This window comes from Kitasatospora cheerisanensis KCTC 2395, from assembly GCF_000696185.1.
In the GTDB taxonomy this organism is placed as follows: Bacteria; Actinomycetota; Actinomycetes; order Streptomycetales; family Streptomycetaceae; genus Kitasatospora; species Kitasatospora cheerisanensis.
In genome coordinates, this window is record NZ_KK853997.1 from 6,385,415 (window position 1) to 6,440,181 (window position 54,767).

The following is a 54,767-nucleotide window of genomic DNA, read 5'->3' on the forward strand; positions in this document are numbered from 1 at the left end:
CGGGCCCGTAGCGCGGCTTCCCGGCGGGGCCACGGCGAGACCGCGGCCACCCCGGCCGCGTCGGCGACACCGGCTGCCGCCGCGGCGGCGCCCAAGCCGACCCCGATCCGGGAGGAGGGCGGCTACCAGGTCCCCAGCCCCTTCCTGCGCGCCGCACTCACCCGCCTCGCCGCCCCCACCGCGGACTGACCGCCCCCGCCACCCGCTCCGCACCCCCCTTAAGGAACACCCATGACCAACGACGTGCCCTGGTTCGCGATCGACCCCGACGTCGAACCCGCGCACACCATGCGCATCCCCACCGGGGAGCGGATCGGCGTGGAAGCCCCGACCTTCGGCGAACCCGCCCAGGTCGGGTGGGTGGAACCGGATGTGATGCCCGCCCAGCGCGTGGACGGCGGTTCGCCGTTCTCGGAGGCCGCGCGGGTGGGTTGGGTGGAGCCGGATGTGATGCCGGCGCAGCGGATGGATGGTGGTGGCTCGCCGTTCACGGAGGCCGCGCGGGTTGGGTTCGCACCGGACGAGATGCCGGCTCAGCGGATTGATGGTGGCGGCTCGCCGATCTCGGAGGCCGCTCGGGTGGGATGGGCCGAGCCGGATGTGATGCCGGCTCAGCGGATTGACGGCGGTTCGCCGTTCACGGAGGCGGCACAGGTGGGGCGGTTCGCGCCCGACGAGATGCCGGCGCAGCGGATTGACGGTGGTGCTGCGCCGTTCTCGGAGGCGGCGCGGGTTGGGTTCGCACCGGACGAGATGCCGGCTCAGCGGATGGACGGTGGTGGCTCGCCGTTCACGGAGGCCGCTCGGGTGGGTTGGGCCGAGCCGGATGTGATGCCGGCTCAGCGGATTGACGGCGGTTCGCCGTTCACGGAGGCGGCACAGGTGGGGCGGTTCGCGCCGGACGAGATGCCCGCGTACCGGGTGGGGACGGCCGTCGGCGAGCCGATGGAGGCTGGGCGGTTGCGGGCGTTCCAGGGCGCGCCGCTCGGTGACACGATCCCGGCGATGCCTGCCGAGACCGGGCGGTTGCGGGCGTCGGAGGGTGTGCCGTTGGGCGAGTCGATTCCCGCGATGCCTGCGGAGACGGCGCGGCTGAAGGCGTCGGAGGGCGCGCCGCTCGGTGACACGATCCCGGCGATGCCTGCCGAGACCGGGCGGTTGCGGGCGTCGGAGGGTGTGCCGCTGGGCGAGTCGATTCCGGCGATGCCTGCGGAGACGGCGCGGCTGAAGGCGTCGGAGGGCATGCCGCTCGGTGACACGATCCCGGCGATGCCTGCCGAGGCTGGGCGGTTGCGGGCGTCGGAGGGTGTGCCGTTGGGCGAGTCGATTCCGGCGATGCCTGCGGAGACGGCGCGGCTGAAGGCGTCGGAGGGCATGCCGCTCAGTGACACGATCCCGGCGATGCCTGCCGAGACCGCCCGGCTGAAGGGGTCGGAGGGTGTGCCGCTGGGCGAGTCGATCCCCGCCGAGACGGCTCGGCTGAAGGCGACGGAGGGGAAGCCGCTCGCGGAGGGGGAGTTGACGCCGCAGGTGGCGGCGGAGAAGGGCGTGCCGGCGCAGGGGGAGTTGGCGCAGCGGAAAGCGGCTGCGAACAGCGTCCCGCGCAGCGGCTCTTCGGAGGGGGGTGGCAGTGCCGGGCAGGGGTTCGTGGTGACTCCTGGGCAGTACCAGACGGCGGTGTCGCCGGTGCTCGCCGCGTCGGAGCAGATCGCCTCGCTCGCGGCCTCGATGAAGTCGTACCTGCCGTCGATGGAGGCGCAGAACCCGTGGGGGAACGACGAGTCCGGCAAGCAGTTCGCCGAGGGTGACAAGGGCTACCTGCAGTACAGCCAGAACACCTTGAAGACGCTTCAGGTGCTGGCCAAGGAGATCGCGTACATCGCGGACGGCCTGAAGAAGATGTCCGAGAGCTACGAGGGCACCGAGGAGAGCGCGACCAGCGCCTTCACGGGCATGGACGGCGGTCAGCAGAGTGCGCCCGGTGCGCCGCCGACCATGCCCACCCGGCCCGTGCACGTCCCGATGACCCCCGGCATGATCCGCCCCAACGGAAGGCACTGACCCATGGCTGTCGAACTCCCGGAGCCGCTCCAGTGGGTGCTCCTGCTGCTCGCCGGCTGTCGCTGGCCGGAAGCCGACGAAGACCAGCTCCGTGACATGGCCGATCACTGCCGCAAGTCGGCGGAGGGCCTGCAGGACGCCACCCGGAGCGTGGACGCCGCGATCAAGCGGGCGTTGGACGGTCAGCAGGGCAACGCCGCCGAGGCGTTGAACAAGTACTGGGCGGGCTACACGGTCGGCAAGGGGACCGAGGACGACCCGGGCCGGCTGACCGCGACCATCAACGCGCTCAACGGCATGGGCGACATGCTGGAGCAGATGGCCAACTCGACCGAGACCGCGAAGATCCAGATCGTCGCGCAACTCGGCATCCTGGCCTTCGAGTTGGCGACGGCCGAGGCCGAGGCTCCGGTCACCGCGGGTGCGTCGATGCTTCAGGTGCCCGCGTTCATCGCGGCGGCACGGACGTTCGTCAAGAAGCTGCTGGACAACTTCCTGGGCGAAATGATCAAGATGGCCGCCAAGCAGGCCATCCAGATGGCGGCGATCAACCTGCTCGCGCAGGGCATCGAACTCGCCGAGGGGCACCGCAAGAGCATCGACTGGAAGGAAGTCGGCGAGAACGCCAAGGGCGGTGCGATCGGCGGTGCCGCCGGCCACGTGATCGGCAAGGGACTCGGCGGCGCGGCCGGCAAGGTTGGCCTGGGCAATGCCGCCAACTCGCTCGGCGGCAAGATGGCGATCGGCGCGGCCACCGGCGTCGGCGCGGACGCGGCCACCCAGTACATCACCACCGGCAAGGTCGACACCTCCAGCCTGCTGGGCTCCGGACTGTCCGGCGGCGCGGGCGTCGGCCTCAACCACGCGGCCGTCAAGATGAAGCAGCACGGCGCCGCGCCCAACGCGGGCGACGGGCCGCAGCACCACATCCCCGACCCGGTCGGCGCGGGCCAGGGCGGACGCCAGGACGGCCCGCCGAAGTTCACCAAGCCCGACACCTCCTCCGGCGACAGCGGCAGTGCCTACCAGGGCCCGTCCGGCGACGGCGGCAGCTCCAACTCCGGTGGCACGAAGTCCCGTTCGGACGGCTGGGACGACGCCGGCAGCTCCAACTCGGGTGCCACGAAGTCGCGTTCGGACGGCTGGGACGATGCGGGAAGCTCCAACTCCGGTGCCGGCAAGTCCCGTTCGGACGGCTTCAACCCGAACGGCTCGGACTCCGGCGGCTCGCGGTCGGGTGACTCGAAGGTCGGCGGTCTGTCCCCGTTCGGCTCCGGCCGCGGCGGCGGCGACACCCCGCCGCCGTCCCACTCGGAGACGTCCGGCGGCGGACACCGCGCGGACGCGCCGACGCCGCACGAGCAGCCGGCGCACCAGCCCTCGCGCGAGCAGTCCTCGTACGAGCAGCCCGCGCGTGAGCAGTCGGGCGGTGGCGGCCGTGGCCACGAGCAGGCGGAGGCGGTCCGGCCGACGCACGAGCCGCTGACCGCGCAGGAGCCCGGCCGTCCGGTGCACGAACAGCCCGGCCGCAACGAGGCGGAGGGGCAGACCACCCGCCCGGACTCGCGCGAGTCCGGCACCACGCCCGGCCGCAACGAGGCGGAGGGCCACGTCACCCGTCCGGACTCCCGGGAGGCCGGCACGGCGCCGGTGCGCGAGGAAGGGCAGCCGGTCCGGCCGACGCACGAGCAGTCGGGCCGCAACGAGGCGGAGGGCCACGTCACCCGTCCCGATTCGCGGGAGGCCGGCACGGCGCCGGTGCGGGAGGAGGGCCAGTCGGTCCGGCCGACGCACGAGCCGGTTGTGGTGCAGCAGCAGGGACGGCCCGTGCACGACGCGGCGGCGAGCGCGCCCGTCCACGACAACTCGGCTGCTGGGCGGGAGAGTTCGGCGACCGACCGGGACACCGTGCAGCCGTCGGGCGATGACAGCGGGTCGCGTCCGGCGGGCGCGGGCTCGGTGCCGAACCTGTCCGGGGTGCTGGGCGGGGCCGCGCACCTCGCGGGGGCGGCGTCCTCGTCCGGCCACGGTGGCAGCAGCGGCGGCACGCACCTCGCGGGGGCCGGCAGCGCGACCCTGCCCCGGCCGGACACGGCGACCGTCCCGGGCCAGGGCATGCCCGACGGCCTCGGCGACAGCATGCCGAACTCCGGTGCGCAGAACCAGAACCAGGGCACCGTCCCGCCGATGGGCGGCGGCTTCACCCCGGCCGGCGGCGGCAGTCACATCGGCGGGGGCGGCACCCGTCCCGATGCCCCGTCGACCTCCGGCGCGCCCAGGCCCACCCCCGGCGGCACCGTCACCAACGGCGGCCCCAGCAGGGCGGCGGCACCCTCCGTCCGGGCGGCGGTCGCGGAGCCCGTCCCGAGACGGAGACCACGCCGAAGACCGACACCGACCGGATGACCCATCTGGTCAACGCCGATCGGCAGCGGCAGGGCAGGCCGCCACTCAAGGTTGACCATGGACTGTCGGACGCGGCGGCTCAGTACTCGGCCGACTCGGCAATGTCGCACGTGAGTGACACCGCCGCACAGCCGCACGTCGACGGGACGTGGTCCAGCGTCGATCAGAACGTGGCGCCGCACGACGCCCCGACCCCGCACGGCGACACGCCGCCGTCGCACGAGACGCCGTCGGAGCCCGCGTCGACGCGTCCCGACTCCGAGCCCGCGGGTGCCTCCCGCCCGGACGCCGAGCCGGCCGGACTGGGCGGTTCGAGGCGGCCGCTGATCACCGATCAGGGGCTCACCCCCGACGGCCGGAAGCTGCTGCACCAGAACCCGGACGGGCCGTCGATCGTCTACCCGCCGGTCAACAGCCGGCTGGAGCAGGCCGGAAAGGCGCTGTCGAACAAGTTCAAGCCCGATCCTGCCCTGGAGACCCTCGGCAAGATGATCACCAACGACACGCGATACACGTCGGGACCGGTCCAGTCGGCGGGCACCACGGCGAGCGGCCAGCCGAACGTCAAGATCAAGGGCAACACCTTCAAGGCGTACCTGGACCCGGCGACCATGACGGCCGTCGAACAGGCCACCACCTACGGGCTCCAGGCCCCGCTGAAGAGCGCCTCGGGCCTGGGCAACAACGCTCCCGCCGGCAACAAGCTGCTCGAACAGGCCGCCAACTTCGACTTCCGGTCCCGGCCGACCCACGAGCAGCAGCAGGAACGCCGGCAGCTCTTGAAGGACCTCGCGGACCAGAACGCGCAGGACGGCGTCTGGGTCGACCGCGACCGGATCGCCGGCCAGCTCGGCGACCACCAGTCCGCGCTGGAGGGCGTGGACCGCCTGCTCAACGGCCACGGGGACGGCCAGGGCTTCCCCGGACTCGTGATGGGCGAGGCGCACCGCAGTTCGCCGAACTGGAACTTCCTCCGGGACAACATGGCCCAGCTGCACGCCGGCGGGGTCGACACCATCTACCTGGAGGCCCTGCGCGACGACTCCTTCCAGCACGAGCTGGACAAGTTCCTCAGCTCGCCGCCCGGAGCGGAGCTGCCGCACAACCTGGAGAAGATGGTCTCCAGGTACGACAGCCACAACCATGCGGACCTGCGCGGCACCCTGCAGGCGGCGAAGGAACACGGCGTCAGGGTCCGCGCGGTGGACGGCTACCCGGCCCGCGACGACGCGGCGGACGGCGGAACCCCCGAGCGGAACCGCCTGATGAACGTGTACGCGCACGATGTGATCGCCGCGGACGCTCCGCACCGCGGGAACAAGTACCTGGTCGTGCTGGGCTCCGAGCACGCGCACTCCAAGGCCGACCAGGGCTTCGGCCGGATTCCCGGCACGGCGGACCTGCTGGGCGTCCCGGCCGTGCACCTGATCGACGGCACCGCCACGCACGCCGGCGAGCCCGGCACGGCGACGAACACCACGGCTCCCGGCAACTTCCGGGTCCACGCCCTCCCGCTCCCCGAGCACCACTCGCCGGTCGGCGACCCGGCCGCCGCCCACGGCAACCCGGCGACCGCCCCGGGCGGGCTCGGTCCGGTGCACCACGACACCACGACGCCCCACGCACAGCCCGAGCACGTCGACGTCCCGACCCCGCACGAGCAGCAGCCGACCCACGAGCAGCAGCCCGGCCACGACCAGCAGCCTGGCCATGACCAGCAGCCGGCCCACGAGCAGGCGTCGCACGAGAGTGGCGGCCCGCGCTACCCGGCCAGCGAGGGGCGGCCGTTCGATGTCGAGGGCGGGTTGAAGCACCCGTCCGCGCACGAGGTGAAGCAGCTTCAGGACGCGGTGCCGCACAACGCGGACGGGACGCCGCAGCGGCACCCGGACCCGCTCGCCGGCGACTGGGTGAAGAAGCTGAACGGCGACGGCCCGGGCGCGCCCGGCCGGGCCAACAACTGTGCGGACGCGGCGCTTTCGGTGATCGACACCTACAACGGTCACCCGACGGTGGCGGCGCCGCGCGTGGAGAACAACTCGGCCGGCGAGAAGGGCAGTCGGGACCGGATCGAGAGCGCGCTCGGTGCGAAGTTCGAGAAGCTCGGCGCGGGGCCGTCCGGACACGAGAAGCTGGCGCAGACGCTGCTGGAGAGCGGTCCGGGCTCGTCGGCGGTGATCATCAGTCACGACAGCGAGGGCCGGGCCCACGCCTGGAACGCGATGAACCACGACGGCAAGATCGTGTACGTCGACGGCCAGATGGGGCGGGTCAGCGAGACGCCGCTGTACCAGGGCGAGAAGGGCCTGTTCGCCCTCCCGCTCACCCCGGACCGCGCGCCCCTGCACCCCTCCGGAAACAACAACCATCAGGCCGGCCCCGCCCGGAGGCGCAGCCGAGCCCCCGGACCGCCCCGGCCCCCGACGGCCAACGGCCGGACTCCGCACCGGGATTGCCACCGCTGCGGCCGCTACCGGAGCTCCATGTGCCGCCCACGGAGGCGGAGTTGGCCAAGCTCCACGAGGACCCGCCCGGTCCGGCCCTGATCCACCCGCCGGCCGCCACCCCGGAGGACCTGGCGAAGTACAAGGCGGACAACAAGCTGAAGTTCATGCTGACCGGAAAGCTCGGCGAAGCAGCAAACGAGCTCCCGGGCGTCTTCGGCCGCCGCAACTCGCACTACCTCACGGACGACGGGAAGCCCGAGACGCGGATCAGCCCCTACTCCCAGAGCCTGAAGACCTACAGCGACGCATCGACCTTCAAGGCGCTGCACGACGACCTGGTCAAGACGATGCGCGACGAGTTCAGTGAGTCGCTGAACAAGGCCAACGATCCGGATCGCTGGGGATACCAGGGGAACAAGCTGACCGAGGAGGTCGGGAAGCTCGACTTCCGGACCGAACCGAACTACCAGGCCCAGCTCGAACGCCGGAACATCCTGGAACGGCTGGCGCGGCAGGACGCGGACACTGTCTGGCCCCCGCACGACCGGCCGCTGGTGCGGGACCGGCTCGCGGGGCAGACCAACGCGGTGGACGGTGTCCTCGGCCTGCTCCAGGGGGACGGCGTCCACCCGGCGCACGACGGGATCGTGGTGGGGGAGACCCACCAGAACGCTTCCAGCTGGGGGTACCTCAAGGACAACATGCGGGGGCTGAAGGAGGCGGGCGTCGACACTGTCTACATCGAAGCCCTCCGCGACGAGTCCGCCCAGCGGGACCTCGACGCCTTCCTGAAGCCCGGCGGTGAGATGTCGGCCCGGCTGGAGAAGCTGGTCAGCGCCTACGACAAGCAGTGGAAGTCCCCGGCGGGCGCCGGCCTCCACGAGACGCTGCACGCCGCGAAGGCCAACGGCGTGCGGGTCCGGGCCATCGACGGGTACGCGGCGCGCACGCCGAACAGCGGGGCCGACATGTACCAGCAGCGCGCCCGGCTGATGAACTCGTACGCGCACGATGTGATCGCCAGGGACCGCGAGGGACAGTCCGGGAAGTACGTCGTGATCACCGGCGCCTCGCACGCGCTCCAGCACACGAGCATGCGGCCCGACCAGCCGATCCACGGCCTGGCTGACATGCTGGGGGTGCCGCCGGTGCGCCTGAACACCCCGGGCGGGGACGAGGCGTTCGGCTACCACCCGTCGAACAACCTCCGGCTGGGACTCCTTGAACCCACTGCCGCGAACGGGCACGTGATGCCCGGAGCCGACGCCCAGCAGGGCAACAACCCGCCGCCCGGGAACCACCCCGACGCCAACGCGGCCGAGCAGCACCACCAGGACCACCAGAACCAGGACAACGCCGACTTCATCGACCCGGCCGGCCTCGGGAACCCCCCGCACGACGGGGCGGCACCGCAGCACGAGCAGCAGCCGCTCCACGAGCAGCAGCCTTCGCACGAGCGGGAGTCAGTGCAGCACGAGGACGGCGGTCCGCGTCACCCGGCCAGCGAGGGGCGGCCGTTCGATGTCGAGGGCGGGTTGAAGCACCCGTCCGAGCACGAGGTGAAGCAACTTCAGGACGCGGTGCCGCACAACGCGGACGGCACCCCGCAGCGGCACCCGGACCCGCTCGCCGGCGACTGGGTGAAGAAGCTGAACGGCGACGGCCCGGGCGGGCCCGGCCGGGCCAACAACTGTGCGGACGCGGCGCTTTCGCTGGTCGACACGTACGACGGGCACCCGACGGTGGCGGCTCCCCGGGTCGAGGACAACTCGGCCGGCGAGAAGGGCGGCCGGGCCCGGATCGAGCAGGCGCTCGGCGGCAAGTTCGAGCACCTCGGCAAGGGACAGGCCGGGCACGACAAGCTGGCGCAGACCCTGCTCGACAGCGGCCACGGCTCGCAGGCCGTGATCATCACGCGGGACGGCGAGGGCCGCACCCACGCCTGGAACGCGATGAACCACAACGGCAGGATCGTGTACGCGGACCCGCAGTTGGGCCGCACCAGCGAGACGCCGCTGTACCAGGGCGAGGGCGGCCTGTTCGCCGTCCCGCTCACCCCGGACCGCGCCCCCTGCACCCGGCCGCCCCGCCGGCCACCGCCGGAAACCACCAGCAGGGACCGCGCCCCGACGGGCAGTCGAACGCCGCCGTGCAGCGTCCTCGGGAGGACCAGCGGCCCGGCGACTCACCGGGCGCCACCGAGCACGCCGGGTCCTCGCAGCACGCCGGCGACACCGCGCAGCAGCAGCACGAGGGCGGCGCCGAGCACCCGCCGGTGGTGCCCGAAGCGCTGCCGCCGGTCGGCACGCCCGAGCACGGGATCATGCACCACCCCGGTGAGTTCCTGCGGGACAACCGGGTGTCCGTGGACTTCGCCGACGGCGTCCGGAAGCGGATGCCCGGACTGAAGCCCTACGAAGAGGCCGTCCTGCTCAGGGACATGCGCGGCCGCGACCAGCACTGGTTCGCCATGGTGCCGGACGGCAACAACGGCTACCACCTGGTGCCCGCGTGGGAGAAGTACGCCGAGCACTACGCCGACTTCCCCCGGCCCAGCGGCGGCCTGCCGCCGGTGAAGGAGGACAGCCACTACGTCCGGGGCGCCTACGTGCCCTACGAGAGCAACAAGCGGCCCAGCCTCGCCGACGAGAGCACCATCGGCCACGCCCAGGTCCCGCTGCACCCGGACCCGGCCCGCCCGCGCGAAGGACTGGTGATCACCGACGCGATGAACGGCTGCGCGCTGGTGGCCACCGTCGAACCCGGCAGCGACACGTTCACGGTCTGGCACTACCAGTCGTACTCGTCCGCCGGGAACCTCCAGACCGCCGCCGACTTCCGCGTCCAGAAGACCGTCACCAGCTGGATCGGCACCGGCGACTACGCCGCGCCGCTGCCGCCCGCGCACTCGCCCGCGGCGACCAACATGCTGCACCACGGCCCGAACGGCTGGGAGGTCGTCAGCCAGGAGGTGCAGCACGACATGCTGCGCCCGCAGGCCCCGCCGCGGCTCTCCCAGCAGTCGGTCCGGCCGTTCGAGGTCGGCACGCCGACCCCGGAGAGCATCGTCAAGATGACGGTCGACCCCTACCACGTCAACGCGAAGGAGCAGTTGGGGAACTTCGACCAGGCCGCCATCGACCTCACCAAGCGGGCGAAGCTCGGCAACCCCGAGACGAACGTCCTGAACGGGCACATCAACGGCCTGCGGGAGAAGCTCCAGGAGCAGAAGGACCTGGTGGCGCGGCTGGAGAACCCGAACACCAGCCTGGAGGACGTCCGGGACACCGCGGCCCGCCTGCGCGAGAACCACCGCGAGAACCAGGAGTACCTGGCCGCCAACCGGCCTGCGATCGACCAGTTGGTCGGACGGCTCGGCCTGAACGAGAGCGCCGCCAACACGCTCTACTCGGAGTTCGGCAAGTCGCAGTGGATCGACGTGATGCACGGCGAGAGCATCGCCCAGATCCACAAGCGGGACACCCCGGCGGACCCGGCCGGCCTGTCGCCGGAGGAGCTGCGCGCCAACCTGCCCGGTTTCACCGGCAAGGACGACGCCGCGGCGAACCACGCGGCCGGTGACCAGCTGGTCGCGCTGCAGACGCACACCGAGCAGCTGTACGACCAGATCCAGACCAACCTGGGCAAGCTCAAGCTCGGCACGGACGGGCTGACCGGCGACCCGACGCAGCCGAACTCCAGGCTGGAGTACAGCCTGTGGTCCGGCGGCAAGGGACTGGCGGACCGCTACGGCAGCGCGGACCAGACCGGCCAGGGCCAGGCCGAGAAGTCGAACGGCTTCATGATGAGCCAGACGCCGGAGGACGAACGGGCCCGGACCGAACTGGAGTTGGGCTACGGCAAGGGCAACTGGCCGCCGCCGGACCCGCAGTACCAGAAGGACTTCATCGCCTGGATGAAGCAGAAGGAGAAGGACAACGGGCCGGACTACCAGCACGACTGGACCGAGGTCCGGGCCAAGTTCAACGAACTGCGCATCGAGGCCGAGAACCACGCCAACGAGGTGACCGAGCACGGCCGGGTCCTGGTCGGCGAGCACGACGCCCGGTTCAAGAACGCCTGGGACCGCGCCTCGGACGACGTGGCCCTGCACGCGGCGCTGGCGATGGCCGGCTTCCGCAGCTACGGGCTGGACGAGCCGCTCGTCGGCGCGCCCGACCGGGTCGCCCACCCGACGCCGGCGGAGACCGTCCAGGTCCGGCAGGAGATCCCGATGGCGCAGAAGATCGCCGCCGAGGTCACCGCCAAGCTGCACGAGAACGCCGATGCCAGGCACCAGGTCGCGGAGCTGACGAACGACCCGGAGCTCAAGGCCAAGCTGCACGAGCTCGCCGACCGCGCGAAGCAGGGTGCGGACACCTTCAAGTCCGGTGCCGACCAGCTCACTTGGAAGCCCACCAGCACCAACGAGGAGCGCACGGCGCTCGCCGACGCACGGAAGGACTCCGGGGTCACCATGCTCCGGGGTCGGGACGAATTCCTCAGCGCCGTCCGGGACTTCGACAAGCTGCTCAACGAGCACGGCGTCCCCGCGGCGCACTCGGACTACGTCTCCGACCCCCGCCCGTCCGAGCACCCGGCCGGCCTGGGCGACAACCCGGTGCACGAGCAGCAGCTGTCGCACGAGAGGGAGTCGGGGCAGCACGAGGACGGCGGTCCGCGTCACCCGGCCAGCGAGGGGCGGCCGTTCGACGTCGAGGGCGGGTTGAAGCACCCGTCCGAGCACGAGGTGAAGCAGCTTCAGGACGCGGTGCCGCACAACGCGGACGGCACCCCGCAGCGGCACCCCGACCCGATGTCGGGCGACTGGCTGAAGAAGCTGAACGGCGACGGCCCGGGCGCGCCCGGGCGGGCCAACAACTGTGCGGACGCGGCGCTTTCGCTGGTCGACACCTACGACGGGCACCCGACGGTGGCGGCGCCGCGCACCGAGCAGAACAGCCTGGGCGAGAAGGGCGGCCGGGACCGGATCGAGCAGGCGCTCGGCGGCAGGTTCGAGCACCTGGGGAAGGGACAGGCCGGGCACGACAAGCTGGCGCAGACCCTGCTCGACAGCGGGCACGGCTCGCAGGCGGTGATCATCAGCCACGACAGCGAGGGCCGCGCCCACGCCTGGAACGCGATGAACCACAACGGCAGGATCGTGTACGCGGACCCGCAGTTGGGCCGCACCAGCGAGACGCCGCTGTACCAGGGCGAGGGCGGCCTGTTCGCCGTCCCGCTCACCCCGGACCGCGCCCCCCTGCACCCGACCGTTCACTCCAACTCGGGCCCGGACCACGGCCGTTCGGCAGCCGGTCGGCCCGGCACCCTGGACGGGACGGGCGGCTCCGAGGGGAGCGCGTCCGCACCGCCGAAGCCGCCCAGGCCGAAGCTGCCGCCGGCCGAGACCCGGGTGAAGACGGACGAGCGGATCGCCGCCATGATGGCGAAGGAGTCCACGCCGACCAAGAAGGGTCAGACCCCGAAGAAGACGGCCGTGGACGCCACCAGGCCGTACTCCGCGAACAACAGCCCCGCGGTGAGCGCGGACACGGAGGCGGTGGTCCCGCACGGTGTGAAGTTCATCGACATCGAGATCACCACCGGCGACTACACGGTGAACAAGGCGGACACCTCGGGGAGCGCACCGGTGACGGGCGGCAAGTTCGCCACCTCGTTCGGCCGCAGTGTCGACGGCCGGACCTTCGCCGTCGTGATGGAGACCTACAAGGCCCCGGCCGAGAAGGGCTACTTCGCCAGCGACGGGTTCGCCGCCCAGTGGAAGGCCTTCCACGAGGGCGGGTTGGACCAGGCGCAGGTCAAGACGGCGCTGAAGAACCCCGGCGCGGCCGAGATGCCGCAGGACGTGCCGGACCACCTGTACCACCAGAACGTGTCGGGCGAGGACTCGAAGAAGGCGATGTCCGAGGTGCTCGGCCGGCCGTACCCGCAGGAGGAACGGCAGCCCGGCGACCACAGCGCCTACCGCAAGGAGTTGGACCCGGCGAACCCGGCCGACCTGGCCGACCTGCGGAAGATCCTCGCCACCGACAACGGCAAGTCGGCCGCGAACCTGATCGACAACCTCAGCGACATGAGCGACGGCACCAAGTCCGGCGTCAAGAAGGTCGTGGTGATCGAGGACGGCGAGGGCCACTTCCACCTCCGGTTCGACACCGGCGACCGCGCCGACGTCACGACGATCGACGCGAAGGGCGAACTCCGCGCGCCGGCAACGCACTCGGAGCAGCAGGCGCACCCGGAGCCGGGCGCCCTGGTGGACGAGCCGACCGGGACGGCCCACACGGCGGACACCACCGAGGCAACCGGCGCGACCCACACGACCGAGACTGCCGAGACTGCCGAGGCGACCGAGACGACCGAGACGACCGAGACGACCGAGACGACCGAGACGACCGAGGCGACCGAGACGACCGAGGCGACCGAGGCGATCGCGCCTGCTGAGGCGGGCGGTGTCGATCCGGAGGTGGCAGAGGCGGTCGGCCGCCTCTCGTACCTCGGCACCGACAGCAGCTCCGGGTCGGGCACCTTCGCGAAGTTGAACGACATCCGGGTCGACGACCTGACGGAACCGCAGATCCACGAGGTGATGAAGCAGGCGGTCACGAAGCTCTCCGACGGGGTCATGGGCCGGGAGAGCGAGCTGATCACCGAGGCAGAGGCAAGGCTCAAGGCGACCAAGAAGAACCGTCCCGGTTGCGCCGGTGTGGCGTACATCCGGACCGAGGACGGGCAGGCGGAGGTGGTGGTCGAGACCGAGCCCGCCCCGGCTGCTGCCCCGCCCCCGCTTCGGCCAACCTCTTCGCCAGCACCAGCGTCAAGGGCACCGGGGCCAACGTCGAGAACCTTGCCGAGGTCACCTTCGGGTCGTTCGTCCACCCCCTGCTCAAGGACGCCTACCTCAGCCATCCGAACCCGTATCTCAATACGATCGGCAAGTGTGCGGAGACGACCATGCTGACCAAGCTGATCAACCAGCACGACCCCACGCTCGCAGCCGACTTCGCGGCGGCCGGAACCGACCCGGAACAGTTGGCGGCACTCCGGGAACGAGGACGTCAACTGCTCTCCCGGGTCGAGGTGTTCACCGTCGAGCCCGGGAAGCCTAACGACCCGCCCGGGACGACCGAGCACCTCGAACCGTGCAGCAACTGCTCGCACGTCGTCCTCACCTACGGGATCACCGCACTGAGGCCCAATGTCCAGGGCGCTCCGGATCCGCTGATACCGATGACCCGGAGCGAAGTGATCGACAGCATCCGCAGGCAATCCCAAATGCTGTATCCGGCACAGCAGAACCAGGAACAGTACGCGCAGGCATTCTTCAACGAGTACGGGGAGCACCTGTTTCCGGAGAATGCGAACACGCAGTGACGCGCGCCGCCTTCGTCGGGGCGGCGGAATTCGGTAGAACCCATCATGACGGTCCGTTCGGCTTGCGACCGCCAGCTACAATCGAGTGTCGGGATCGCGGCCGGACGGCCGTCTGAAAAAGAGGACCTGAACATCTATGCCTGGAGCAATCGACCGGGGTGAGGCCGTTGCGTGGCTGGAGGGCCACGGATGGTCGGCTGCCCGCGATATCGGGGAGCGCGCTCAGGAATTGATTTCCGACCGGATCCGGATTTCCGCCGAAGGCGGTTACCGGCCGGTGGAATTCGACGCGGCCCGGTCCTTTCTGGCGTCCTTCGGCGAACTGGTGCTGCCGCTGTCCGGCGGCGGCGGAATCGCACTGGTCCCGAACCCGGCCGGTCCGGGCGAGGACAATGACGAGGGCGTGCTGGCCGCGGCGGAGGCGGCCTGGGGCCGGCCGGTGTTCCCGGTCGGCGTCCGGACCGACCGGCCGGGGCGGCTGCTGGTCACCCCGGAGGGCCGGTTCTGCTACGCGGACGAGACCGGCACCCGCTACCTGGCGGACGAACCGGTCGAGGCCCTGGCCCGCCTCCGCGATGGAGGTGAACTCCCCACTGTCGGGGAGCACTTGCCGTCCAGCGGCAGCGGCAGCGGCAGCGACGGCGGAACGGGTGGCCGCGGCGCGGAGCCCGTCGCGGAGGAACTGCCGAGCACGGCCTCCTCGCTGCTGGTCGACAAGACGCTGAAGACCAGGACCAACACGGTCGGCGGTTCCGAGCCCGACCTGCACCCGGCGGTCCGGGCCTTCCTGGACGCGCTGCCGCCGTACCTGCGGGAGCCGTTCGCCGCCTGGTGCGCCGAGACCTCGCTGATCTCCGAGGAACTGCTGCTGCTGGACGAGCGGCGCGGCGACGGCGCGGTGACGACGCTGGACGAGGCGCGCCCGCACTTCGCCGGGAGCCAGATCCTCAGCGTGGCGATCCGGGAGGGCAGCGACCCCGAGCACGGCAAGCCGGTGCAGCCGTGCCGTTCGTGCGCCGCGCTGCTGGCGGAGCTGGGCGTCGAGGTGATCGCCGGATGAGCGCCGCCGTTCTCTCCGCCGGACTGCGCGAGTCGCTGGCCGCCGCCGGCCGGGAGACCGCCCCGGGGGCGCACCGGCGGCTGATGCTCTCGGTCGCCACCGCGACCACCGGGGACGGCGCGGTCGGCCTGACGCCCACGGCGCGACGCTTCCTGGACTCGTACTCCGGTCTGAGCATCCCTCAGGCCGGGCCGGGAGTGGAGGTCGCGGCGCACGGCTGCCTGATCGACCCGGCGGCCGCCCGGTTCGCGGGGCCGCGGTCGCGGTGCTCGCCGACCGGCTGGGCGTGCCGGTCTTCCCGGTCGGCCGGACCGAGGGGGGCGTGCTCGCGCTCGACGGGCAGGGGCGGCTGTTCCGTCAGGGCCGCAGCGGCTGGTGGTACCTCGGCGCCACACCGGAGGAGGGCCTGGCCCGGCTGGTCGAGGGGTACGCCCCCGCCCTGGTGGACGGCCGCGGGCAGTGGGCCGAGCCGGCTCCGCTGCCGCGGGCGGTGCACGAAGGGGCGTGGACGGACACCGGTCCGGCCAGTGAACTGCTCGCCGCCGCCCTGGCGCTGGCCGCCTCGGCCACCCGTCCGCTGCGCCGGCACGGGCTGCCGGCGCTCGGCGGGCTGGTCCTCACCGTGGACGGGGAGGGTGCCGAATTCCCGCTGCTCCACAAGGAGTTCGATCTCGACGCCGGGGATCCGGAGCGGGCGATCGCCGAGATCGTGGACCGGACCTTCCTGCGTCCGGGGATGCGCCCGGTCAAGGTCACGGTCCGCCTGACCGATTCGCGCGGCGCGGGGGAGGGCGGCTGGGACGTGCTGGTCGTCGCCCACGCCGACCGCAGCCGGCAGCTGTCGCTCCGGCACCGCACTCCGGCCGGGGCGCAACTGCCGGACTCGGCCGACGTCACCGCGACCGTCACGGCTCTGGCCGCGCTCGGCGCAGCACACCGCACTGTAGGAGGAACCGCATGATCACCCAGGACGAGGCCCTCGCGAAGGCGCAGGCATGGCTGAACGAGGGCGCCCCGGCGGGCGCCGAACGGGAGGTCAGGTTCCGTGAGTTCGACCTGGGCTGGGTGGTGTGGGCCGCGCCCGCGCCGCTGGAGGCCGACCCGGTGACCGGTGAGCTGCGGCCGCCGGCCGACCTCGGCGACGCCACGGGCGTGGTGGACCGCGCGACCGGGGAGATCAGCACCTGGCCGTCGATCCCGATCGACGCGGTGATCGCCGTCTACCAGGAGCGCCGAGCCGGACGGTGACCACCGGTGGGGGTGGATGTCACCGTCCGCGGCCGGGCTCCGGGGCACCCCGGGGTCCGGCCGTTTCCCACTGTTCGTCCGGCGACGTCAAACCACCGCCGAACTTTCACGATTCCTCCCGGAAGGAGCGCCGCCAGCCCCCAGAGGCCCAGTAATTCACGCCGTGAATTTACCAACTGCATACCTTCGGGGCCCTTCACCCCGCCTGCCGGTCTGCGAAGCTCGTAACCGAGGTGACGTCACGTCACCTCGGCGGACGTGCTTGACGGTTCGCCCGTGGACAGCAAGTAAAGTTGCCTGACAATTGAGCGGGTGCGGCAGCCTGGCGGGTGCCTTCGGCCTGCCCTGGATCCGGTGCGGACGCTTCGGTGCACCCGACCGGCGGGCGGCCTGGCATGAACCTGGCTGCCCGGGGGCGGTGAACCGGGAGGGTACGCGGTGGCGGACGAGACGGTGTGGATCGACCTCGACGAGGTCGAGTCGGCAGCCAAGACGATCATGGGGCTGCTGAAGGAACTCGAGGGCCCGGCCAACCGGCTGGAGGCCAAGGTCAAGCAGGTCGAGGCCTCGGTGTACGGCACCGACCTGGTCGGAAAGGCGCTCCAGGGCGCCGGCTCCTCGGTCGGCGGCCTCGGCAAGCACCAGGAGCAAGTCCTCGCGGGCATCCGGACGTTGATGCAGAACGCCACCGCGATGGGGCAGAACCTGCAGTCCATGGCGGCCCGTCACCGGGCCAACGACGAGCAGCACGGCTCCGAGATCGGCCGGATCGCCGCCGACGGCGACATGCCGGCCGACCCGCGGCTGCCCGGCAACCTGTCCGCGCCCGTCGGGACGGTGCCCGCCTCGCTGCCGGACGCACCCCGCGAGCCCCTGCTCGACCCCGACCCGACGCCGCCCCGCCGCCGGCCCCCGTCGCGCCGATCGGCGACACCGAGAGCGACGGCGGCTACCACAAGCCCGACGCGCCCACGCTCGACTACAACCACCACGACGAGATCGTGGAGGCTCTCCGCGGCGGCGGCGGCGGAGCCGGCTCCCACCAGCTCATCTGACCGGCCCGCCGGGCGAGTCGACGCCCGGTGCCCCGGAAGCCCGCGAGCCGCGCAGCCCGAACCCGACGCCGCACCGCCGACCGTCACCCGGGGCGCCCACCCGCCCCCGCTCCGACCCCGAACGTCCTCCCGGAGAGTCTCCCGCCATGATCGAGCTGCCCGCCGACCTCGCCGAAGTACTGAAGACCGTTCAGAAGAACGAGAACGGGAAGGACATCGCCTTCCCCGACGCCAACGAGGAGTTGCTCGCCGAACTCGCCGCCGCCTGGGACGACTGGAACAAGGTCGCCGAATCCCACGTGCGGGCGATCAGCGAGGCCGCCCAGCGGGCGATGTCGAGCATGTCCGGGCCGGCCGCCGACAGCTTCCAGCAGTACCTGCAGAAGTTCGCCGGCGGCGAGGAGTCGCACGTCGCCACCACCCTGCAGTCCGGCAACGCGATCGCCACCTCGCTGCACGGCGCGTCCGGCGCGGTGATCGACACCAAGAACGAGATGGTCCGTGAACTCCAGTACGCCAAGGAGTACATGGAGCAGAACCCGGCCGGCAAGCACGACGACATCGCCAACTCCGAGGGCATCAAGCAGGCCGCCGCGGTCTACCACCAGTACGTCGGACAGGTCGGCAACGACGTCGACGGCATGCTGCGGAAGAGCGCCAACCACATCGCCGACATGACCGGCATGGGCCAGTCCTGCGCCCTCAACGGCGCGGGCGGGGCCGGGGGTTCGGGCGGAGCCGGCGGGGCGGGCATCGGCACCATGTCCGGCTCGGGCTCCCCGTTCGGGATGCCGGCCGGGCTGCGCGAGCCGGGCGCGGCGGGCGACGCCCCGGCGGCGCGCCCGACGGCGTGGGCGGCCCCGGTGCGCCCGGCGCGTTCAGCCTGCCGGACGCCCCCGGCGGCGCGGGCTCGCACCTCGGCGGGCCGGATCCCCCGGCGGCGGAAGCCAGTTCGGCGGCGTCGGATCCCCGGGCGGCGCGGGCCAGTTCGGCGGGTCGGGCGGCTCCGGCAGCTCGGCTGGCACCCCCGCGCTGGCACCCTTCAAGCCGCTCACCCCCAACATGCCGAGCTTCGGCCAGGGCGGATCGGGCAGCGGCGCACCGGTGTTCACGCCGCTCAGCTCCGGCGCGGCCCCGCTGAACATCGCCGGCCTGGGTGACCTCGGCGGACTCGGCTCCGGCACCGGCGGCTCCTCCGGCAGCTACACGCCCATCGGCGGCAGCTACACGCCCAGCTCCGGACTGACCGGCGGGGCCGGCGGCAGCCCGTACAGCCCCCTCGGCGGAATGCCCAACATCGGTGCCTACACCGGTAGTTCGGGGACCACCGGGGGCCGCGGCCTGACCCCGTTCAAGGGCACCACCAGCAACCCCTTCGGCGGCGCGGGCGGCTCCACCGCACGCGGCGGCATCGGCGGGGTCGGCGGCCCCTCGGCACGCGGCGGGTCGGCGGGCTGGGCGGCTCCTCGGCGCGCGGCGGGACCGCCGGCGTGGGCGGCTCGGGACTGCGCGGCGGCCCCGGCGGCAGCGGCATCGGCGGCAGCTCGCTGGCCTCAAGGTCCGGCAGCGGCGCGGGACTCGGCGCGGCTGGCGCCTCCGGCCGCGGCATGTCCGGCGCGTCCTCCGCCGCCGGCCGGGCCGGGGCGAGCGGCTTGAGCTCGGGCGGAGCGGCCGGCCGCGGCACGGCTGCGAGCGGCGCCGGCATGGGCGCCGGCCACATGGGCGGCATGGGCGGCGCGGGCCGCGGCGCGGGCGGCAAGGACGGCAAGCAGGGCAACCGCTTCCTCAGCCCCACCCGCTTCGGCGCCGAGGGCGAGGAGGACGAGGAGCTGTACGGCGACGCCGGCATCCTCGGCCAGGCCGCCGACATCGACCCCCGCGACCGCAACTGGTCCCGTGCGCGCCGCCGTTGGCTGGACGACGCCCGTGCCGAGGGCACCTTCAGCCTCCCCGAGCCCGCCGCGGCACCGGTCGCGCCCGCCGGCCCGGCCAGCGAGCAGCAGGTGCTCAGCCAGTTGGCGGGCGTCCTGCTCGGCACCGGCGCGGGGAGCGGTGACGCCGCGTCGGACGGTGCGGCCGGGACGGACGCGGCCGCCGCCTCGCCGGTGGTGGACCTGACGGCGCGCCAGGATTCGACGGCCGCCAATGCCGGTGCGGCGGAGGCCGGTTCGGACGACGCGTACCTGGAGCGTTCGCGCAACGCCGCCGCGCGGCGCGGCCACGCGGAGGTGGCGGAGACGCCCGCGGCCGCCTCCGCCCCTGCGAGCGCGGCTTCGGCCGGCGGTGGCGCGGCCGGTGGCGGCGGTGCGTCCGGTGGCGGTGCGGGCGAGGGAGCGACGCCGCAGCGCGCCCCGCTGCGCGAGGAGGGTGGCTTCCAAGTGCCCAGCCCGTTCCTGCGTGCGGCCCTCTCCCGGCTGGCCACCGCACCCGCCGCGGACTGACCGCGCCCGCCGTCGACCCGAACTGACGAAGGAACACCATGAGCAACGACGAGCAGGCCTGGTACGCCGCCGCGGTCGAACCCGAGGCCACCGCCCGGCTCCGGGTCGGCACGGCCGTCCCCGACGGCGTCCCGATGGAGGCCCGGCAGCAGAGCGTCCCGGCCATGGAACGGGAGTGGGTCGCCCCCGAGCCGTTCCAGCGGGCGGAGGCCGTGACGCCGCTCCAGCCGTTCGAGCGGGCGGAGGCGGCCACACCGGTGGAGCCGTTCGAGCGGGCGCAGATGGCGACGCCCGTCGAGCCGTTCGAGCGTGCTCAACCCGCCATGCCCGTCCAGCCGTTCGAGCGGGCGGACGCGGCCACACCGGTGGAGCCGTTCGAGCGTGCCCAACCCGCCACGCCGGTGGAGCCGTTGCAGCGGGCGGACGCGGCCATGCCGGTGGAGCCGTTGCAGCGGATGTCGGCCGGGGTGCCCGCGGAGGAGGCGGTGGCGCGGCGGGCGATGTCCGCGCCGACTGCCCGGACGGCGGCCAAGTCGGCCGGTGGAGACGGTGGTTCCGGGAGTGCGGGGCAGGGCTTCCAGGTCGATCCCGGGCAGTACCAGGCGGCAGTATCGCCGATGCTCGCCGTCTCGGAGCAGGTCGGTTCGCTGTACAGCGCGCTGAGCTCGTTCCTGCCCTCGCTGGAGGCCCAGAACCCTTGGGGCAACGACGAGTCGGGCAAGAAGTTCGCGGAGGGTGAGAAGGGCTACCTGAAGTACAGCAAGGACACCCTGGACGTCATCAAGGGCCTGCCCGCCGCGCTCAAGGGCATCGCCGACGGCCTGAAGGCGATGGCCGACGGCTACCAGAACGCCGACGAGGGCGTCATCTCCGAACTCAACGGCGTGGACCCGGGCAGCGCGCCGATGCCGGTCTCGCCGCAACTGCCCAACGCGGTCCATCTCCCGATCACCCCGCGGATCACCCAGAGCGGAAGGCACTGACCCATGGCTGTCGAACTCCCGGAGCCGCTCCAGTGGGTGCTTCTGCTGCTCGCGGGCTGCCGCTGGCCGGAAGCCGACGAGGACCAGCTCCGTGACATGGCCGACCACTGCCGCAGGACGGCGGACGGCCTGAAGGACGCCGCGCAGGCCGGCGACGCCACCATCAAGCGCGCGCTGGAGGGCCAACAGGGCGTCGCCGCCGAGGCGTTGGGCAAGTACTGGGAGAAGTACTCGGTCGGCAAGGGCACCCAGGAGGAGCCCGGTTACCTGCCCGGCGCGATCAACGCGCTCAACGGCATGGGCGACATGCTGGAGCAGATGGCCAACTCCGCGGAGACCGCGAAGATCCAGATCATCGCCCAGCTCGGCATCCTGGCCTTCGAGTTGGCGACCGCCGAGGCCGAGGCCCCGTTCACCGCCGGCGCGTCGATGCTGGAGGTGCCCGCGTTCATCGCGGCGAGCCGGGCCACGGTCATGGCCACCCTGAAGACGCTGCTGAAGGAAATGCTCGTGATGGCGGCCAAGCAGGCCGCCCAGATGGGCGCGATCAACCTGCTGGCTCAGGGCATCGAACTCGCCGAGGGCCACCGCAAGAGCATCGACATGAAGGAGGTCGGGCAGAACGCGCTCGGCGGCGCGGTCGGCGGCGCGTCCGCGCACCTGATCGGCAAGGGCATCGGCAAGGCCGGCGAGAAGCTCGGCGTGGACGCCGCGCTCAAGACCACCGGCGGCAAGATGGCCACCGGCGCGGCGATCGGCGTCGGCGCGGACGTCTCGACCCAGCTGATCACCACCGGCAAGGTGGACGGCGAGTCCCTGCTCGGCTCCGGCCTCTCCGGCGGCGCGGGCGCGGGCCTGCACGCCGGAGCCTCCGCAGCGAAGGGCCACTTCGCCACGCCGAAGGCCGCGGAGGGCCCGAAGCTTCCCGGCTCCGGGGACCACGCGGGCCAGGACGGCCCGCCGACCTTCAACAAGCCCGACAGCTCCGGCGGCGCGAGCGCGTACCACGGTCCCGCGGGCAGCAGCAGTGGCAGTGGCAGCGCCGGCGGCAGTTCGGGGTCCTCGCACACGGCGGACGCGGGTTCGTCCGTCGGTGCGGGCTCGCACAGCACGGCATCCGGTTCCGGGACGGGCGAGTCGAAGGTGAGCGGGCTGACCCCGTTCGGCGCCGGACGCTCCGCCGACAGCCCGTCCGTCGGCGCGCAGTCCACCGGCCACACCGCCACGCCGAGCCACGAGGCCACCCCGGCGCCGGCCGCCGCGTCGCACCAGCAGGCGGCGGAACACGTCCAGGAGTCCATGGCCCCCCGCGCCGAAACGCGGCAGGCCGCACCGACGCACGAGTCGGTGCCGCGCCAGGAAGCGGCTGCGCCGACGCGAGAGATGGCGACGCCGCGGACGGAGGCGCAACCGACCGCGCCGGTGCACGAGTCGACGCCACGTCAGGAGTCGGCCGCCCCGGCGCACGAGACGCTCCCGCGTCAGGAGGCGACTGTCCCGGCGCACGAGACGTTGCCCCGGCAGGAAGGGGCCGCCCCGGCGCACGAGACGTTGCCCCGCCAGGAGGCCGCTGCTCCCGCTCACGAGACGTTGCCCCGGCAGGAACCCGCTGCTCCCGATCACGAGACGCTCCCGCGTCAGGAGGCGGCTGCGCCTGCCCACGAGACGCTGCCCCGCCAGGAAGCCGCAGCGCCGCATCACGAGTCGACGCCACGTCAGGAGGCGGCTGTCCCGGCGCACGAGACGTTGCCCCGCCAGGAAGCCGCTGCTCCCGCTCACGAGTCGATTCCCCGGCAGGAGGTCGCTGCGCCCGTACACGAGACGGTGGCGCCCCGGGCGGAGCAGCAGCCTGCCGTTCAGCCGCACGAGTCGGTTCCGCGTCAGGAGACCGTCGCGGCGCAGCCGCACACTGTCGCGCCCGCGCACGAGTCGGTCCCGGTCGCGCAGGTCCACGAGTCGGCGCCGCGCCAGGAGGCCGTTCCGGCGGCGCACGAGCCGGTGCAGTCGCAGGCGGCTGCGCCCGTGCACGAGTCGGCGCCGCGCCAGGAGGCCGTTAACCAGACTGTCTCGCGGGAGAGTTCGGACGTTCCCGAGGCAGCTCCGCAGGCTGCGCGGCCGGCCGGTGCGGGTGGGATGCCCAACCTGTCGGGTGTGCTCGGTGGTGGCGGGACGCACCTGGACGGCGGGACCAGGCTCTCCGCCGGGCCGGCCGCGCCGCGCACCGTGGCGGGGCCGGATCAGGTGCCGGGGCAGATCCTTCCGGACGGTGCGGGCGAGGTCCCGCCCGCTGCGAACACCACGCAGAACCCGATGGCGGGCGGGTTCACGCCCGGGCCCGTCGGCGGGGCGGGCACGCACGGCGGCGCCGGGGCTTCGGGCCACGCCGGGCCGTCCGCGACGGTGCCGCGGCAGGGGCGGGACAGCCACGTGGTCGCCGATCCGAACCGGACGGCCCAGGCGCCGGCCGGTGGCACGATCCGCCCGGGCGCGGGCCGCGCCTCCGAGTCCGGTGCGGGCACGCCGCCGCGCAACCACGGCGAGGCGACGTCGCGGCCGGTCTCCGAGCAGGCGCACGACCGGCTGTTGGAGCGTCAGCGCCAGCAGCGCGAGGCGGAGCTGAGGGAGCTCGGCCAGAAGTCGTCCGTCCGGGACGCCGTCGATCAACTCGGCGGCCGGCAGCGGCCGGTGGCGACCCGGCCGGTCGACGCGGACCGGCTGCGGCAGGACCTGCCGGGCATGACGCCGCACGAGCGGGCGCAGGAGATCGCCAACCTCACGCCGGAGAACCGGCGTTGGCTGGCCCGCGACCCGCAGTTCGTGGACGCGCTGAAGTCGACGCTGCCGCCGCACGAGTTCGCGCGGACCGCCGCCGAGCTGATCGTGCACGTGGACCCGCGCGCCGAGCAGGCCGCGTCCGCGCGGCAGGAGGCGCAGCAGCAGGTGGCCCGGATGCTCCAGGACCCGGACACCGCCGCGCGGTTGATGAAGAACGGCGCGGACGTGGTGATCGTGCCGAAGGACGTCCGGATGACCGACGTCCCGGACCTGCACGGGCTGGCCGGCGCGCACAACCACAGCGAGGCGGGCGGCGGTCGAGGCTACGACGACATGCGCGGCTCCGGCGGCCGGCACTCGGCCGTCACCGAGGAGAACCTGCTCGGCGAGCACACCTCGGTCGGCAACGACCGTCACTACCAAGACGGTTACTCCACCACCACGCACGAGTTCAGCCACACCGTGCACCGGTTCGGGCTGGACGCGAACGACCAGAAGGTGATCACCGACACCTTCACCAGGAAGTCGACGGACCCGAACGCGCCGTGGCCGGACGGTCCGCTGCACGGCGCCAACGGCGAGAAGAACTACTCCTCGCGGGACGAGCAGGAGTACTTCGCGCAGGTCACCAACGCGTACCTCGGGACCAACCACGGCACCGACCCGTACACCGGCCACCCGCGCAACAACGGGGCGGAGTGGGTGCGGAAGAACGAGCCCGAACTGCTGCCGCTGCTGGAGAAGTTGTACGGCGGGAAGCCGTCCGAGGTCCACGACGGCCGGGCCAACCCGGTGCACGAGACCGCCGCGGAGAACGCCAAGTACGACGGCTTCCGCGAGTTCATGGACCACGTCGAGGGCAACGACACGGCCGCCGCCGGCGAGCACCGGCCCCCGGCGGCCGAGCACCAGCCCCGGCCGAGCACCAGCCCCGGCCGAGGGCCGGCCGCCGCACGGCGGCACCCCGCACGAGGACCTGCCGTCCCCGCCGCCGGTGGCCAGCAGCAGTACCGCGCAGGGGAGTTCGGGCCAGGCGAAGCCCACCCCGGACGGCGACTACGAGCACAAGATCGACGGCCAGAAGACCTTCGACACCATCGAGTCGTTCCTCGGCAACTCGCCCGAGTTCCAGCAGGTCCGGGCCGATCTGGAGGGCTACGCGCGGGCCGATCTGTCGACCGGCGACACCAACGCGATCCTGAACCAGTACCGGAACGAGAAGCTCCAGCACGTCGACGTGGTGTCCCGGGCGACCGCCCGGGTCGAGGAGCAACTGCGGTCGGTCAACGAGGAGTTGGCGAAGGGCAACCACCAGCCCGACCGGCTGGCCGAACTCCACGAGCAGCGCGGCCGCCTGGAGACCGCCAAGGCCGCGATGCAGGACCAGCGCGACCGCCTGGCGATCTTCGAGCACGAGCGGATCAAGGACGCCAATCCGGCCAGCCCCGACCTGGCCGTCCGGCTGCGGGAACGGCAGGACGCCGAGCGCCGGATCCTGCCGGACGCCATCCAGCGGATCACCGCCGAGGAGGCCGCCAACGACCGGCTGCTGGCCGAGGCCGAGCAGCGCAGGACCGACGCGAAGGCGGCCGGCACGGCCTCCGGCGTCCACGACAAGCGGGTCGCGGACCTCGAACTCCGGCAGGAGACGCTGAAGAAGGACCGCGAGGCCCGCGAGCAGGCCCTGCGGGACGCCAACGCGGCGGCCGCGGCCCAGCAGAACGCCCCGCACCCGGCGGGCGGCAACCGCCCCGCCGGCGTGTCGGCCCCGACCAAGAAGGCCGACTGGACGCCGTTCGACCGGGCCTACCGCGAGGCGTTCGCCTACTCCGACCACGGCGTGATGAGCCAGCAGCCGCACGCCGAGAAGGTCACCGAGCGGATGCTCAAGAACGACGTCAAGCTGGAGCGGGCGGTCGCCAACCGCAACCACGTGATCGCCGACTACATGGTGCACAAGTACGTGACGGCGGCGGTGTTCAAGGCCCGCTCGATGGACGAGGGCAGCCACCGCGCGGCCTCGGACGCGTTCGGCGACTTCGTCACGGCGATGGCCCCGGACCGGCACCGCATCTACGACTCCTTCGGGCGGAAGGCCGAGGCGCGGCTCGCCGTCGGCGGGCCTGAGGAGGCGGTGCTGGCCCGCCGCGACCTGACCGCCACGCCCGACACCGTCGACCTGAAGGCCACCTACGGCAACGACCGGCTGCCGGAGGCCTTCGACACCAGCGGCATCACCGACCGCACCACCGCCGACGCGGCTGCGGCGAACCTGGAACACGAACTCGGCCGGCCCGGCCTGGACGTGTTCGCCCGCCCGGAACTCGACCGGCTGGCCGCCGCGGTGGCCGAGGTCGACCCGCACGCCCCGAGCGGCGACCAGCTGAACGCCGTGCACGAGGCGGTGCAGACGGTGCGTCAGAAGGTCAACCAGCGGGCCGTCGACGACCTGGCGCTCGTCAACGGCGTCACCGGCCCGCAGAAGCTGGACGACGCGTCCGCCGTGCTGCGCGCCGCCGCCGACGGCCGGGGCGGCCCGCTGACGCCCGAACAGCAGAAGCGCCTGGCCGGCCAGTTGGACGACCTGGCGGGCCACCTCCAGGACGCCCGCAAGGACCCGAAGGCCCTCCGCGACCTGGCCGCCGACCTGCGGACCAAGCCCGAGCTGGCCACCCCGGACCGGTACCGCAGCGTCGCCGATCAGCTGACGAACGACCGTGCCGCGGTGCGCAAGCACGAGATCGACCAGCGGCTGTCCGAGCTGGCCGACCCGAGCAAGGGCACCAAGCGGCCGGTGACCGTCGCGGGCGACGAACTCCAGGCCGCGAAGGACGCGGTGGTGGAGCGCAAGAACGACATCGCCACGTACGAGAAGGAACTCGCCGACGCCACCGACGTCCACGACGCGGCGAAGGACAAGGCGGAGAACTCCGCGAAGGCCGCGAAGGGGTCCAGGGACCAGGCCAAGAAGGACGAGGCGAAGGACGACGCCAAGGCCGCGCGGGAGGCCAAGGCGGCCGTCGGCAAGCTCCGGGACAAGCTCGACGAGGCGCGCGCCAAGCTGCCCGGCGACGAGCAGGACGTGCGCACCGCCACGGCGGTGAACGACCGGGTGACGGAGCTGTACAACAAGGAGGTCGCGGACACCGCCGCGGCCAAGGGCAAGCCGGTCTCCAAGCTCACCGCCAAGGACAAGACGGTCGCCGCCCGGGTGGCCTGGGCGCGGGCCGACGTGGAACTGGTCGGCCAGCAGTACGGCGGCGCGTACGCGCGGGCCGGCGCGGGGGAGAACCACCCCGCCGGCATGTTCGACCAGGCGCTGACCGCGAAGGTCGAGGACGTGCCCGCGCTGATCGAGCAGATCACCGCCGGCCTCTCCAACAGCGGCTCCAACCTGCGCTTCGGCGACGAGCTGGTCAACAAGTGGGTGCAGAACTACCTGGACCCGCACGTGATCCGGGACCCGGACCTGCTGACCGCCGTCGCCCACGAGCAACTCCCGCCGGAGGTGCTGTACGCGCCGCATACCGCGGACCTGCTGCAGGCGGTGCGCGGCCTGGAGGCGAACGGGCTGGTGCCGCCGGAGCTGCGCGACATCATGGCGCCGAAGACCCAGGACGACCTGGAGCAGCTGGTCACCGGCAACAAGCTCAGCCCGAGTGCGGAGATCGTCACCGACGAACTCGGCGTCCCGTCCCCGCACGCCGGCAAGGTGCCGGTCTCCTCGTCCGGCGACTTCACGAACCGCGCCGATGTGAACGAGCTGACGGACGATCAGCTGAACCGGCTCGCCCCCGAGGGCCTCTACCAGCCCGACCGGGCCCCGCAGCCCACGCCGCAGCCGACGCCGCAGGCGCAGCCGCACCCGACGGCGGACGAGGACGTCGTGATGACCGAGGCGAGCCAGCACGACGCCCCCGCCGCGGCCGTCCACACCCCGGACGGGGACGTGCAGATGCACGACGGGACGGGCGGCGGCACCGGGCGGCCCGACCTGAAGCGCCGGCGGGAGGACAGCGACTCCGACAGCGACGGCGAGGCCGGCCCGAGCACCGTCCGCCGCCGCCTGGCCGGCCTCGACCTGAACGGACCGACCCCGCCCCCGCCGCCCGCCGGCACCGGCACCGGCACCGGCACCGGCACCCGGGGCATCGGCAGTGTCCCGCCGCCCCCGCCGCCTCCGGCGGTCGGCACCGGCCACGGCTTCGGCTCGCCCGCGAGCGGTCACCAGCCTCCGCCGCCTCCGCCGTCGTCGTCCGGCGGGCACGACGGGGCGTCGGGGTCGGGCGATCGGCAGCCGGTGCACGAGACGCCGGTGCACGAGACGCCGCTCCACGCCGCGCCGTCGAACGAGCCGGTGCCGCACGAGCCGGTGCAGCACGAGCCGGGGCCGGTGGGTGAGCACCAGCCGGTGGACGGGCAACAGCCGCCGCAGGGCGAGCAGTTGCTGCCGCCGCCCGGCACGGTGGAGCGCTGGCTGGTGCAGGATCCGGCGGACCTGCTGTCGAAGGCGCCGGTGACGGTGAACTACGCCGACGGCGCGATGCAGCGGATGCCCGGGCTGAACCAGCAGCAGGCGAACTCCTTCGTCGCGGCCGTCGAGAAGGCCGACCAGCACTGGTTCACCCTGGTGCCGGACCGGAACAACGTCGGCGCGGGCAAGAACGGCTTCGTGCTGACCCCGGCCTGGGAGAAGTACGTCCAGCACGACCCGTCGTTCCCGCACCCGCCGGCCGGCCTAGGCCTGCCGCCGGCGCAGCCCGACCACCACTACGTCACCGGCTCGTACGTGCCGTACAAGACCGGCCGCCCCGACCCGAACGTGCCCGGGGCGATCGGCAAGACCGTGGTGCCGATGCACCCCGACCCGGCGCGGCCGAACGACGGCCTGGTGCTGACCGGCGGCATGAACGGCTGCGCGTTCGCGATCACCGACGTGACGCCGCACGACTTCACCGTGTGGCACGTCCAGTCGTACTCCTCGTCCTCGAACCTCGGGATGACCGCGGACTTCCGGGCCGGGAAGTCGGTCACCGACTGGTTCGGCGTCGAGGAGTACATGACGCCCGGTCAGTCGCGGCCGTTCGAGGTCACCAACATGCTCAAGCACGGTGAGAACGGCTGGGAGGTGATCAGCCACGAGGTGGTCGACCACGACGGCGAGCACCGGATCGGCCGGGAGAACCGCCGCCCGCTGAACTTCGCCCCGCCGACCGAGGCCGACCGGGTCCGGATGACCGTCGGCACCTACGAGGCGACGGCCCGCGAGCAGCTGAGCAACTTCGACCGGGCCGCCGAACTTGCGCTGCGCGGCCTCGACCGCAACAGCCCCGCCTACGGGATGCTGGAACAGCAGATCGGACAGCTCCGCGGCCACCTGACCGGCCAGCTGGACACCGTGATCGGGCTCCAGCAGCCCGGCCACAGCCTGCAGGACGTCCGCAGCACCGCCCAGCAGTTGGCGCACGACGCGGCCGGGTACGCGACCGCCGCCAACGACAGCCGGCTGCTGATCGACGGCTCGATGCGGATGCTCCTGAACGAGCCCGCCGGATTCGGCGCGGGCACCGAGCCGCACTCCCGCCAGGAGAAGATCGACACCATGCTGCGGGCGCTCGACCCGCAGAGCGGCGGCCACTGGATCGACCGGATGGGCCAGGACAGCGAGAAGCAGCTCCAGGCCCACCAGACGCCCCGCCGGCCCGCCCCAGCCCACCGGCGACGGCTTCGGCACACCCGCCACCGGCCACCACGACGCCCCGCCCCGCCGCCCCCGGCCGGCGACCACGACGGCAGCCGCCACGTCGAACCGATGGACATCGACACGCCGCCGGCCGAGCACGCGGTCGAGCAGGTCTCCGAGCGCCCCGTCGAGCGGGACGGCGATCCGATGGACGTGGAGACGCCGCCGACAACTCCGGTGACCGAGCGCCCCGTTGAGCGGGACGGCGATCCGATGGAGGTCGAGACGCCCCCGGCAACGCCGGCCGTCGAGCACCCCGCCGGGCAGGGCGAGGACGTCGCGCCGCAACCGCAGCCGCAGCCGCGTAACGAGCGCAAGCGCGGCCGGGAGGACGAGGAGGTGACGCTGCGCCAGGAGCCGGACCCGTCCGTGCAGGACGGGCGGGACGCCAAGCGGCAGCGCACCCCCGGGTACGAGAACTCCGACGCGGTGATGCACGACCGCGGGTACCGGGCGGTCGGCCCGCAGCACGAGTTGACCGGCCGGCTGGTCGACTACCTCGGCGGCGCGCCGAAGGTGCACCCGCCGATGAGCAACCTGCTGCTGCACCGGGTCAACCCGCACGAGTCGCCGGTGCTCCCCGCCGAGGGCTTCCAGCCGGGCAACGACCTGAAGGCCTGCCTGGAGAACGTCGAGGCGTACCGCGACACCCACTTCGGGCGCCCCCGGGTCTCCGGCCAGACGCTGCACGGCACGGTCGAGCCGATCCCCGGCGACGTGCTGTGGAAGCGCCACGACCCGCCCGCGCGATTCGGCGAAGGCCCGGACGCGCTGCGGAAGTTGATCGACACCGTGAAGGACGGCGGCCCGGGCAGCTTCGCCACCGTGCTGGGCGCCGGCCCCACCGGTGCGGGCCACGCCGTCGCGCTGGTCCACGACCGGGACGGCCAGGTGCGGTGGGCCGACCTGACGGAACGCAAGGTCCACCCCGCCGACAGCGGGCAGACCCCGCCCGGCTTCCACCCCGAGTGGACGGTGTGGGCCTCCGTCGCCGACCCGCGCGAGAGCAACATCTCCGGGACGCCCGACCGGGCCTTCATGGAGCGCTACAGCACGCTCGTCCGACCGGAGGCGCACGACACCTCCGAGCCGATGGACATCGACGACGGCTTCGGCGGCAAGGGCCCCGACGCGCCGCCCCGGACCGAGGTGCTGGAGGACCACCGCGCCGCCACGCCGGAGGACGATGCGCCGCAGCCCGGCGTCCCGCCACAGCCCGGCGTCGCGCCGCAGGTGGACCGGACGGTGCCCGTCGACGGCCGGTCGGAGCTGCCGCAGACCGGGCCGGTCGGCGGCGTGACCCGTCCCCGATCCGCCTCCGCCCCTGCCGAGTTGGGGCCGCGCACCGCCGTCCCGAGCCGGTCGGAGCCCACGACGCAGAGCCCGCGGCGCTCGCCCTCTCCCGAGACCGCGGAGCACACCGCGCCGCTCACGCCGAAGAGCGAGCACCCGGCCGACGTGCAGTTCCCGCCGCCCGGACGGCGGGTGCCGGTGGCCGGCGATGGCTACTGCCTGCTCCGGTCCGTCGCGGTCGGCGCGCCCGAGCTGGCAGGCCGGCGACCCGGAGAGGTCGTGCAGCGGCTCCAGGCAGTGGTCGGGGACCACTTCCGGTCGCTGCGCCCGGACGAGTGGCCGACCGAGGTCGTCGCCAACTACCGCGGCACCCTGCTCAGCCGCCCGGACCTGCGGGCGGAGGACCTGCTCAACTACCTTCCGCCGCAAGACCGGCAGGCGTTCACCGGCCTGTCCGTCGACCAGCTGCGGGACTCCGTCGGCCGGCACCTCACCGACAACCCGCCGCCACCGATGCCGCACGAGCGCGAGGCGCTGCTCCGGACCGTGGACGGCTGGGACAGCCAGTGGCGCTCCAACGAAGGGGAGATGCTCCCGGCGGCGACCGCCCACGCCCTCGACCTCCGCCTCCGGGTGGTCGACCACGACGGCATCACCCAGGCGGTCTTCGGCCCCTCCGACGGCCGCCCGGTGACGGTCTACCGGCAGAGCGACCACTACGACGGCAGCGAACCCCCACCGGTCACCACCGACCACGACTCGGCCGCACTCAAGCCCGAGGCGAAGACCCCGGAGGCCGAGCAGCAGCCACCGCTCAGGGAGCCGGAGCCGGGGCTTGAGTCGAAGCCCGAGCTGAAGGCAGAGGCTGAGCCGGAGTTGACGGCGAAGCCCGAGCAGAAGCCCCAGCCTGAGCCGAAGTTGAAGCCCGAGCCCGAGCCCGAGCCCAGCCCCAAGGCCGAGGCGAAGCCCGAGCCCGGGGCCACGGAGAAGGCTGAGCCCGAGGCCGAGTTGAAGCCTGGGCCTGAGCCGGAGCAGCAGCCCGAGTCCGAACCTGAGCAGAAGCCTGAGCCGGAGGCCGAGCCGGAGCCGGAGGCGGTGGGGCCGAAGGTGATTGCCGGGACGGACCTGGTGGTCGGGTTGACCGGGCATGAGGTCGCTGTGCGGGAGAAGGTCATCGAGGTCATCGCGCAGGCCGTGCCGGGGGACCGGGCGGCGGCGCGGGCGTTCGCGGATGCGTATTTCGGTCCGGCCACGCTGCGCCCGATGCTCGGTGCGCTGTCCCGGGGTGAGGTGTGGACAGCTCCGTTCGAGGGCAACGGGTGGAGCGGAAGCGTCCAACTGCGGGGCAGCGTCGCGGAGTCGAGGTACCTGCGGACCGACAGGATCGAGTTCGAGAACGGCGCCGACCGGACGGTGGCGACCGGGACGAACCGGGATGCGCAGTGGCAGTTCAACATCGGTGCGCAGGCCCGGCAGGGCCGCGGCATCGGGGAGCCGTCGGAGCTGGTCGCGTACTACCACGACCGCGGCCACGGCGAGGTCAACCTCGATCTGGGCGGCATGGTGGCGCGTTCGAAGACCAACGAGCCCGCCAAGGTGTTCAGTTCGACGATGCGGCTGGAGCTCGACTTCGGCGGCCTGCGCCACCACGGCACCCCGGTGAGGGGCGAGGCGGCGGGCCGCACCGAGGCGGTGGACGTCGAGATGACCGTCGCCGTGCCGGTGCGGGACGGCGGGACGTCGGCCGGTGAGCTGCGGGTGCCTCCGCAGCGGCTGCTGGACGGCCGGGTCGGCGGTCAGGAGATCGTGCTGGACCTCGCGCCGCGCGGCGCGTCCGGGAGCCGGCCGCCGGTGGCGGCGCTGCTCGACCACGCCGAGGCGGCGGCCAAGCAGGAGTTCGGCGGCGACTGGCCGGCCCTGCGCGAGAAGGTGCTGAACGAGGTCGACTTCGCCCGCCTGCAGCGGGACTTGAAGAGCATGACGGCGGGTGAGCCGGTCTCGGTCACGCTCACGGACCGGCGCGGCAAGCCGCTCGGCTCGGTCGAGATCACCGCCCGGGTCGGGGAGTTGAAGCAGTCCGGCACCACCAAGGAGACCGAGTTCAACATCGGCACCACGGTGCAGCAGGTGCGCAGCAGCTCCTCGAACCGCGGCAACGCGGGCCAGTTCGGGTTCTCGGCGGCGGTGAAGCCGGGCACCGGACTGATCGGCGGCGGCGGTGCCGGGCGGCTCGGCCGCGACCACGTGGAGATCTCCGGCGACGCCCGGACCTCGCAGCTGACCAGCAAGTCGAAGGTGCCCGGTGTGCTCTACGACGGCACCGTGCACTTCGAGTTGGCGTTCAACGGCAAGGGCGTCGCGCACGACGCGGGCACGGCGGACCTCCGGGTGCTGGTCGACCGCGCCGACACCACCGCCCCGCCGGTCGAGCGGGAGAGCGGGACGCCGGAGCCCGCCAAGACCGAACCGACCGGCGCGGAGCCGGAGTTGCACGAGGTCGTCGGCCCGCCGGACAGCGTCTGGCACGGCGGAGACGACCGGGGCGGGCTCGGCGAGAGCGTGGTGGTCCGCGACCTGGAGAGCACCGCGGCACTGCGCCAGGCGCTGGACGCCAAGGGGCGGGAGCGGTTCGGGGACGACTGGAACGCCGTCCGCGACCAGGTGATGCAGGGGTTCAGCCAGCCGAACCTGGCCGCCCGGCTGACCGGGATGACCCGGGGCGAGGCGCTGGAGGTGAAGATCCCCGGCAAGGAGGGCCTGGTGGTCACGGCCGTGGCCCGGGTGGAGTCGATGACCTACCGCCGGGAGGACGGCAAGGCCGAACTCAACACCGTGAACGAGACCAGCGCGTTCGCCGTGGACCGCCGGCTGGGGGCCCGAACCACCGTCGAGCAGGGCCAGTTGGGCGGCACCGCCGTCAAGGGCACGCCGGGTCTCGACCTGGTCGCGGCCGGCTCAGGCCAGCAGCGGCAGCGCGTCGGCGGGCAGGGCCGGCAGGCCGACCGGGTGTACGCCAGCGGCAAGTACAGTGCGCCGCAGGTGATCTACGGCGCCGAGCTGAAGGTGGACCTGCACGTCGGCCGCCCCGGCGAGGCGCTCGCCGCCGGGCACCAGGTCTCGGCGCCGCTGCGCGTCGAGGTCGGCATGGACGCCCGGGACACCGTCAAGACGCAGGCGCCGCGCAGCGAGGACGGCGTGGTCGCCTTCCGGCGGCCCGAGCGTCAGCCGCAGCGGCAGGCCGAGCCGAAGCCCGCGGGCACCGAGGCGGCCACGCACACCGCGCCGCGCCGGATGCGCGAGCGGCACGAGCTGAACGCCTCGTACGTGGTGCACACCCTCGGCGGCGCGGACAAGGTCCGCACCGTGGTGGAGGACGCGGTGCGGAGCAAGTACGGCGAGCCGTCGGAGGAGGTCAAGCAGCGGATCGGCGCGAGCTTCGACCGGGTCGCGCTCAAGACCCAGCTGTCCCAGCTGACCCGCGGCGGAAGGATCACCGAGACCGTCTCCGGCAAGACCTGGTCGGCGGAGGTCACGGTCACGGCCCGGCTGGGGGAGTCGACGTACCACTCCCGGGCGGAGAAGTACGAGTTCGAGTCCGGCACCCGCACGTCCAGCGGCCAGGGCAACCTGCGCGACCACCGGAACCGGACCGACGGCGGCGGCCAACTCAAGGTCAAGGCCCCGTTCGTGGACGTCAACGGCGGCTACGCGTACCGGGTGGACCGCAGCTACGGGCAGTCGGCGGAGACCGTCGGCTCGGCCTCGAACCGCGGCAAGCACGTCGAGCCCGCCGTGCTGTTCGACGTCGCCGCGCCGTACGAGGTGACGGTCGCCTTCAAGCGGCTGAACGTGCCCGACGGCTCGCACCGCGAGACGGTGGAGACGGTGGCGCGGGTGGCCGTGCCGGAACGCGACGCCGACCCGGTGGCCGGGCCGGTCGAGCGGACCACCGCGAAGCAGCCGAAGGGCTTCGTGGAGGGCCGCCGGCTGGACTCCTCGGCGATCGTCACCGACGTCCACGCCCTTCCCGACGGCACGGAGCACCACGGCGGTCCGGGCGGGCGGCGGACGTTCGGCGAGTCGGTCCTGTCGCAGGTCGAGTCGGGCTGGAAGCCCGGCGGGCTGCGCCTGCCGGGCGGGAAGGCGCCCGGGCAGCAGAAGCTGGAGCGCAACCCGTTCGACAGCGACTGGGCGGGCATCCGGCGCAAGCTGGACGCCGAACTCACCCCGGACCGGCTGCAGTCCAGGCTCAAGGGCATGACGGCGGGCGACGAGATCGTGGTGCGGCACGGGCGGACCACCGTCCGGGTCGGCGCGGTGCTCCGCGACCGGATGGAGCACCTGGGCGACTCCGGCACCACCGAGTTCAACGCCGGCACCGACGTGCAGCGCAGCTTCGCCCGCACCGACGGCACCGGCACCAACCACCAGGGCACGCTCGGCGCGGTGGCCTCCGTCCCGGTGCCCGCCGCGCCCGGGGTCTCGGTGACCGGTGGCCTGACCGGCACCGGCGGCCGGGGCCACGACCAGGTGGAGGTGCAGACCCGGAGCACCGCGGCCGGCTCGGCGACCAAGGCGAAGCTGCCCGGCAGCGCCTACGCCGGCGAGGCGGAGCTCCAGTTCACCATCACCCGGCGGCCGTGGATCGGCGCCCAGGTGCACCAGCGGCGCACCGCGGCGATCGGCTTCGAGGCGCTGGTGGAGACCGGCGAGACCGTGCCGGTCCCGTCGAAGTCCGCCACCGGCGCGGGCCCTGACGGGGAGTCGAGGACGGTCGCGGTCCGGCCGCCCGAGCCGGTGACCGTCCAGGTCCCGCCGGAGCGGGTCTGGGAGTCCGGCCTGCGCGACACCGACGTGCTGCGCTGGCTGGGCGACGTCGGCGGCGTGCAGGACCTGGTGCGGCTGCGCGGGCCGGAGTACTTCGGCGCCTCGGCGTGGAAGGAACTGGCCCCGGTGGTCGGCACCGTGACCTCGCACAGCCACCTGTCGGCGCTGTTCGGCACCGCCACCCAGGGCTCGGAGGTGGCGGCGAGCGTCCCGTCCAAGCGGGTCACGCTCGGCGGCGGCAAGGGCGTCGAGGTCGGCGTGAAGGTGGTGTCGCTGGAGCACCGGGCGGTGGACGACAAGGTCGAACTGAGCCCGGCCAACGGCACCTCCGCGGGCGGCACCCGGTACGACCTGGCGGCGAGGAACGCGGGCCTCCAGGGCCAGCTGGGCGCCAAGATCACCGGGGACGTCACCAACAGCCCGGCGGTCGTCGGCGGCGCCCAGCACCTGTGGCGCGACGGCGGCGGCCACGGCGACTCCGGGCAAGTGATCTCGAACGGCAAGTTCGCCACCCCGATGGCGCGCTACGCGGGCCACGCCGAGGTCGAGGTGACGCTCTTCGACGGGGCGCGGAACCCCGTCAAGGAGAAGGGAATCGTCCCGTTCGCCGTGGACATCCCGCTCTCGGAGACCACCGGCTCGCAGGTCCCGGGCGACCACTACCTGGCGTTCACCGGGGAGCACCAGGGCGGCGAACTGCGCGTCACCGAGGGCGGGTGGCGGCTGGAGGAGGTCCACCGGGTGACGGCGCCGGACGCCGAGGGCCCGTCCGACCCGGCCACCCGCAGCCGGGCGGAGCACGAGCAGCTGGTCGGCACCGTCCGGCTCGGACAGGCGGTCTACGAAGGGGAGTTCAGCGCGAGCACCCCGGCGGGAGCCGCGCACATCCGGGCCACCCACCGGCTGGTCGAGCTGGGCGGCGGCACCTCGGCCGGCACCTCCGCGCTGCTGGGCGAACTGCTCGGCACGCCGGACGGCGAGCCGGTCCGGGCCGAGCAGGTGCGCCGGGTGATCGACTGGGTCGAGCGGCGCTCCGCCGACGGCCCGGTCACCCGGGACGACCTGCTCACCGGGGCGCAGCACGGCTGGAGCGAGCCGGAGGAGTCCGCCTGACGGCACGGCCGCCGGGGCACCCGAGAGGCGCTCCCCGGCGGCCGCCGGCCGGTCAACAAGGTTCACCCGAAGGGGCATTGACAGTCGATCAGTCCGGTAGATCTAATGCTCAGGCCCGGGAAAGGGCAGCTCACTGGGGGGAGCAATGGTGGGGACGAGCAGGATCGACGCACTGTTCGAGCGCGACCGGGCCTGCCGCGGCGCGGGAATCACGCTCGACGAGGTGACCGGCGGGCGGGCGGTGGCCCGGATGCGGGTCACCGAGGAGATGGCCAACGCGCACGGCATCGGGCACGGCGGATACGTGTTCCTGCTCGCCGACGCCGCGTTCTCCTACGCCTGCAACAGCTACGGGCCGGTCGCCCTCGCGCAGGGCGCGCAGGTCACCTTCCTGGCCCCCGCCCAGATCGGCGACGAACTGGTCGCCGAGGCCGTGGAACGCTCCAGGGCGGGCCGGCAGGGCGTCTACGACGTCACCGTGCGCACCGCCAAGGGCGCCGTGGTCGCCGAGTTCCGCGGCCAGAGCACGCAGGTCGCCGGGGTGCCGCACAGCGGCTGACCGGCCTCACCGGCCCTCCTGCCGCCCTGTGCGGCCGGTGTAACCGCCGCCCGCCGTCGCGGAGACAGCCGGGAAACGCGGTCTTCCTACAGTCGCCCGTGACGGGTGCAGGTCTTACGTGCGCTCGGAGGTGCACGCAGTGGTGTGCTCGTTCGTGCACGCGGACGTGCACGCGGACGGAAGGGTTCCCGTGACCGAACAGGTGCGCACGGTCTGCGGCTACTGCGGCGTCGGCTGCGGCCTGCTGCTCGACGTCGAGACCGGCCCGGACGGCCGCCGCACCGTGCGGCGCGCCACCGGCGACCCCCAACACCCCGCCAACCTGGGCCGCTTGTGCACCAAGGGCGCCACCACCGCCGAGCTGTTCGCCGCCCCCGGCCGGCTCGCCACCGCCCTGGTGCGCCCCGCCCGCGGCGAACCCCCGGTGCCGGCGCCGACCGCCGAGGCGATCGCCGACACCGGCCGCCGGCTGCGCGCCGTGCTGGACGAGCACGGCCCCGACGCGATCGCGCTGTACGTGTCCGGGCAGATGAGCCTGGAGGCGCAGTACCTGGCCAACAAGCTCGCCAAGGGCTACCTGCGGACCAACCGGATCGAGTCCAACTCCCGCCTGTGCATGGCCAGTGCGGGCACCGGCTACAAGCTGTCGCTGGGCGCGGACGGCCCGCCCGGCTCCTACCGGGACCTCGACCTGGCGGACGTCTTCCTGGTGATCGGCTCGAACGCCGCCGACTGCCACCCGGTGCTGTTCCTGCGGATGATGGACCGGGTCAGGGCCGGCGCCAAGCTGATCGTGGTCGACCCGCGCCGCACCGCCACCGCCGCCAAGGCCGACCTGTTCCTGCAGATCGCCCCCGGCACCGACCTCGCCCTGCTCAACGGCCTGCTCCACCTGCTGCACGAGAACGGCCGCACCGACCGGGAGTTCATCGCCCGGCACACCGAGGGCTGGGAGGCGATGCCGGAGTTCCTCGCCGACTACCCGCCGGCGCGGGTCGCCGAGCTCACCGGCATATCCGAGTCCGACCTCCGCCGCGCCGCCGAACTCATAGGCGAGGCCGAGGAGTTCACCAGCCTGTGGACGATGGGCCTGAACCAGTCCACGCACGGCACCTGGAACACCAACGCCCTGGTCAACCTGCACCTCGCCACCGGCACCATCTGCCGCCCCGGCAGCGGACCGTTCTCGCTCACCGGCCAGCCCAACGCGATGGGCGGCCGCGAAATGGGCTACATGGGACCGGGGCTGCCCGGTCAGCGCACCGTACTCGCCGACGCCGACCGGGAGTTCACCGAGCAGGTGTGGGGCGTCCCGCCCGGCACCGTCCGCGCCGACGGCCTCGGCACCGGCACCGTCGACCTGTTCCGCCGGATGGCCGACGGCGAGATCAAGGCCTGCTGGATCATCTGCACCAACCCGGTCGCCTCGGTCGGCAACCGGCGCACCGTCGTCGAGGCCCTGGAACGCGCCGAACTGGTCATCACCCAGGACGTGTTCGCCGACACCGAGACCAACGCGTACGCGGACGTGGTGCTGCCCGCCGCGCTGTGGAGCGAGACCGAGGGCGTCCTGATCAACAGCGAACGCAACCTCACCCTGGCCCGGCCGCCGCCGACCCGCCCGGCGAGGCGCTCCCCGACTGGCGGATCATCGCGGACGTCGCCACCGCGATGGGCTTCGCGGACGGCTTCCGCTACGACAGCGCGGAGCAGATCTTCGAGGAGCTGAAGCGCTTCCACAACCCGGCCACCGGCTGGGACCTGCGCGGCATCGACTACCCCAGGCTGCGCGACACCCCCGTCCAGTGGCCCGCCGCCGACCCGGACGGCCCCGACCGCAACCCGGTCCGCTACCTCCGCGCCGACGGCACCCCGCACTTCCCGACCCCGTCCGGCCGGGCCGTCTTCCACCCCCGCCCGCACCTCGACCCGGCCGAACTCCCCGACGACGAACACCCGTTCGTCCTCAACACCGGCCGCCTGCCGCACCAGTGGCACACCCTCACCAAGACCGCCAAGGTCGCCAAGCTCGCCCGCCTCGACCCGTCGCCGTTCGTCGAACTCCACCCCGAGGACGCCGCCGCGCTCGGCCTCGCCGAGGGCGACGGCGTGGAGATCAGGTCGCGGCGCGGCCGGGCCGTGCTGCCCGCCCGGATCACCGACCGGGTACGGCCCGGGAACTGCTTCGCCCCGTTCCACTGGAACGACCTGTTCGGTGCGGACCTCAGCATCAACGCCGTCACCTCCGACGCCATCGACCCGCTCTCCCAGCAGCCCGAACTCAAGTACTGCGCCGTCGCGTTGACCAAGGTGGCGACGGCCGCACCGGTGCCCGCGCAGGTGGCCGCGCCGGCCTCGGCCGCCGCCGTGTTCGGACTCGACACCGACCCGCCGCCCGTCCTCGCCGAGGCCGAACGGCGCTACCTGGCCGGGTTCCTGGCCGCGCTGCCCGCCGGGGCGCCCGGCGTTCCGGTGCTGCCCGCCGGCGCGCCGTTCACCGCCGAGCACGCCCAGTGGGTCAACGGCGCACTCGCCGGCCTGTACTCCCGCACCACCCCGACCGCGCCCGCCCCGGCCGGCCGCCCCCTGCTGGTCCTGTGGGCCTCGCAGACCGGCACCGCCGAGGAGTTCGCCGCCGGCGTCGCCGCCCGGCTCACCGCCGAGGGCCGGCCCGCCACCCTGCTCGCCATGGCCGACACCGGCCCCGCCGCCCTGCCCGCCGACGCCGACCTGCTGTTCGTCACCTCCACCTACGGCGACGGCGAAGCCCCCGACAACGGCGCCGCGTTCTGGGACGCGCTCGCCGCCGACCCGCCCGTCCGGCTCGACGGCCGCCGCTACGCCGTCCTCGCCTTCGGCGACCCCGGCTACCGCGACTACTGCGGCCACGGCCGCCGCCTGGACGCCCGCCTCGCCGAACTCGGCGCCCGGCCGCTCGCCCCGCGCGCCGAGTGCCCGCCCGGCGACGAGACCACCGCCCCCGGCTGGCTCGACACCGTCGCCGCCGCACTCCGCGAAACCCCGGGCCCGGCCCCCGCCCCGACCCCGTCCCCGACGGTCCGGCGCGGCGGGCCGGCCACCGCCCGGCTGGTCGGCAACCGCCTGCTGAGCGGGCCGGGTTCGGACAAGGAGGTCCGCCGCTTCACCTTCGACACCCGCGAGCTCGACCGGCCGCTCGACTACGCCGTCGGCGACGCGCTCGCCGTCCACCCCGTCAACTCGCCCGCGCTGGTGGACGAATGGCTGTCCCTGGTCGGCGCCGCCTCCGCCACCGCCACCGTCACGCTCCCCGGCCGCGGCGAACTCCCGTTCCGCGAGGCGCTCGCCCGGCACCTCGACATCACCCGGATCAGCCCCGACCTGCTCCGCTTCTGCGCCGACCGCACCCGCGACGGCCGCGAACTGCGCGCCCTGCTGCGCGCCGACAACACCGACGCGCTGGCCCGCTGGACCTGGGACCGCCAAGCCGTCGACGTGGCGGCGGAGTTCGGCGTCCGGGCCGGCCCCCAGGAGTGGACCGAGGTGTTCGGCCGGCTCCAGCCCCGCCAGTACTCGATCTGCTCCAGCCCGCTGACCGACCCGCACCTGATCTCGCTCACCGTCTCCGTGCTCCGCTGGGACAGCGTCAAGGGCCAGCCGCGCGGCGGCGTCTGCTCCACCCACCTCGCCGACGCCGAACCCGGCACCGCCGTCCCCGTCCGGCTCCGCCGCGCCCCGCACTTCCGGCCGCCCGCCGACCCCGCCACCCCCGCCGTCATGATCGGCCCCGGCACCGGCGTCGCACCCTTCCTCGGCTTCCTGGAGGACCGCCGCGCCCGTGGCCACCGCGCGCCCAACTGGCTGTTCTTCGGCGAACAGCACCGCGCCACCGACTTCCACTACCGCGAGGAACTCACCGCCCACCTCGCCGACGGCACCCTCACCCGCCTGGACACCGCGTTCTCCCGCGACCAGCGCGCCAAGGTCTACGTCCAGGACCGGATGCGCGAACACGGCCACCACCTGTGGTCCTGGCTCCAGGACGGCGCCCACCTGTACGTGTGCGGCGACGCCAGCCGGATGGCCAAGGCCGTCGACCTGGCCCTCCGCGACATCGTCGCCACCCACGGCGGCCTCACCCCCGAGGAGGCCGCCGGCTACCTCAAGCAGCTCGCCGCCGACAAGCGCTACGTCCGCGACGTGTACTGACGGGACGGCTGCTGAGCGGCAGTCACACGTCCCGCCGGGTGCCGAAGAAGAGCGCGGCCAGCGCCCCGCCCGCGGCCCAGGCGAGATAGACCAGCCACTCGCCGGCGGGCTGCGCCGGGAACGTGATGTTCGGGTTCGGCGGCAGCCCGACCAGCTCGTGCAGCTCCTGCCAGGCCCGGAACGGCGTCGCGTGGTACAGGCACGCCGACCAGTGGTGGTTCTGGCTGAGGAAGTTGGGGACCAGCAGCAGGACCGTGGTGGTGGTGACCACGGTGGCCGCGCTGTGCCGGACCAGCGCCGCCAGTCCGAGACCGGTCAGCGCGCACACCGCGGGCAGCAGGGAGGAAGCCAACAGGGCCCTCCAGATGCCCGGTTCGGTGATCGAGATGCCGGCCCGCCGCCCGGACAGGATCGCCTGCGAGACGAAGAAGGACACCCCGGTCGCCAGCACGCCGAAGCCCAGCATCACCACCGTCAGCACCGCGATCTTCGCGGACAGCAGCGCCCGCCGGGCCGGCACCGCCGCGAAGCTGGTGCGGATCTGCCCGGTCGCGTACTCGCTGACCAGCGCCACCGCGCCGAGACTGCCCGCGATCAGCAGGGTCGCGATGCAGGCGTTGTTGGTGAAGCCCGCCGCCAGCGACCCGGCGGGCCGGAAGAACTCCCGCTGCGCGTCCGTGAAGTGCGGCCAGTCGTTCACGTCGGCGATCGCCGCGTTCGCGTTCAGGAAGACCAGCCCGAGCAGGCCGAGGAGCAGCCCCCAGCGGATCGACCGGAGCGACAGCAGCTTGTGCCACTCGGCGAGCAGCAGGTCACGGAACCGGGCCCGCGGCTCGTCGACCGGCAGGGCGGCGGGCGGCGCGGCGGAGGTGAGCGCGGTCATCGGGATTCTCCTGCCAGGTATTCGACGCTGTCGGCGGTGAGTTCCATGAACGCGGACTCCAAGGAGGCCGCGTCGGTGGCCAGTTCGCGCAGCCGCAGACCGTGCCGGTGGGCCAGCTCGCCGACCGCGTCCGCGTCCAGGCCGGTCACCACCAGCCGCTCCTCGCCGTCCGGCCGGACCTGCCCGCCCGCCCGGTCAGCACCGCGGCCAGCGCGCCCGCGTCCGGCGTGCGGACCGTGACGCTGCTGCCCCGGCCGCGGGCCGCGAACGCGGACAGCGACTCGTCGGCGATCAGCCGGCCCCGGCCGACCACGACCAGGTGGTCGGCGGTGTGCTCCATCTCGCTCATCAGATGGCTGGAGACGAACACCGTCCGCCCCTCGGCGGCCAGCCGCCGGAACAGGCCGCGCACCCAGCGCACGCCCTCCGGATCCAGCCCGTTCAACGGCTCGTCGAACAGCAGCACCGGCGGGTCGCCGAGCAGCGCCGCCGCGATGCCCAGCCGCTGCTTCATGCCCAGCGAGAAGCCGCCGATCCGCCGCCGGGCCACGGCCGCCAGCCCGACCTCCTCCAGCACCTCCTCCACCCGCCGCAGCGGAATCGCGTTGCTCCGCGCCAGCACCCCCAGGTGCGCGGCCGCGGTGCGCCCGCCGTGCACGTCCGAGGCGTCGAGCAGCGCACCGGCGTGCCGCAGCCCGCGCGGGTGGTCCCGGAAGGACCGGCCCGCACGGTGACACTGCCGCCGGTCGGCGCGTTCAGCCCGATGATCATTCGTAGCGTGGTGCTCTTGCCGGCCCCGTTCGGGCCGAGGAAACCGGTGACCCGGCCCGGGCGGACGGTGAAGGTCAGGCCGTCGACGGCAAGCGTGCTGCCGTAGCGCTTGGTGAGTTCATTGACTTCGATCACGTGGACCACCGTGCCGTGACCGGCCGTCGTCCCGCGTCGGCGCAGCACTGACACCTGCTCGGGCCGGTGTCGACCCGGGTTGTACGCCCCCGGTCCGACGCACCGCCCGCACCCCGCTGGCTACCATCACCCCATGCCCGTTCACCCGCCCTCCCTGCTCGGACGCGTGACACCCGGTGGCTGGGCGGCACTGGCCTGGACGGCCGGCCTCGCCTACTCCTTCGTGGTGCTGGTCCGCCTGCCCGGCGAATCGCGCGCCGACCGCTACCGCGGCGTGTGGCTCGCCGACGGCAACCAACAGGCGCTCCTCATCTGCGTGGTGGCCTCGCTCGCCGGCTGCGCACTGCTGCGCCGCCGCCCGCTGACCGCCCTCGGGCTGCTGCTGGCCGGCACGGTGTTCGGCGCGTTCGCGATGCACTCCAGCGTGATCGACGTCCCGCTGGTGCTGGGCGTGGACGTGGCGCTCTGGTACATCGCCGCGCACCTGCCGCGCCGTCGGACCGTCCTCGCCTCGGTGCTCGCCGCCCTCGTGCTCACCGGCTACCCGATCGGACGGGTCCTGGTCGGCTTCGTCATCGGCACCTCCACCGCGCTCGCCGTGCTGCTGACCGCGGCCGTCGCCGTCCTGCTCGGCAACTCGGCGGGGCCGCCCGCCGGCACGCCGCCGAGCTCGGCGAGAACGCCGCCGCCCGCGCCGTGGCCGGCGAACGGCTGCGCATCGCCCGGGAGTTGCACGACATGGTCGCGCACAGCATCGGCATCGTCGCCCTCCAGGCCGGCGCCGCCCGGCTGGTCCTCGACACCCAGCCGGAGGCCGCCCGGGAGGCGCTCGGCCAGGTCGAGACCGCCAGTCGCGAAACCCTCTCCGGCCTGCGCCGGATGCTCGTCGCGCTGCGCGCCGCCGAGGACGACGCCGAGACCCCGGCCCCGCTCGCCCCGGCCCCGGCCTCGCCGACCTCGACCGGCTCGCCGCCGCCACCACGGCCGCCGGCGTCGCCGTCGACCTCCGCCGGGACGGCGCCTGGTCCGCGCTGCCGCCCGAGGTCGACCTCGCGGCCTACCGGGTCGTCCAGGAAGCCCTCACCAACGTGGTCCGGCACGCCGGCGCCCGGTCCTGCCGGGTGACCGTCGACTGCGGGGAGACCGACGTGTCCATCGAGGTGCTCGACGGCGGCGGCCTGCGCGCCACCCAGCCCGGCGGCGCGGGCTTCGGCCTGCTCGGCATGAAGGAACGCGTCGCCCTGCTGCACGGCTCCTTCACGGCCGGGCCGCGAGCCGCCGGCGGCTTCCGGGTCGCCGCCACCCTGCCGCTCCCGGCCGGTGCCCGATGACCGTCCGCCTCCTGCTGGTCGACGACCAGCCGCTGATCCGGGCCGCGCTCTCCATGGTGGTCAAGGACGCCCCCGACCTGGAGATCGCCGGCGAGGCCGGCACCGGCGACGAAGCGGTGCGCCTGGCCGCCGAGTTGGCGCCCGACGTGGTCGTGATGGACATCCGGATGCCCGGCATGGACGGCATCGAGGCCACCCGCCGGATCACCGCCTCCGGCTCCACCGCCCACGTCCTCGTCCTCACCACCTTCGACGACGACGAGTACGTCTACGGCGCGCTGCGCGCGGGCGCGTCCGGCTTCCTGGTCAAGGACATGGGCCTGGAAGAGATCATCGCCGCCGTCCGGGTGGTCGCCGCGGGCGACGCCCTGATCGCCCCGCGCGTCACCCGCCGCCTGATCGCCGAACTCACCTCCCGCCCCGCACCCGGCAGTTCACGCCCCCCACTGGCCCTGACCGCCATCACCGAACGCGAACGCGAAGTCCTCACCCTGATCGGCCGCGGCCTCTCCAACACCGAGATCGCCGAGCACCTCCACCTCAGCATCGCCACCGTCAAGACCTACGTCACCCGCCTCCTCTCCAAACTCGACGCCCGCGACCGCGTCCACCTGGTGATCCTCGCCTACGAGTCGGGCCTGGCAACCACCGCCCGCTGAGCACTCGGAAGGCCGTCAGCAGCGCTCGGAGGCCGGCCAGGGCGGTCGGGGCGTGGGTCAGTGGGAGGGGCGGTCGTCGATGACCTGGCGGAGTTTGCCGGTGCGGGGGTTGGTGACGAGGTCGGCGCGCGGGACCCATTCGATCTGGAGGGGGTGGATGGCGCCGGCGGCGACCTCGGCTTCGTAGGTGGGGCGGGCGGCGAGGACGGCGCGGCGGAGGGTCTCGGCGAGGTCCGGCGGGGGCGGGGCGGTGTGGCCGAGGCGGATGATCAGGCCGTCGCGGCCGGACCAGCGGCGCTGGACGAGCTGCATGCCGGTGATGTGGTGCCCGGGGTCGTGGGCGAGCAGCACGTCGCGGACCTGCTCGGTGGGCATGGAGACGATGCCGACGCGGGCGCCCTCGCCGGAGCGGCCCAGGAGCCGGAAGCGGTCGCAGTGGGAGTCGACCCATTCGGCGCGGTCGCCCGCCGGGTAGCGCAGGATCGGGACCAGGGTGCGGAACAGGTTGGTGACCACCACCCGCCCGGGGACGCCCGGTTCGGTGATCGGCTCGCCGGTGGCCTCGTCGATCAGCTCGACCACCGTCCGCCCCGGGAACGCCCGGTGGACGCGCAGGTCCTCGCCGGCGGGCACCGGTCCGGCGACCAGGCCGGCGTCCACGGAGGCGTAGCCGATGGAGGACAGCGCGGCCTTCGGGAAGGCCGAACGCAGCAGCGGGCGCAGGTCGTTGAACAGGATGTCGCCGCCGAACAGGACCAGTTCGACCTGCGGGGCGGGCCGGCCCTGCGCGAGCAGGGTCTCGGCGACGGAGGACAACTTCATCGGCTCGCCGGCCAGCACGTCCGCCCCGAAGCCGTGGATCACCTCGGCGACGAAGTCGTCGGGCGCGGTCCCGATCGGCAGGCGGACGTTGTCGACCGGCGCGTGGTGCAGGGCGTTCTCGATGAAGACGAAGCCGCTGTAGAACTCGCCGGCGCGGAACAGGTTGGCGACCTTCTGCCCGGGTCTGAGCCCGGCGTCGACCAGGCCGGCGCCGAACGCCCGGACGGAGTCGACGTGCTCCTCGCGGGTCCACGGGGAGAACTTGGGCGCGCCGGTGGTGCCGCCGGACTTGAAGACGCAGGCATCGGTGAGCGGGGCGGTCAACAGCCGGTTGCCGGGCCAGGAGTTGGCGGCCCAGAACGCCTCCTGGTCGACGACGGGCAGCTGGGTGAGCGAGCCGACCACGGCCGGTACCTCGCGGTACAGCTCGGCGTAGAACGGCGAATGGGCGCGGGCGTGGTCGACCAGGGCGTGAAGTGGCTTGGCGGGCACGGTGGTTGCTCCCGGGGAGTCAGGGGGTGGGGGAGAGGCCGATCCAGTCCTGGGCGAGGCGCTGGACGGTGCGGCCGTCTCGGTCGGCGAGTTTCACGGCGAGGTAGTCGGCGGCCCAGGCGCCGGCCGGGATGCGGAACGGCGGCCGCTCCTCGGCCAGCGCGCGCAGCACCGCGGCGGCGACCTCCGCGGCGGGCTGCCCGGCGTCCGCCCAGTTCCGTCCGAGCCGGTCGACGTAGGCGGCGAAGGTGCCCGCGTACGGGCCCGAAGCGGCCTGCACGGTGGTCCGGTCGACGTCCGGGAAGTGCCCGAACCGGGTGTCGGGCACGTAGCCGGGGACGAGGACGGAGACGTGCACGCCGTGCGCGGCGGCCACCGGGGCGAGCGCCTCCATGAAGCCCTCGACGGCGAACTTGGCCGCGCAGTACGCCTCGTTGAAGGGCTGGCCGACCACGCCGTGCACGCTGCCGATGGTCAGCAGCCGGCCGCCGGAGGCGCGCAGCAGCGGCATCGCGGCGCGCGAAACGGCCACCGTGCCGAAGAAGTTGACGTCCAGGTTGGCGCGCAGCGCTGCCGAGGTGGACATCTCCAGCGTCGGGTCGGAGTTGGAGATCCCGGCGTTGTTGACCAGCGCGTCCAGCCGGTCGAGGCCGGCGAAGCAGCGGGCGATCGACTCCTCGTCGGTGACGTCCAGGCGGCGGACCAGGGCGTCGGGCGCGGCGGCCCGCAGGGCGTCCGCGCGTTCCGGGTCGCGGACGGTGGCGAGCACCGTCCAGCCGGCCCGGCTCGCGGCAGCCGCGGTGGCCAGCCCGATGCCGGAGGAGCAGCCGGTGATCAGGACGGTGCGACGGTCCGTCACGAGGCGGCCTCCGCGAGCTCGGTGGCGCCGTCCGCGGCCTTCGGCAGGCCGGCGTCCATCCGGGCCTGGACGCCGAGCGCCGGGAGGAAGGAGCAGGCGGCGAGCAGGGTGCCGCCGACCATGGTCCAGCGGGCCGCGTCGAGGACGCCGAGCGGGCCGGTGAGCAGCGAGACGGCGAGGCCGCCGGCCAGTGCGGCCAGCGGGATGACGCCCCAGGTCGCGGTGCGGAACGCGGCGTGCATGACGCCCTGGTGCTGCGCGGACATCCGGGACTGCCGGGCGGGCGCGGAGCACACGTTGATGCAGGACATGAAGAAGCCGTAGCAGCCCATGGTGACGGCGATGACCGGCCCGGCGGGCAGCGCGGGCGCGGCCAGCACGCCCAGGCCGACCAGGCAGTGCAGCAGCAGCGCCCAGGCCAGCGTCCGCCCGATGCCGAGCCGCCCGCCGATCCTCGGCGCGACGAGCGCGCCGAGCAGCGCGCCGACCGCGCCCGCCGACATCGCGGCGCCGAACGCGCCGACGGTGACGCCCAGGCCGCGGTAGGCGAACACCGGCAGCACGGTGACGAACACCGGCCCGCCGGAGTTCAGCGTGACGGCGGCCAGCACCACCCGGCGCAGCACCGGGTCCTGCCAGTTGAGGCGGAAGCCCAGGGTGAGGCGCTGCCACACCGAGCCCTGCGCGACGGTGCGTCCGCCCCACGGCCGCATCCAGCGGAAGCAGGCCGCGGAGACCAGGTAGCTGGCGGCGTCGACCAGCAGCGAGGCGGCGCCGAGGGCGCTGTACAGGGCAGCCGCGATCGACGGCCCGGCGACCTCGGCGACCGAGCCGCTGCCCTCCAACCGCGAGTAGGCGCGCACCAGGTGCGGCTGCTCGACCACGGCCGGCACCGCCACCAGGTAGCCGACGTTGAAGAAGATGGTGGCGCCGGACACCGCCGCGACGCAGCAGAACAGCAGCGGCGTGGAGAGGAAGCCCAGCCAGTACGCGACGGGGATGACGGCGACCGCGACCAGCCGGACCAGGTCGCAGACCAGCAGCGTCAGCCGCTTGTCCCAGCGGTCCACCAGCACGCCCGCGACCGGGCCGAGCAGCGGAATGCCCAGGTACTGGGCCATCGCGACGATGCCGACCTGGAACGCCGAGGCGTGCAGCACGAAGATCATCAGGGTGGGGACGACGAACACCGTCACCCGGTCGCCGATGCTGGACACCGACTTCCCGACCCAGAACAGGTCGAAGGCCCGGCCGAGTTGCTCGGGCGCGCGCAGCTTCACGAGGCCTCCCGGACCACGAAGCCCGCGGTCTTCCCGGTGCGCTCGTTGCCGAGCAGCGCGTCCACCACCCGGACCCGGACCTGCTCCGGGTCGTGCACGAAGGCGGTGCTCAAGGTGACGGTGGCGGACAGCAGTTCACGCCGCAGCGCCTCCGGGTCGGGAAGTTCGCCGAGCACCAGGACGTCCACCTGCCGGGCCCGGCCGCCCTGTTCGGTGATCACCACCTGGGCGCGGACCACGCCCGGCTCGCGCTCCACCCGGGCCAGCAGCTCGTCCACGTGCAGGCCCAGGCCGCGCACCTGCACCACGTTGTCGCGGCGGCCCAGCACCCGCATCGCCGGGCCTGGCCGGCCGCACCCGCAGACCGTCAACTCGCCCGCGTCGCCGGTGCGGTAGCGCAGCACCGGGTTGAGCATCGCCGGGTCGAGCGAGGTGAAGTCCAGCAGTCCGCCGTCCCCGACGTGCACCAGCTGGTGCGGGAACGGGTGGAAGGTGTCCGCCGGGCACTCCGGGGAGTTGGCGCCCACTACCCAGGTCTCGGTGGAGCCGAACATGCCGTGCCGCCGGGCCTTCGGCGCGACCACCGCCAAGTCCTCCTCCAGCTGCGGCTGCCAGGCCTCGCCCAGCCACAACACCTTGCGCAGCGACGGGAGTTCGATCCCGGCCGCGCGGGCGTGCGCGAACCACAGCCGCAGCACGCTCGGGGTGCCGCCGATCGCGGTGACCCCCCGGTCGGCGAGGAACCCCAGCCACTGCGGGTACTCCGCGGAGGTCACCGAGCCCAGTGCGATCACCCGGCAGCCGCACAGGTCGGCCAGCCCCGCCGCGAGGAAGTGCGCGCCCCACATCCGGCCCGCACCCCAGGCGTTGACGAAGACGTCCGCGCGGTCCAGCGGACGCCAGTGCTCGAACACCTTCGCCATGTAGAAGCCCGTCGGCGCGTAGCCGAGCTTCGGCGCACCCGTCGAACCGCCGCTCTGGAACAGCCAGGTGGCGCCGTGCGCCGCCGCGGGATCCAGCCGGGCGAGCGCCGTGTTCAGGTCGTCCTTGGCCAGCGGCGGCAGCTCCGCCAGCTCGGCCAGCGAGCCGGGCGGCCGCGCCTGCGCGTACCGGTCGCCGAACTCCGGTACGGAGCGCAGCAGTTGCAGCGTCCGGCGGGCCACCGCGAGACCGCCGGCGGCCTGCGCCTCGGTGAGCGAGAAACTCGTCATCGGCGGGCGCCCCCGTCCGCGAGGAACGCCGAATGCGCGTCCCGGTAGGCCGCGAACCGGGCCCGGGTGACGTCCCGCTGGACCGAGCGGTCCGGGTCGTCGAAGTCCGGGGCGATCACCCCGTCCGGCTCCAGCTCGGAGAACCAGAACCGCTCGCCGTCGTGCAGGAAGTCCACGCAGAAGAACGGGATCGCCAGCTTCTTCGCGAAGTACCCGGTGGCGTCCGCGAGTTCGGCCGGGACCGGGCAGAACTCCATCGAGCCGCCCCGGCTCGCGTTCGCCACCGGCGACCCCGCCTCCGGGGTGCGCCGCAGCGCCGCGTACGGCTTCCCGCCGATCACGTACACCCGGTAGTCGACCGTGCCGTCCCCCAGGTACGGCTGCGCCACCAGCGTGGTGTCACCGCCCTGCGCGAGGCTGGCCAGCCCCCGCACGTCCTCCCGCGAACGGGCCAGGCAGATCCCGCCGCCGCCGCACCAGCCGGCCGGCTTCACGATCGCCGGGAACGCCAAGCCGTCCAGCGCCGCCTCGTACTGGTGCTTCGACACGTCCCGGCCCGAGCCGATCCGCACCGAGGGGATCGGCGGCACCGGCGAGTCCGCCAGGAACAGCACCGTCGCCAGCTTGTCGTTGCCCAGCAGCGACACCTGCGCCGGGAACGGCAGGTAGAACCCGGCCTGCTCCAGCACCGTGCACAGCGAGAGCTGGTTGAACACGTCCATCGACTGGTACGGCAGCGAGTACAGCGCCGTGATGAACAGGGTGTCCTCGGGCGTGACCGGCCGGTCCTCCAGGTACACCCGCGGCCGGCCCGGGTCGGTGCCGTCCACTGTCACCGCCTCCGGCGCGTGCCGGGACCACTCCATGCCCATCCCGGCGGCGACCTCCGCGAACACGTCCCAGAAGTAGTGCTTCCACATCGCCCCCGACCGGGTCGACTCCCGGTCCGGGAAGATCCAGACCATCCGGCGCAACGGCGCCGACGCCTCGCTCACTCGCCCTCCTCGGAGTCCAACAGCTCGAACACGTCCGGCAGCCGCCCCGCACCCCGGGCCAGCCGCTCCGCCCACCAGGCGCGACCCGCCGCCGGCAGCGTGTCCACCGGATCCACGTACGGGAACCGGCGGCCCAACTCGGCCTCGCCGCCCGCCGCTTCCGGCGAGCGCAGGTCGACCGCGGTGCGGTAGTTCTTGGTCCAGTACGAGATGCCGCGCTCCCGGTCGTAACCGACCGCGTGGTGCACCCAGCGCTTGCCGACGTGCGGCACGTCCGCCACCAGCCGCGGCGTCGCGTACCCCGGCAGGTAGCCGAGGATCGCCTCCTGGAGGCGCTGCGCCTCGGACAGCGGCAGCCGCCAGTGCTCGGCGTTCGGCACCACGTCGCACAGGTAGAAGTAGTACGGCAGGATGTTCGCCTCGCCCTGCAGCGCGAAGCACAGGTCGAGCAGCGCCGCCGGGGTGGCGTTCACCCCGCGCAGCAGCACGCCCTGGTTGCGGACGTCCCGCACCCCCGCGTCCAGCAGCGCCCGCGCCGCCTCCGCGACCAGCGGCGTCACCGACGCCGCGTGGTTGGCGTGGGTGTGCACCGCCAGGTTGACGGAGCGCCGGGCCGCCAGCCGCGCCACCCGCCGCACGCCCGCCAGCACCTTCGGCTGCAGCCAGTGCTGCGGCAGGCCGACCACCGCCTTGCTGGCCAGCCGGACGTCCCGCACCGACCCCAGCTCCAGCAGCCGCAGCAGGAACGACTCCAGCCGCGGCCACGGCACGTTCGCCAGGTCGCCGCCCGACACCACCACGTCCCGCACCGACGGCGTCCGCTTCAGGTAGTCGAGCATCTGCTCCTCGCGGTCCGCCGGACGCAGCACCAGCCGCGCCTTCGCCACCTGCGGCGTCGACCGGCCCACCAGGTCCATCCGGGTGCAGTGCCCGCAGTACTGCGGGCAGGTGGACAGCAACTCGGCCAGCACCTTCGTCGGGTAGCGGTGCGTCAGCCCCTCCACCGCCCACATCTGCGCCTCGTGCAGCGAATCCCGCGCCGCCAGCGGATGGCTCGGCCACTGCGGATGCCGGTCCGAGCGCACCGGCAGCATGTAGCGCCGCACCGGATCCGCCAGGAACGCCGCCGTGAACGCCGCCGGCGACAACGGCGCGTCCGCCGCCATGGTGTTCAGCATCTGCGGCGGCACCAGCACCGACATGGTCGCGAACCACCGCTGATCGGCGGCCAGTTCACGGTAGAACCGGTCGGTCAGCAGGGGCCCGAACACCTGCCGCAGCTGCCGCTCGTTCTGCACGCAGTGCGCCCGCTGCCACTGCGCGTCCCGCCACTGCTCGGCCGTCACCTCCCGCCAGCCCGGCAGCCGCCGCCAGTCCGGCTCCACCAACTCCCGCCGCAGGTACGCGTACGGCTGCGGAACCTGCCGGTGCATCAGGAACGCGCCGCATCGTGCGCACCGGACGACAGCAGGCCGGCGTGCCGGGTGCGCAGCTCGCGCTTCAGCACCTTGCCGGTCGGGCCGAGCGGGAACTCCTCGGCCGTGCACGCCACGTGCAGCGCCGCCAGCTCGGCCAGCCCCGCCTTCGCCAGCTCCGCGTTCGCCGCCGCCAGCAGCCCGTCCGCGGACGCCCCGTCCTGCAGCCGCACCACCGCGACCGGCCGCTGACCGCCGTCCGGGTGCGGCACGCCCACCACCGAGCAGTCCTGCACCCGATCGGCGCAGTCGGCGAGCAGCACCTCCTCCAACGGCAGGCTGTACACCGGCCCGTCCAGCGTGTCGATCACGTCCACCGTCCGGTCCAGGTGGAAGAACCGTCCCTCGCTGTCCCGGTACGCCACATCGCCCGTCAGCCAGAACCCGTCGCGCCGGAACGACTCCGTCAACCGCTCGTCGTTCCAGTACCCCGGCGTGATCGAGGGCGCGGCGACGGCCAGCAGGCCGACCGTCCCGTCCGGCACCTCCGCACCGTCCTCGTCCAGCACCGCGGCCCGCTCCACCACCTCCGACGGCTTCCCCACGCAGCGGTCGGCGCGCCCCGACTCCGGCGAGGTCACCTGCCCGAACAGCGCCATGCCCATCTCGGAGGAACCCAGCCCGTCCACGAACTGCGAACCGGGCAGCGCCGCCTGCTCGGCCCGCTCCTGCGGCAGCAGCCACGGACGGACCAACCCCGCCGGGCGCTCGCCGAGTTGGACCAGCCGCCGGATGTGCCCGTAGTGCGCGCTGTCGCCCGTGTTGAACCACGAGTGCACCTTCGCCGCACCCGCGACCGGCAGCTCACCGGTCGCCAACTCGACGAAGGTGCGCGGGAACGAGGCCACCATGGTCGGCCGGAACGCCTCCATCACCGGCTCCACCGCCGCCCGCCGCCAGTCCGCCATCACCACCGTCGGCAGCCCCAGCAGCGTCGCTGTCAGGAAGTAGCTCAGGCCCCCCGCGTGGGTGTGCGGCATCAGGGACATCAGGCGGTCGTACGGCTCCGCCGGGAACCGCACCATCCGCGGCTGCTTCCCGTCCCAGAACTGACGGTGCGCCAGCATGGTCGACTTCGGCGTGCCGGTCGTCCCGGAGGAGTGGATCAGCGCCACGACGTCCTGCGCCGCGTGCCGGTACGGGTACGCCGCCGGCAGCGGCGCCGCGGCGGCGTCGAAGGCCTGCACCTCGGCCGTCAACGACAGGAAGCGCGGCCGCAGTCGGGGATCCTGCCGGTACGCCGACGCCAGCCGGGTGGTGTCGTCCGCGACCACGCCCACCACGCCCACGTGGCTCAGGTAGCGGACCATCACGTCGTGCCGCATCGCGTCGTTCACCAGCGCCGGCACCGCGCCCAGCGCGGTCAGCGCGAAGAAGTGCAGCAGCGGCTCCAGGCCCTCGGCGATCACCACGCCGACCGGATCGCCGGGCCGCACCCCGTTCGCGTGGTACCACGCCGCGTAGCGGTCGCGCAGCGCGACCAGGTCCAGCAGGCTGTGCCCGCGCAGCACCACCTGCCCGCGGTGGTCGAGCCGGTGGCTGAACGCGAACGGCACCGCGCGGTGCGGATTCGCCTCGACGGCGCGGTCGAGGAAGTTGCCCGCACCCAGGGTCGGGTCGGACATGAACCGCTCCCTGACGGGAAGCGGCGCGAGGGACGTCTGATCGGTCATGGCGGTCTCCGGTCTTCCGAAGCAGGACTCGATGCCCGGGCACGCCCTCGTGCGGCGCGCGCCGGACCGGGGGAAATGCCCGACGAAAGGGAAGGTGGTGCTGGGGTGTGGGGCGGCGGGGGACCGCGTGGCGGAGCGCCCCCAGGGGTGGCTACGCGGAAAGGAGTTCGGCGGCGGCGCGGCGGCCCGAGCGGACGGCGCCCTCCAGCAGCCCGAAGAACTCGGTGCTGGTCTCGGTGCCCGCGAAGTGCACCAGGCCGTGCGGGGTGGTCAGCGTCGGCCCGAGCGCCGACCAGTCGCCCGGCCCGAACAGCGCGGCGTAACAGCCCTTGCTCCACCGCTCGTTGACCCAGTCGGTGACGTGGAACGCGAGCGGCTCCGGCAGCATCGGGAACAGCCGGGACGCCTGCGCGACCGCCGCCGCCCGCTGGTCCGCGGCCGGCAGCGCGGCGAAGGCGTGCGCCTCCGCGCCGGTGACGAACCCGGTCAGCACGCCCGGCGACCCCCGTCCCGTGAGACCTGGCCCAAGGGCACACAGGGGGATACGGGCGGGCGGGCGGGCGGGGGGGGGGGGGGGGGGGGGG

The 54,767-nt window shown here is 73.5% G+C and carries 29 protein-coding genes and 2 pseudogenes; 20 read left to right on the forward strand and 11 right to left on the reverse strand.

The window, feature by feature from the left end; translation table 11 throughout:
- The 17 genes and pseudogenes from KCH_RS42780 to KCH_RS28815 form a co-directional block, all read left to right on the forward strand.
- On the forward strand, window positions 1-189 hold a 189-nt coding region (locus tag KCH_RS42780; protein WP_208865994.1), incomplete at its 5' end, for a hypothetical protein.
- 42 nt (window positions 190-231) lie between these two features.
- The gene (locus KCH_RS28715; protein WP_035867725.1) at window positions 232-2,061 is read left to right on the forward strand and encodes a hypothetical protein; all 1,830 of its coding nucleotides are present in this window, start codon (window positions 232-234) and stop codon (window positions 2,059-2,061) included.
- Between the two features lie 3 nt (window positions 2,062-2,064).
- Complete coding sequence (locus KCH_RS28720) at window positions 2,065-4,467, forward strand: WXG100-like domain-containing protein (protein ID WP_035867728.1); 2,403 nt, start codon at window positions 2,065-2,067, stop codon at window positions 4,465-4,467.
- Between the two features lie 110 nt (window positions 4,468-4,577).
- Window positions 4,578-7,013 (forward strand): toxin glutamine deamidase domain-containing protein, encoded by a 2,436-nt coding sequence (locus KCH_RS28725; RefSeq protein ID WP_157032230.1) that lies wholly within the window; start codon window positions 4,578-4,580, stop codon window positions 7,011-7,013.
- The gene (locus KCH_RS45150; RefSeq protein ID WP_157032231.1) at window positions 6,974-9,322 is read left to right on the forward strand and encodes a toxin glutamine deamidase domain-containing protein; all 2,349 of its coding nucleotides are present in this window, start codon (window positions 6,974-6,976) and stop codon (window positions 9,320-9,322) included. Before KCH_RS28725 ends, KCH_RS45150 begins: the two co-directional genes overlap by 40 nt.
- Before the next feature lie 2,408 nt (window positions 9,323-11,730).
- Entirely contained in the window at window positions 11,731-13,899 is a 2,169-nt protein-coding gene (locus KCH_RS45155; protein ID WP_244305713.1) for a toxin glutamine deamidase domain-containing protein, read from the forward strand.
- Window positions 13,893-14,312 carry a hypothetical protein gene (locus KCH_RS28740; RefSeq protein ID WP_035867734.1) on the forward strand — a complete coding sequence of 140 codons (420 nt, stop codon included), beginning with the start codon at window positions 13,893-13,895 and terminating at the stop codon, window positions 14,310-14,312. Before KCH_RS45155 ends, KCH_RS28740 begins: the two co-directional genes overlap by 7 nt.
- 136 nt (window positions 14,313-14,448) lie before the next feature.
- The gene (locus KCH_RS40190; protein WP_084223979.1) at window positions 14,449-15,372 is read left to right on the forward strand and encodes a YwqJ-related putative deaminase; all 924 of its coding nucleotides are present in this window, start codon (window positions 14,449-14,451) and stop codon (window positions 15,370-15,372) included.
- Window positions 15,373-15,637: 265 nt separating this feature from the next.
- Window positions 15,638-16,333 carry an SUKH-3 domain-containing protein gene (locus KCH_RS37955; protein WP_051653557.1) on the forward strand — a complete coding sequence of 232 codons (696 nt, stop codon included), beginning with the start codon at window positions 15,638-15,640 and terminating at the stop codon, window positions 16,331-16,333.
- Window positions 16,330-16,620: a hypothetical protein gene (locus tag KCH_RS28755; RefSeq protein ID WP_035874269.1), complete on the forward strand. Its 291-nt coding sequence runs from the start codon at window positions 16,330-16,332 to the stop codon at window positions 16,618-16,620. Before KCH_RS37955 ends, KCH_RS28755 begins: the two co-directional genes overlap by 4 nt.
- Window positions 16,621-17,821: 1,201 nt before the next feature.
- Window positions 17,822-18,835: a WXG100-like domain-containing protein gene (locus KCH_RS28765; RefSeq protein ID WP_035867738.1), complete on the forward strand. Its 1,014-nt coding sequence runs from the start codon at window positions 17,822-17,824 to the stop codon at window positions 18,833-18,835.
- 330 nt (window positions 18,836-19,165) lie between these two features.
- Complete coding sequence (locus tag KCH_RS28770) at window positions 19,166-20,116, forward strand: hypothetical protein (RefSeq protein ID WP_035867741.1); 951 nt, start codon at window positions 19,166-19,168, stop codon at window positions 20,114-20,116.
- Between the two features lie 38 nt (window positions 20,117-20,154).
- A complete protein-coding gene (locus KCH_RS28775) occupies window positions 20,155-21,099 on the forward strand; it encodes a hypothetical protein (RefSeq protein WP_035867742.1) in 945 nt (314 codons plus the stop codon).
- A 3-nt stretch (window positions 21,100-21,102) separates the two neighbouring features.
- Window positions 21,103-26,001, forward strand: coding sequence for a WXG100-like domain-containing protein (locus KCH_RS45160; protein WP_244305473.1), 4,899 nt, complete (start codon window positions 21,103-21,105; stop codon window positions 25,999-26,001).
- Window positions 26,002-30,145: 4,144 nt separating this feature from the next.
- Entirely contained in the window at window positions 30,146-36,850 is a 6,705-nt protein-coding gene (locus tag KCH_RS45165; RefSeq protein ID WP_244305714.1) for a toxin glutamine deamidase domain-containing protein, read from the forward strand.
- Between the two features lie 145 nt (window positions 36,851-36,995).
- Window positions 36,996-37,409, forward strand: coding sequence for a hydroxyphenylacetyl-CoA thioesterase PaaI (gene paaI / locus KCH_RS28810; protein WP_035867757.1), 414 nt, complete (start codon window positions 36,996-36,998; stop codon window positions 37,407-37,409).
- Window positions 37,410-37,575: 166 nt separating this feature from the next.
- Window positions 37,576-41,597: pseudogene (locus KCH_RS28815) on the forward strand (bifunctional nitrate reductase/sulfite reductase flavoprotein subunit alpha).
- A gap of 22 nt (window positions 41,598-41,619) precedes the next feature.
- Here KCH_RS28815 and KCH_RS28820 read toward each other — a convergent pair.
- The 3 genes and pseudogenes from KCH_RS28820 to KCH_RS46720 all read right to left on the reverse strand — a co-directional run bounded on the left by KCH_RS28820 (window position 41,620) and on the right by KCH_RS46720 (window position 44,136).
- The gene (locus KCH_RS28820; protein ID WP_035867759.1) at window positions 41,620-42,480 is read right to left on the reverse strand and encodes an ABC transporter permease; all 861 of its coding nucleotides are present in this window, start codon (window positions 42,478-42,480) and stop codon (window positions 41,620-41,622) included.
- A pseudogene (locus KCH_RS28825) lies at window positions 42,477-43,386 on the reverse strand (ABC transporter ATP-binding protein). The gene KCH_RS28820 and the pseudogene KCH_RS28825 overlap by 4 nt, the downstream one beginning before the upstream one ends.
- 540 nt (window positions 43,387-43,926) lie before the next feature.
- Window positions 43,927-44,136 carry a hypothetical protein gene (locus KCH_RS46720; RefSeq protein ID WP_341865423.1) on the reverse strand — a complete coding sequence of 70 codons (210 nt, stop codon included), beginning with the start codon at window positions 44,134-44,136 and terminating at the stop codon, window positions 43,927-43,929.
- On the opposite strand from KCH_RS46720, the gene KCH_RS46725 reads away from it, so the two are divergent.
- Genes KCH_RS46725 through KCH_RS28835 form a run of 3 tightly spaced genes read left to right on the forward strand, consistent with a single transcriptional unit; the run spans window position 44,125 to window position 45,376 of the window.
- Window positions 44,125-44,511 carry a histidine kinase dimerization/phosphoacceptor domain-containing protein gene (locus KCH_RS46725; RefSeq protein ID WP_341865424.1) on the forward strand — a complete coding sequence of 129 codons (387 nt, stop codon included), beginning with the start codon at window positions 44,125-44,127 and terminating at the stop codon, window positions 44,509-44,511. The two genes, KCH_RS46720 and KCH_RS46725, sit on opposite strands and share 12 nt — an antisense overlap.
- Window positions 44,475-44,717 (forward strand): ATP-binding protein, encoded by a 243-nt coding sequence (locus tag KCH_RS46730; RefSeq protein ID WP_341865425.1) that lies wholly within the window; start codon window positions 44,475-44,477, stop codon window positions 44,715-44,717. Before KCH_RS46725 ends, KCH_RS46730 begins: the two co-directional genes overlap by 37 nt.
- Complete coding sequence (locus tag KCH_RS28835) at window positions 44,714-45,376, forward strand: response regulator (protein ID WP_035867761.1); 663 nt, start codon at window positions 44,714-44,716, stop codon at window positions 45,374-45,376. The genes KCH_RS46730 and KCH_RS28835 overlap by 4 nt, the downstream gene beginning before the upstream one ends.
- A 57-nt stretch (window positions 45,377-45,433) precedes the next feature.
- On the opposite strand, the gene KCH_RS28840 is transcribed toward KCH_RS28835, so the two are convergent.
- The 8 genes from KCH_RS28840 to KCH_RS28875 form a co-directional block, all read right to left on the reverse strand.
- Window positions 45,434-46,690, reverse strand: a complete 1,257-nt coding sequence (locus tag KCH_RS28840; RefSeq protein WP_035867763.1) for a phenylacetate--CoA ligase family protein — start codon at window positions 46,688-46,690, stop codon at window positions 45,434-45,436.
- Between the two features lie 19 nt (window positions 46,691-46,709).
- A complete protein-coding gene (locus KCH_RS28845; RefSeq protein WP_035867766.1) occupies window positions 46,710-47,549 on the reverse strand; it encodes an SDR family NAD(P)-dependent oxidoreductase in 840 nt (279 codons plus the stop codon).
- Window positions 47,546-48,829, reverse strand: a complete 1,284-nt coding sequence (locus KCH_RS28850; RefSeq protein ID WP_035867768.1) for an MFS transporter — start codon at window positions 48,827-48,829, stop codon at window positions 47,546-47,548. Before KCH_RS28850 ends, KCH_RS28845 begins: the two co-directional genes overlap by 4 nt.
- A complete protein-coding gene (locus KCH_RS28855; protein ID WP_035867770.1) occupies window positions 48,826-50,040 on the reverse strand; it encodes an AMP-binding protein in 1,215 nt (404 codons plus the stop codon). The genes KCH_RS28850 and KCH_RS28855 overlap by 4 nt, the downstream gene beginning before the upstream one ends.
- Window positions 50,037-51,035, reverse strand: coding sequence for an ATP-grasp domain-containing protein (locus KCH_RS37960; protein WP_051653558.1), 999 nt, complete (start codon window positions 51,033-51,035; stop codon window positions 50,037-50,039). The genes KCH_RS28855 and KCH_RS37960 overlap by 4 nt, the downstream gene beginning before the upstream one ends.
- Window positions 51,032-52,468, reverse strand: coding sequence for a KamA family radical SAM protein (locus KCH_RS28865; RefSeq protein WP_051653559.1), 1,437 nt, complete (start codon window positions 52,466-52,468; stop codon window positions 51,032-51,034). Before KCH_RS28865 ends, KCH_RS37960 begins: the two co-directional genes overlap by 4 nt.
- On the reverse strand, window positions 52,468-54,135 hold the full coding sequence (locus tag KCH_RS28870; RefSeq protein WP_208865995.1) for a class I adenylate-forming enzyme family protein: 1,668 nt from the start codon (window positions 54,133-54,135) through the stop codon (window positions 52,468-52,470). Before KCH_RS28870 ends, KCH_RS28865 begins: the two co-directional genes overlap by 1 nt.
- 199 nt (window positions 54,136-54,334) lie before the next feature.
- Complete coding sequence (locus tag KCH_RS28875) at window positions 54,335-54,727, reverse strand: FAD-dependent oxidoreductase (protein ID WP_084223981.1); 393 nt, start codon at window positions 54,725-54,727, stop codon at window positions 54,335-54,337.
- Window positions 54,728-54,767: the final 40 nt, after the last annotated feature.

What these genes read in the sequence shown, in the direction of transcription:
- KCH_RS28720 (WP_035867728.1), top strand. Translation starts at nt 2,065, where the DNA reads ATGGCTGTCGAACTCCCGGAGCCGCTCCAGTGGGTGCTCCTGCTGCTC.
- KCH_RS28715 (WP_035867725.1), top strand. Translation starts at nt 232, where the DNA reads ATGACCAACGACGTGCCCTGGTTCGCGATCGACCCCGACGTCGAACCC.
- KCH_RS28740 (WP_035867734.1), top strand. Translation starts at nt 13,893, where the DNA reads ATGCTGACCAAGCTGATCAACCAGCACGACCCCACGCTCGCAGCCGAC.
- KCH_RS45165 (WP_244305714.1), top strand. Translation starts at nt 30,146, where the DNA reads ATGAGCAACCTGCTGCTGCACCGGGTCAACCCGCACGAGTCGCCGGTG.
- KCH_RS40190 (WP_084223979.1), top strand. Translation starts at nt 14,449, where the DNA reads ATGCCTGGAGCAATCGACCGGGGTGAGGCCGTTGCGTGGCTGGAGGGC.
- KCH_RS45160 (WP_244305473.1), top strand. Translation starts at nt 21,103, where the DNA reads ATGGCTGTCGAACTCCCGGAGCCGCTCCAGTGGGTGCTTCTGCTGCTC.
- KCH_RS45155 (WP_244305713.1), top strand. Translation starts at nt 11,731, where the DNA reads ATGTCGGGCGACTGGCTGAAGAAGCTGAACGGCGACGGCCCGGGCGCG.
- KCH_RS28820 (WP_035867759.1), bottom strand. Translation starts at nt 42,480, where the DNA reads ATGACCGCGCTCACCTCCGCCGCGCCGCCCGCCGCCCTGCCGGTCGAC.
- KCH_RS28855 (WP_035867770.1), bottom strand. Translation starts at nt 50,040, where the DNA reads ATGACGAGTTTCTCGCTCACCGAGGCGCAGGCCGCCGGCGGTCTCGCG.
- paaI (WP_035867757.1), top strand. Translation starts at nt 36,996, where the DNA reads ATGGTGGGGACGAGCAGGATCGACGCACTGTTCGAGCGCGACCGGGCC.
- KCH_RS28865 (WP_051653559.1), bottom strand. Translation starts at nt 52,468, where the DNA reads ATGCACCGGCAGGTTCCGCAGCCGTACGCGTACCTGCGGCGGGAGTTG.
- KCH_RS28775 (WP_035867742.1), top strand. Translation starts at nt 20,155, where the DNA reads ATGAGCAACGACGAGCAGGCCTGGTACGCCGCCGCGGTCGAACCCGAG.
- KCH_RS28755 (WP_035874269.1), top strand. Translation starts at nt 16,330, where the DNA reads ATGATCACCCAGGACGAGGCCCTCGCGAAGGCGCAGGCATGGCTGAAC.
- KCH_RS28835 (WP_035867761.1), top strand. Translation starts at nt 44,714, where the DNA reads ATGACCGTCCGCCTCCTGCTGGTCGACGACCAGCCGCTGATCCGGGCC.
- KCH_RS46725 (WP_341865424.1), top strand. Translation starts at nt 44,125, where the DNA reads ATGGTCGCGCACAGCATCGGCATCGTCGCCCTCCAGGCCGGCGCCGCC.
- KCH_RS28870 (WP_208865995.1), bottom strand. Translation starts at nt 54,135, where the DNA reads ATGTCCGACCCGACCCTGGGTGCGGGCAACTTCCTCGACCGCGCCGTC.
- KCH_RS28765 (WP_035867738.1), top strand. Translation starts at nt 17,822, where the DNA reads ATGATCGAGCTGCCCGCCGACCTCGCCGAAGTACTGAAGACCGTTCAG.